Below are 55,974 nucleotides of genomic sequence, written 5' to 3'. Positions count from 1 at the left end.
TTGCCGCGCCGATGCGCTTGAGTAGGCGTTGGCTCAGCCGGACCTCGTGAGGCAGTTCCCGGAGTTCTGCGGGATCAATGTCCAGATCCTGCCGCTCAAGGATTTCGCCCAGGTACTCCCAATAGTCCGCCGCCATGTCTTCTTCAGTCTGGTCGCCAGACGGTTCATCCGGTCCAACCACAACCAATGCGGTTTCCCTGATGTCCTCTTCCGACGCCTCCGACCACGTCGCGGTCGAGGACCAACCGCGATCATCCAACAAAAGTACGTCACGCCCCGTGTCAAGAACGACAGCGAGCCGGGCCGTCACCGAAATACGTCCCTTGTTGGACGAGTGGTAGTCGAGATCGGCAATGGTGACCAGTCTGGTGGCTTTCATGGGGCCAACGCTACCTGCCACGGGGCGTCACTGGCCTCCGAAACCCACGGATCCCGGGGCTTTGTGGCCACACAAAAACACTCGTTTTGTGTGCCGCCCCAGCTTTGGGTAGTCTAGGGGAGCTGGAAACAGCAAAACGGACACGTGCCAGAGCGGCCGAATGGGCTTCACTGCTAATGAAGTGTCGGGGTTAAACTCGACCGGGAGTTCAAATCTCCCCGTGTCCGCTGAAAAACCCCTACTTCGGTGGGGGTTTTTTCGTCTTTACCCCCGCGGCCGGAAGAGGGTTGTTCGGACAAGAAGAAACCGCGTGCGGCTGGCCCCGGGAGCCAACCGTACGCGGCCAGAAGTCCAGGTGCGGCGGCAGCACCGCCGGCGGCCCCTACTTGTCTCCGTCGCCAAACGCATTGAGCAACGTGCGCACCATGTCGTCGGGCAGGCCGGTGTGGCGGACGACAATGGTCGTGGCCTCATCAAGCTCTCCCAGACGCAGGTGTTCCAGCAATTCCGTGCGTTCGGGTTCGGCAAGATCGTTGATGCTGAATTTCACGGCGCCGTCCGGGCCCTGGCCTTCAAAACTGAAGTCTGCAATGTTTGCCGTTGGCGTCTCGCCGCCACCCAATGGGGAGGCCGCGAGCATTCGCAGGATCTCTGCTTGCTCCAGGCCGGAGTGCTTGGCAATGAGCTCCGCGGCTCCCGGAAGATCCTCGTCGCGTACCAACGAAAGAAACTGGTCGTACTCGGCAGGAGGCAGGTCCTCGCTGGCAAACTCGCGGGATTCGCCGTCCACCAGATAGGCGACCTTGAACTGCGTGGAAGTCCGTTCCGATTCGCTGCCGAATTCCTTGGCCCATTCACTGGGCACCACCCAGGGGTCATCGGATTTGTCGGTGTTTTCCGGCGCGGCTATGTTTTCGTCCATCCCGCCTTCAACAGCAGGAATAGCGGGCTCCGGCGTCAGCGGGATTTCGGTGGCCGCGCCGGTCTGCGGTTCGGAGATTTCGGATTCCTCTGCCCGGCGTTCGGCTTCGACCTGCTCGGAAATCGTGGGTCCGCCGGCGGAATCTTTACGGATCTGGGGGAACCGCTCCAGACTGCGGACGGCAATGATGCTGGCCTTGTACCCGGCCGCGGTCATGGCCTTGTAGTTTTGCACTGCGGCCATGAAGTCGCCCTGGGCCAAGGACTTGTAGACGGCTCGGTGACCCTCTGCTGTCAGCTGTGCTGCGGCTGCCTGGGCCGATTCCGGGGTGATTGCGGCAGAAACCTCTGCCGAGTTCTTGATGCGCAGCTTCTTCAACCCGATCCACGCAAGTCCGAGAATGAGCAGCGGAACGACGACCCAAAGCAGAATTTCCATGACTCTAGCCTACGGCCCCGCGGGACACAGTGCGGAACTAGGCGGCTGCCGGATTGTGTCGGCCCAGGCCCCGATGCCCGGTGTTGGCGAGATTTTCCATCCCCGCATGTTGACATCCGAGGGACCGAAAATCCCCCATCCGTCCTCGGCCATGCACAGGGGTCGTGAAGCCGCCGAAAATCGGCTGCATCACGACCCGCATTGCGCCTTGCGCTCCAGCCAGCGATTGGCTCCCTAGGCCCCCTCGGCACCGAGGATCAGACCACCAACGGGACCTCGTAGATCTCATCGGCCAGATGGCCTGCCCGCTCGTGGACCCGCTGGACCGCTTCTTTCGAGGGACCTTCGGACAGGCAGAAAATCTTCCCGCTTTCCGGATCGGCCCATGCCTTCTTGAATTGCACGTTTTCCTCGTCCTGGATGGCAAGATCGGCCGCATGCGCAGCCTTCAGATCCTCCGCAGACAAGCCCTGCATGTGATTGTGCACGTCCATGAATTCAGCCATAGCAACACTTCCTTGGATTGTGGCAAACGCTTTCATGACTCAGCGTTCGCCTCATTGTAGGAGCTACATCGAGGCTTATACAGAGCTGGATGACGCGGATTCTGACGGGAACCACACACCAGCAGGAAAAGGCCGGATTGGTACCTTTCCGGAACCGATTCCGGGGCTTTGCTAGCCCGCTGCTCCCAGTACGAAGGGAAGCACCCCGGGGGCACCTGCCTCGCGCAGAATCCTGGCTGCTTCTGTCAACGACCATCGGCTGTCTGCCAGGTCATCGAGCAGCAGGACCGGTCCGGGTGCTCCGGCAAGCTTCTCGGCCATTTCGCCGGGAACCACGAATTGGTCCCAGACAGCGGCGAGCCGGAAGGCGGAGTTTCCGCCCGAACCGCCGCGTGGTCCGTGATCCCGATATTCGAGCTGTCCCAAATATGGAAGCCGCCCAATGGTCGAGATGCCCTGGGCAAACGATCCAACCAATTGCGGTCGGGTCCGCGACGGCATGGAAACCACTGCCACCGGCCGGGTGGACCATTTCCACTCGCTCAGGACCTTCACGCAGGCATCGAGCATGGCCTGTGAAATGGGTGCATCCGGTTCATCCGCATTCTCCAGCAACGCACGCAACCGGCCGCCCCAGCCCAAGTCGGTCAGGCGCGCCAGCGCGCGGCCGTCCTCGGCCTGGAACTCAGGCTTGATCTTGCCCTTGAGCTGCACACCAAGTTTTTCCATGCCGCCGGGGTACATCCGGCGGGCCTCCACCAATGCGCCTACCCTGCCCAGCGCGGTCTGTGCCGAGTCCTTGGCCGAGTCCTGGATGTCGTCCCTGAACCAGACGCCTGCGCAGTTGTCGCAACGGCCGCACGGTGCGGCGGCCGGGTCGTCAAGAGCCCGGGCGAGGAATTCCATGCGGCAGGTCTTCAGGTTCTCGTAGTCGAGCATGGCGTTTTGTTCGGCCACGCGTGCTGCTGCAACGCGGGTGTAGCGTTCGGCGTCGTAGAACCACTGGGCGCCCGAGCGGATCCACCCGCCGGAGACTCGTTCTACGGCCCCGTCCACCGCCAGCACCTTGAGCAGCAGTTCCAGGGGCGTGCGCTTGATGTTGACGCGGGCCTCGAGTGCGGGAACCGAGAGGGGACCTTGTGTGGCACCGAGTTCCTGCAGGACGGCGTGCGCCTTTTGCTCGTCCGGCATCGAGCTCGTGGCAAAGTAGCGCCAGATTTCTCGGTCCTCCGGGCCCGGCAACAGCAGGACGTCGGCGTTGATGCTGCCACGTCCCGCACGGCCCACCTGCTGGTAGTAGGCCACCGGGGAACTGGGCGCCCCGACGTGGATGACGAAGCCAAGGTCCGGCTTGTCGAAGCCCATGCCCAGCGCGCTGGTGGCGACCAGCGCCTTGACCTCGTTGTTCTTAAGCGCGGTTTCCGCGCGGTGGCGCTCCTCGGTGTCGGTTCGTCCCGAATACGCCAGCACCTTGTGTCCGGCCTCGGCCAGCAGCCGGGTGATGTCCTCGGCCGCGGAGACCGTCAGTGTGTAGATGATGCCCGAACCGTGGAAGTCGTTCAGGTGCGTGAGCAGCCAGGCGAATTGCGAGCGTGGCGATGCCAGCCGCAGCACCCCCAGGCGCAGGGATTCGCGGGCCAGCGACCCGCGCAGCGTGAAGACCTCGGCACCGCCCACGGCCAGTTGCTCCTGCACGTCGTGGACCACCCGCTCGTTGGCCGTCGCGGTGGTGGCAAGCACCGGGACGCTGCCGGGCAACGCGTGGATGAGGTCCTTGATGCGGCGGTAGTCGGGGCGGAAGTCATGGCCCCAGTCGGAGATGCAGTGGGCTTCGTCAATGACCAGCAGCCCCATCCGCGCCACCAGCGCGGGCAGCTGGGTGTCGCGGAAGACCGGGTTGTTCAGTCGCTCCGGGGACACCAGCAGCACGTCCAGTTCGTCGTTGTCGAGCTTTTGGGCAATTGACTGCCAGTCAAGGGCGTTGGCGGAGTTGATGGCCTCGGCCCGCACCCCGGCACGGGACGCCGCGGCCACCTGGTCGCGCATCAGCGCAAGCAGCGGGGAGACTATCAGCGTCGGCCCGGCGCCGCGGGCCCGCAGCAGCAGCGATGCCACGAAGTACACGGCCGATTTTCCCCAGCCCGTTCGCTGCACCACCAGGGCGCGGCGTCCCCCGGCAACCAGGGCCTCAATGGCCTCGAACTGCCCGTCGTGAAAATCGGCGTCGTCCCTGCCCACCAAGGAACGCAGGATGGCGGTGGCAGCGGAGCGCAAGTCCGAATCGATGCTGGGTGTGTAGGCGTCCATGGCCCCCAGTATTCCAGTGTCCGCCGACACTTGACCGCACCGCAGGCAACCGCGGCCTATGGAACTACTCACCTTCGATGACTCAAATCCGCGCCGCACCATGCCAACCCGATAAGCTCATGGATGTGAGTGTGGAAATCGATCTTTCTGAGTCCTTCAAGGCCTACGACGTGCGCGGTATCGTCGGGGCCACTATTACGGCCGAGGCGGTCGAGGCCATTGGCGCCGCATTTGTCGACGTGCTGGGCCTGGCCGGACAGGACGTCCTGGTGGGCGGGGACATGCGCCCTTCCTCTCCAGAGTTCGCCGCCGCCTTCGCGCGCGGGGCTGCCTACCGCGGCGCCAACCCGAAGATGCTGGGGCTGATTTCCACCGACGAGCTCTACTTCGCCGCCGGGTCGCTGAACTGCGCCGGGGTGGTGTTCACCGCGAGCCACAACCCCGCCGCCTACAACGGCATCAAGATGGCCAAGGCCGGTGCCGTGCCGGTGTCCTCGGACACCGGGCTCTTTGACATCCGCGACCTGGCCCAGAGCTACCTCGAGGAGGGCCTTCCGGTGTCCACCGAGGCCCCCGAGGGCACCGTCGGCGAGCTCGACGTGCTAGCCGGCTACGCCGACTACCTGCGCTCCTTGGTGGACCTGTCGGGCATCCGCCCGCTGAAGGTCGTGGTGGACGCCGCCAACGGCATGGGCGGGCTCACCACCCCCGCGGTGCTGGGCGACACCCTGCTGCCGGGTTTGCCGCTGGAAATCATCGAGATGTACTTCGAGCTCGACGGCACCTTCCCCAACCACCCGGCCAATCCGCTGGAACCCGAGAACCTGCGCGACCTGCAGGCCGCGGTGCTCGAACACGGCGCCGACATCGGCCTGGCCTTCGACGGCGACGCCGACCGCTGCTTCGTGATCGACGAAAAGGGCGAGCCTGTCTCCCCCTCGGCCATCACCGCGTTGGTGGCGGTGCGCGAGATCGCGCGCGCGCAAGCAGCGGGCGAGGAAACCCCGGTGGTCATCCACAACTTGATCACTTCCCGCGCCGTGCCCGAGGCAGTCACCGCGGCCGGCGGCCGCCCCGTGGTCACCCGCGTGGGCCACTCCTTCATCAAGGCCGTCATGGCCGCCGAAGGTGCGGTCTTCGGCGGGGAGCACTCCGCCCACTACTACTTCCGCGACTTCTACAACGCTGACACCGGCATGCTGGCCGCGATGCATGTGCTCGCGGCACTAGGCCACCAGGACACCGCACTGAGCGACTTCGCCGCCGAGTACGAGCCCTATGTTTCCTCCGGGGAGATCAACTCCGAGGTCGAGGACAAGGCAGGGGCCGTGGCCCGCGTGCTCGCGGAATTTGCCAACGGGTACGAACACAACGCCGATCGAAGTGGCCTGGTCTGCCCGCCCTGCCATCCGGATCTGGCGAATCGAGAGACCGTTGTGGGTACCATGGACGGGACGACCGTGACGGCAGCCGATGGCTCGTTCTGGTTCAACCTCCGTCCCTCCAACACCGAACCCTTCCTCCGCTACAACGGGGAAGCCATTGACCGAAAGACCATGGAACTCGTCCGTGACGGAGTTCTGGATATCGTCAGGAGCAACGCATGAGCACCCCCGAAAACAAGATCACTGAACTCGACGAAGCCGCCCAGGCGGAACTGAACAAGGTCCTGGGCACCGCCCTGGGTGTCGCACGTGAGCAGCTGGAAGAACAGGGCGTGTTCCTTCCCTTCGCCATCGCCGTTGAGCCCGCCACCGAAGAAAACGCCGAGCCCGAACTGCGCTTGCTGGCCGTCCAGCCCACCGAGGACCTGGACGATCCCGAAGCCGACATCGACGCCGAGGTGATGATGAAGGACCTGGTCCAGCTACTGGCCGACCAGCGCGATTCCTTCAACGCCGTCGCCTTCGTTTCGGATGTCACCTTGCTCGATGACGGCATGGACGCGGTCCATGTACTGGCCGAACACCGCGCCGGAGCTTCGATTGCCATCGTGCAGCCGTACACCGCGCCGGATCCGGAAACCGGCATCTGGGAATTCTCCGAGCCCAGCGCCGAGGGCGGCCAGATCCAGGTCTGGGCCTAGCCCCCACCATTGCTTTCCTGTCTGTGGCCCGGAACCCGCTAATCCGGGCTCTGGGCCACAGGTCTTTGTACAGGTATTCAGGGAAACCAGATGTCGCACGCCGCCGGCCCACTGTGCACCTCGGCACAGCCCGCGGCACGGAGGGCCAACACCTGCGACAATGGAACACGTGAAACTCAGCGCCTTTGCGGACGTGTGCCTGCGCACCTTGATGTTTCTCGGCTCCCGTCGCGACCAACAGGTCACCACCAAGGAAATCGCCGAGCAAATCGGGGTGCCCTACAACCACGTGGCGAAGGCCATTGTGGAACTGCGCAACCGCGGCGCCCTGGACGTGGCGCGAGGACGCTATGGCGGTTCGCAAATCACCGACCAGGGCTTGAGGCTGCGCGTGGGTACCCTGATGCGCGACCTTGACGGCCGCGAGGATGTCGTCGATTGCGTTTCCGAAGCCGGTATCCCCTGCCCGCTGCTCGCTGGATGCAAGCTCCGCGGTGCCCTTCGACGGGCCCGGGAGGCGTTCTATGCCGAGCTCGACCTTTTGTGCGTAAGGGATCTCACCTCGCCTTCCGCCAGCGTACTGCTCCCCTTCCCGGCGCTGCCCTAACAGCCTGCCGCCTCATATTTTGGGGCGAGGTGCTCCCGTCCAGGTTGTCTGGGAACCGCTCCCGGGCCCACATACCAACGGGCCGATTTGCTTCCGACTTCTACTCCGTGTAGAACTGAATTATCAATCTTGCATATCAGATACAAGATAACGATCACCCTCCGTCAGGAGCCACAAGATGCTTTCCGAGAAGTCCCGCCCGGTCATCGAAGCCACGCTACCCATCATTGGCGAACGCATTTCCCACATCACCCCCAAGTTCTACGAGCGCTTGTTCGAAGCCCACCCGGAGCTCCTGGACGGACTCTTCTCCCGTGCAAACCAGAAGAATGGTATGCAGCAACAGGCACTGGCCGGATCAATCGCCGCATTCGCCACGCATCTGGTCAACAACCCGGGCACCCTGCCGGAGGCCGTTCTGTCCCGAATCGCCCATAAGCACACCTCGCTGGGCATCGTCGAGGAACAGTACCCGATCGTGTACGAGCACCTGTTCGCAGCGATCATCGAGGACTTGGGCGACGCGGTGACCCCCGAGGTCGCAGAGGCATGGACCGAGGTCTACTGGCTCATGGCCGACGCGCTGATCAAGATCGAAAAGGGCCTCTACGCCAAGCAGGCCAACGACAAGATCTGGACCCACTGGAAGCTTGTGTCCAAGGAAGCCGCCGGCACAGGATCCATCACCTTCAGCTTCGTCCCGGCAGACGACACCCCGGTCACCGTCGCCAAGGCCGGCCAGTTCGTCTCGGTCCGCGTCCCGCTGCTGGACGGATTGCGCCAGTGCCGCCAGTACACACTCAGCGATTCCGTCACTTCCACCACCGAGCGCGTGATCACGACCAAGTTCGACGGCGGCGGCGAGGTCTCCCCATTCATGCACCAGCACCTGAGCGTCGGGGACGTCATCGAGCTCTCCAACCCCTACGGCGACCTGGTCATCGACACCACCGGCGCTCCGATCATCCTGGCCACAGCAGGCATCGGCTGCACCCCGAGCGCCTCCGCACTGGCCACCCTGGCCGCTGCAGGCTCTGACCGCCAGGTCCTGGTGCTGCACGCGGAGGCCACCGAGGATGCCTGGGCGCTGAAGGAGCAGATGCTCGAATCCGTCGAGTCCCTGCCCAACGCCGAACTGAAGCTGTGGCTCGAGGACATCAGCGCCAAGGCCGAGGACACCGAAGCCGCCGAGGGCTACATGTCCCTGGCCAACCTGGAGCTGCCGACCGATGCCCGCCTGTACCTGTGCGGCCCGCTGCCGTTCATGCGCGCGGTCCGCTCGCAGGCCATCGAGGCGGGAATCCCCGCCACGAACATCCACTACGAGGTCTTCGGCCCCGATCTGTGGCTCGCCGCCTAACGACTGGGAAGCCACGGGTCCCGCGGCGATAGGCATATCAGCGGAACCCGCTTGGGGGGGCAAAGGCCGCCACCGATAACTCGGTGGCGGCCTTTGCGATTGCGCAAGAACTGACCAATTCGGTTCGATGACGGCAAACCGCATCCCGTGGTGAGAGGGCTACGGGTGTTCCAAACGCTTACTCATTCGCACTTTTGTTGTTTGCGATTTCGCGTTCGTTCTTTTCAGTCACAATGATGAACATCGCCATCGTCGGGGCAGACCCCTGTTCGAATCTCTTCGAACCGATTATCGACAGTATCCCGAGCCTATAGGCGACCTCGCAAAAGTGAGACTCGGTGTCGAAGTGGGCCTAGTCAGATTTACAAACTCAAGGTAGTCGGACAGGAATTTTAACTAGAGATCTCGAATCCCCAGGCGAGATCTCAATAAGCACGTTCAAGCCCGTCCCGGCCATGGCGAAGGCCGCCACCGATCGTTCGGTGACGGCCTTCGATTTTCGGGCTCCCGCGGCCATCCGTGAGCAGCGCGTGATCCTACTGTCCGGGCTCCTGCAAGCGAGGGTGGGCGGTGTGCTTTTCGATCCAGGCCCGCACAGTGGCGTTGAAGAGGATGGGATCTTCGATGTTCCACTGGTGGTGCATGCCCACGGCGGTGCGGAACTCGGCCTGCGGGAGGGCGCGGGCCAGGGCCGGGAAGGACTTGGCCACCAGCTTGGGTTCCTTGCTTCCGGCAATCACCAGCACGGGTCCCTTGTAGTTCCCGAGCTTGTCCGGGACGCCGCCGGGATCCACCTCGTCCATGATGGCGCGCATGTTGTCGGCACGCAGGTGCGTGCCGTGTTCGGTGAAGAGTTCCTTCTCGTCGGCGACCATGCCGTAGGCGCCGGCCTGGAAGCGCCAGTACCATTCGCTGCCGAAGAGGCGAAGTTGCATCCGGCTCATGGTCCGCATGGAAGCCGAGACTCCTGCGGCCGGGACGCCGGAAATCAGCAATGATTCGACGAGTTCCGGGTGCCTGGCCAACACGCGCAGTGCCACGACACCGCCCAGGGACAGGCCCACGAGGTGGGCACCGCCGTTGGAGACCTCGTCGGCAATGACGGCTGCCACGTCGTCGGCGGCGCTGTCGAGCCCCGCCCAGTCCTCCTGGGCCCGGGCGCCGAAGCCGGGAAGGTGCGGGGTGAGGACCTCGTAGTCCCCAAAGGCCCGCACCTGGGGGTCCCAGGTCCAGTTCGCGACGTTGCCGCCGTGCAGGAAGACGATGGTCTGCGCGGCCTTGCCGTCCCGGCGCGGGCGTGTGGGCGCATGGAACTCCGGGTACGCGCCGGGATCACGCGGTGCCGGTGAGGACGCCTGCCTTGATTCGGTGCCCGGCGCCGCCGCAGCCTCAGGCTCGGTGCGTGTGTGCGGGACCGTCGGCCTGGATTGTCTCGGGGCCTTGGCAGGGCGCACCGGCTTGTGGGTGTCGGAGGCCTTGTCCCGGACAGCGGTCCGGGACACTTCACCGGAGGGTTTCGCGGGTTCCTGCATGGCGGCGGCTTCGGCCGGGGCCTTCGGCGCCTCGGCAGCGGCTGGCACGGCCTTCTTCGCCTCGGGCTTCACGGCGTCCTTGGCGGCAGTCTTGGACGTTGGCTGCGGATCGGGGCGCGGCTTGCGTTCCTTTGGTTCGCGTTTCGGGGATGTCGCCTTGGCCGGACGATCTTCCTTGGGGGCCTTAGCCGGCTTGCCGGCAGCGGTGGGCTCGTCCGCGAAGGAACGGTCCACGAATTCCTCGTCGGTTCCGGCATCACCGTCGGCGGGGTGCTCGTGGCGGTTCATGGTAGGTACTCAGTCACGGCGTCCAGCCATTCGAGTTCGGCCGATGCGTGGCGGATTCCGTTGTCCAGGGTTGCCGCCATCAGGAAGCTGCGGCGGTCGGCTGCTGCTCTCATGTCAATGTCCTCACGCTGGGAGAGGTAGTCGTCCAATACCTCTTGCGTCGCCTCGCGTCGGGACTGGATCATCTCCAACACCGAGTCGCGATCGAGTTCCGCGGCAAAGAACACCCGGGCCAGGAACGGCTCGCGAGGCGTGTGGGCGGTGACCTCGCCACCCAGCCATTCCACGAGCTCCCGGCGACCCTGGTCGGTGATGTGGTGTTCCTGGCGGTCCGGATAATTTCGCTGGGCAATGGTGGTCACGGTCGCGTGGCCGTCCTTCACCAGTTGGGCCAGGGTGCGGTAGATCTGTGCCTTGTCGGCGTTCCAGAAATGATTGATGGACGAGTCAAAGTGCTTCTTCAGTTCGTACCCGGTCATGGGCGCCAAACTCAAGAGCCCGAGGATCAAACGCGCAAGAATCATACTTTCATCCTGACACATCCCCTAGGGGATTGTTCCAGCAGCCACGCACTTAATACCGGATCCCATCGGCTAAAGGCGTGCCCCACCACCGGCGATGACGAGAAAGGCAGGCCTTGTCGCGGGGTAGCGGAAGGGCCCCGTCCTCATCGCTCCCGCCTTCCCGTAACCGGGGAGGCGGGCGATGAAAACGGGGCCCTGGAGAACTGCCGTCTGCGCGGGGAAGCCTAGGCCCCCATGCGCTCCTTCAGTCCATCGAGTTCGCTGCGCAGCGACGCCGGAAGCGCCTCGCCGAACTTTGCGTACCATTCCTCAATGCTGGCCAGCTCGGTGGCCCATTCACCCTTGTCCACTGCCACTGCGGCGTCGACGTCTGCTGGGGTCATGTCCAGCCCGGTCAGGTCGATCGAGTCGCCGGTCGGCACGAATCCGATGGGGGTCTCGACGGCGTCGGCCTTGCCCTCGATGCGATCGATGGCCCACTTCAGCACGCGGGAGTTGTCCCCGAACCCGGGCCACGCGAAGCCGCCCTCGGCGTTGCGACGGAACCAGTTGACGAGGAAGATCTTGGGCAGGCGTTCCGGGTTGGCCTTGGATTCGATGGAGTCCCAGTGATTCAGGTAGTCACCGGCGTTGTAGCCGATGAAGGGAAGCATGGCCATGGGGTCGCGACGAACCACGCCCACGGCGCCGGCGGCTGCAGCCGTGGTTTCCGAGGACAGGGTCGAGCCCATGAAGATGCCGTTGGTCCAGCTACGTGCCTGGGTCACCAAGGGAATGGTGGTCTTGCGACGTCCGCCGAAGAGGATCGCGTGGATCTCGACGCCGTCCGGGCTGTAGTACTCCTGGGCCAGCATGTCGACCTGCGAGATCGGGGTGCAGAAGCGGGAGTTCGGGTGTGCGGCGGGACGACCGGAGTCCGGGGTCCAGTCGTTGCCCAACCAGTCGGTCAGGTGCGCCGGGGCCTCGTCGGTCATGCCTTCCCACCACACGCCGCCTTCGTCGGTGAGCGCAACGTTGGTGAAGATGGAGTTGCCCTTGGTGATGGCGCGCATGGCGTTGGGGTTGGTGGACCAACCGGTGCCCGGAGCGACGCCGAACAGGCCGTATTCCGGGTTGACGCCGCGAAGCTCGCCTTCCTTGCCGATGCGCATCCAGTTGATGTCATCGCCAAGGGTCTCGGCCTTCCAGCCGTCAATGGTCGGATCCAGCAGGGCCAGGTTGGTCTTGCCGCAGGCGGACGGGAAGGCGGCGGCGACGTTGTAGCTCTTGCCTTCCGGGTTGGTGAGCTTGAGGATGAGCATGTGCTCGGCCAGCCAGCCCTCGTCGCGAGCCATCACCGAGGCGATGCGCAGCGCGTAGCACTTCTTGCCGAGCAGGGCGTTTCCGCCGTAGCCCGAGCCGTAGGACCAGATGGAGCGTTCTTCGGGGAAGTGCACGATCCACTTGTCTTCGTTGCACGGCCATGCCACGTCGTCTTGGCCGGGAGCCAACGGGGCGCCGACAGAGTGCAGCGCGGGGACGAAGAAGGCTTCCTCGGCTTCCATCTTTCGCAGCACGTCATTGCCAATGCGGGCCATGATGCGCATGGATGCGACAACATAGGCGGAGTCGGTGAGCTCGACGCCGTACTGCGGCTGCTCCGCGTCCAGCGGTCCCATGACGAATGGGATGACGTACATGGTTCGACCGCGCATGGCGCCATCGAACAGGCCCTTGAGCATCGACTTCATCTTGACCGGGCTTTCCCAGTTGTTGGTGAAGCCGGCGTCCTTCTCGTTTTCCGAGCAGATGAACGTACGTTCCTCAACCCGGGCCACGTCCTTGGGATCCGAGAATGCAGCGAAGGAGTTGGGGAACGAAGGATCGGTGAGCTTCTGCAGCGTGCCACCGGCAACCAGTTCAGCGGTCAGGCGATCGTTCTCCTCCTGCGTGCCATCCACCCAATAGACATGGTCAGGCTTCGTCAGTTCCGCGATTTCCTGCACCCAAGCGGCAAGCTTTGAATGCGTTGTCGGTGCTGCGTCGATGACCTTCTGGTCCGAGCTCTCGCTCATGTCCATTCCCTCCATTGGGCTGAATTTGCAATATGTCGATGCTATGGGGCCGATCTCCAGAGCCCCTGTGACCCATATCGCCAAAAAACCCGGAAAATGATTTAGTTAAGCCGAAAACCCCGGCATTTCGGGCTTTGCCCATTTGCCCCTAAACGCGAGAAGTGACGAAGGTCACGTAGACCGGTATACTTCATGAAAAGCCTCCCTGAAACCTTTCATCTCGAATGCCCCTGGATTTTGCGCGGGCGACATTCCTCTGTATAGTTATTCGAGGTCGAACCGCGAGGTTGGTACCAAATACAGAATATGCGCCCATAGCTCAGCTGGATAGAGCGTCTGTCTACGGAACAGAAGGTCAGGGGTTCGAATCCCTTTGGGCGCACCAATGAGAAAAGCCACGAGAAATCGTGGCTTTTCTGCTTTAATCACCGGCCAGGCCGCTCGAGAGTCGGGCCGTCACCGAACCTGTCGCCGATGAAGCCTGCCTCGGTACGGGCGGGGCGGGCGGGCGGCTTGATGGTGTTCTCCACGGGCGTGACCACCACTTCTCCCTTTTCTTGCGCCTTCCTTTTCGTCACCTCTTTTGCGCATGAAATGCTCTTCGGCCAGGGAGCCGTCAACACCGCTATTGCCGAATCCGGCCCGCCGCCTTGTCCCAAGGAAACGGTTTCCACTCGAAGCCGGTTTCCCCAGGTTCAGCAGTACATGCCCCGGATCGCCACGGGAAGCGTGAGTTCGCGCACGAATATCGTGTCTGAATCGACCAACACGCCAAAGGTATGTATAGTTGTTCGAGGTCAAGCCGCGAGGCAGGATCAAAACCGAATATGCGCCCATAGCTCAGCTGGATAGAGCGTCTGTCTACGGAACAGAAGGTCAGGGGTTCGAATCCCTTTGGGCGCACTCATATGAAGAGAGCCGCAATCGAAAGATTGCGGCTCTCTTCATTTCCGGCTCGACTGCCTATACGCCGGCCCTCAAGTATCCAGTGCCAGGAAAGCCACGGCTTCATCGACGGCAGCCAGCAGGACCGGTTCGCTCAGCGAGCGGAAATGCCCTGCAACTTGAAGCCTCACGTTCCTCGCACCGACAAGGGCACTGCCAACGGGAATGTGCGGATCAAATTCCGGATAAATGGAAACGATCCGGTCATTGACCTCTTCCTGCGCCTGGAGTGAGACAAGGACTGCGTTCGTTGGCGAAAAGTGGCGCAGCGTGCGCGAGAACAGGTATTTGGCATAGATAGAGCCGGCAAATGGCGTTCCAATGGCCACCAGACCCAGGATCTGGATCTCCGAGCCAGGTGCCGACTTCATATCGGTCTTCTGAGATAACAGCACGTCGAGCATTGCGTGCTTGCCCGTCAAGCCACCCTTGCTGTGGGCCAGCAAAAGGCACTCGTTGATCCCATGTTCCCGGTGAAGATCTGCGAGGCGCCGCCGCACGATCTGCGCGGACTCGGGCACCGGACGCTTGTTGATTCCCAATTCAGGGACAGTGAACACTCGGTACCCTGCCTTGTTGAGCCGCGAGGCTGCCGGCTCAAGAAAAAGCCAGGTTTCGTACACTCCGGGGAGCAACACAATGGCAGGAAGCGACGCGTCGCCGTTTCGGTACGAGGCGGGGCTTTCGCGGCGGACCAACGACATGAATTGCCGCCAACCGGCATATGCGTAATCCAATAGCCACCACCGTGCGCGCGACCAGCGGTTCATGGCTTCCCTTCACTGTCTTAGTTCCCCGGCTTGCGGTGAGGTCGGCGATCGGCGGGATGCCGCGGCATCCCTGGTTCCGCCACACACAATACCCAAGCCCGGCCATCGACATGCACGGATCCAGCGGGGAGTCGGCTCGGTCTCCGCTCGCCTAGTTCGGTATTTGCGCGACGATGCAGGTGGGGCTATCCAGTGCCAGCGAGTTCAGGTGCTTGAGTGGCAAGCCGTCTTCTGGACCCAATCCGAGGACCTCTATGGTGTTCGAGAGTTGGTTGGCCACCAATAGCGAGTTCCCTACCTGCAGATGATGTCTCGGCCACTCGCCCGCACACGGCACGGCTCCCAGGACGACGGGCCGTCCGCCTTTGAGCTCCAGCACGGAAATGGCCCGGGCTCCACGCACCCCTACGTATAGCTTGTTGGTGTGCCGGTCCAGGGATATCTCCGCGGGAAAGTGCTCGCCGGCGAGGATGCCGTCGCCCAGGGATTCGCGCGACACTTCCTGCCATTCACCCGCGGCGTTGATGGCCAGCGCAATGACCTGGGCGCTGTGTTCAGTGACCACGTAGATGAGCCCCGATGGATGCTCCACCAGGTGGCGCGGGCCGTCCCCCTTGCGCAAGGCGACTTGCCGGTGCAGCCGCAACTCCCCTCCCACCAGGTCCCACATCCGCAGTGAATCGTGGCCCAGGTCGGTGGTGACGATCTTGCCGGAGCGCAGCACCGTGCCTTGGTGAGCACGGGAGGCCCTCGGGTGGTGACCAGGGCTGGCAAAGGGGTCGGCCGATGCCGGCGCAATGGTGGGCTTGGCCAGCGAGCCGTCCGTTTTGATCGGGTAAGCCAGCACCCGCCCGTCACCGTAGCAGCTGGCAATCAACACGGTTCCGGCGCCGGCGACGGCCAAATGGCACACCATCGGACCGGCAGCCACGGGCTTGCCCAGGGGCTCAAGCTTGTCCTTGTCCAGGATTCGGTACGCGGCGATCTCGCCGCGGTGTTCCAGTGCCGCATACAGCACTGGAAGCTTCGGGTGGGTTGCCAGCCACGAAGGTGAATCAGCGGCGTGGGCCAGGCCGAGATCTGTGAGCAATCCGCGGCTGATCTCGATGGCCCGGATGCCCAGGCTCGTCCCGCCGCCGTCCGGGGAATAGCCGCCAACCCAAAATCTCTTGCCCATATCCCCATCTTCTCCCGCGTCCCTGTCCCTGCGGAGCCCGGTGGCCAAAAGATGCTTGATTGTGTCATTGGCCCACCCGTGGGAACGAGATTCGTGGCGAACCAGACACCCACGCTATTTGAACTGACCGGTCAGTTCAGTTTATGCTCTAATCGTGCTTATCGCCGATAGCCTGGCCATTGCCGGCCGCCACCTGCCCCTCCTGCATCCAACGAGCCTCGCCGTTGCGCGCGGCGAACTCCTGCTGGTCCAGGCGGTGCCCCAGCCGACCCGCACCGCACTTGCACTGGGCCTCAGTGCCCGCATGCGCCCCACCGAGGGAACGGTGAGCTGGTCGGGCAATTCCACCCTGGGCGCGGTACGGCGCATCAGCGCACTGGTTGATTCCCCGGAAATCAACGAACCCGAGGCACACCTCCGGGTGCGCGACCTCGTGGCCGAGGACCTTGCGCTGCAGCCCGGACCGATCTGGCGGCGAAGCGGGATCGATGCCTGGATCAGGAAACACCACATGGACGAGCTGGCCAATGAATGGCTCGACGCCATCGACCCGCTCGCACGCCTCGGATTACTGACCCATTTGGCGCTCGAGGACCGCGGCGTCGAGATGCTGGTCTTCGATTCCCCCGACCGCCATGGCATCCCCGAGGACGACTGGTTCCACTATCTGCAATCGGTGGCCACCGGGCGCCGTGCCCCGGCCGTGGTGGCGGTCGTCCAGCGCATCCCGGCGAATTGGGGCGGGTCGACGGCTAGGGCCGGCCGGGTGCAAGACAAGCTGGCGGTTGCTCCGGAACCCGCGGCGAACCTCGATACGGAAGACCAGGCGACCGCCGCACCCGGGGAGAGCCCCGGGGAGCCGGTCGCCGAGGCATCCCCAGTGACTGCCCGGGGCCTCGCCGATGACGCCGATGCCGCGGCACCCACCTCGCATTTGACCGCACCGAAGGAAGAATCATGACCACGTTGCGCCTGGCCCTTTCCGAACTCAAGCGCATGACCTCCGGGCGCCTGCCGCGGATTGCCATCATCGCCATGTGCCTGGTCCCGTTGCTCTATGGCGCCCTGTACCTCTACGCGAACTGGGACCCGTACGCACACCTGCACAACGTCAAGGCGGCCATCGTCAACCTCGACACCGGTTCCGCGCAGGACGGCAAGGAGCTGAAGGTCGGCGACGACGTCACCGCCGAACTGCTTGAGGACGGGAGCTTTGGCTGGAGCGTGGTCGATTCCGAGGCCGAGGCGGATGCGGGGGTCGCGGCCGGCGACTACGCCTTCGCCATGACGATCCCCCAGGACTTCTCCGCCAACCTCGCCTCCCCCGGCGATTTCGAGAAGGCCAAGCAGGGCATCCTGAAGATCACCACCAATGACGCCAACAACTACATGGTCGGCACCTTCGCCGACAAGCTCGCCGGGCAGGTCCACAACACCGTGGCCAAGGAGGTCGGCACCCAGACCGCCGATGCCCTGCTGACCGGCTTCTCGGACATCCACACCTCCATGGCCAAGGCCGCCGACGGCGCCGGCGAACTGCACACCGGCACCGTGAAACTCTCCGCTGGGGTCACTTCCCTGGCCGATGGCACGAAAACACTAGGCAACGGGGCGACCAAGCTCGACTCCGGTGCAGGAGATCTGGCGGACGGGGCCGATACCCTGCACGATGGCACCGGTTCGCTGGTGGCAGGGCAAAGGAAGCTGGACAACGGCGCGGACAAGCTTGCCGACGGTGCCGGAACCCTGGCCGCGGGCACCAAGGACCTCGACGACGGGCTTGGGGAACTGAAGGCCAAGACCTCCTCGCTTCCTGCCAAGACGGCGCAGCTCGATGACGGGGCGCAAAAGGCCGCCGACGCCTCCAAGAAGCTTTCCTCCGGCGCCGCCCAGGTCGCTGCCGGCAACAAAGCCCTGGATGACAAGGTCGCCCAGGCGGCCGAGACGCTCACGGCCTTGGAGAAGGATGCCGAGAGCCGCATTGATTCGGCCACCGAAACGCTGTTTACCCGGCTGGACACCCTGGTCGAGGCCGGGGTCTTGACCCCCGAACAGGCAGAGACCGTGCGCAAGGACGTCACGGACGCGGCGGCCTCCAGCGGCGTGGCCGGCCAGGTCGCCGACACCAAGAAGCAGCTGACCACCGCCCGGTCGCAGATCTCCGCGCTCGCCGACGGGTCCGCCCATGTCGCCGCCGGCGCGAAGGAACTCTCCGGAGGACTGTCCACGCTCGCTGACGGAACCCATCAGCTGGCCGGGGCCATGCCTGCCTTGAAGACGGGCATTTCCGATGCCGCGGCCGGCGCGTCCAAGCTCAACGGCGGTGCCCAGCTCCTCGCCGACGGGGCCGGCACCCTGGCCGAGGGACAACACGATGCACTGGCCGGGGCGAAGAAGCTCGACTCCGGGGCCGGTGCGCTGGCCGAGGGTGCCGACACCCTGCACGAGGGAACCGGCGTGCTGGCCTCGGGCGCGAAGAAACTGGGCACCGGCGTGGGCGAGCTGGGCGACGGCGCCACCGAACTGCGCGACGGCTCCGGGGAACTGTCCACCAAGCTGGCCGACGGAACCTCCGAGGTGCCCAACCCGGACGCCTCCTCACGGGAACAGGTCTCCTCGGTCATCGGGGACCCGGTGGACATCAAGCGCACCGACCAGGCCAAGGCCGGGGTCTACGGCGAGGGGCTCGCCCCGTTCTTCATGACCTTGGCCATCTGGATCGGCGCGTTCATCCTGGTGCAGATCATGCGCCCGATCACCAAGCGCGCGCTGGCCTCCAACGCCGCGAACTGGAAGATCGCGATCGGTGGCTGGCTGCCGTTCCTGGGCATCTCGATGCTCCAGGGCACCATCCTCTACGCCGTGGTGCTCTACGGGTTGGGGCTGGACACCGCCCACCCGTGGATGACCTGGGGGTTGTTCCTGCTGGCTTCCATGGCCTTCACCGCCATCATCCAGGGCATCTGCGCGTTAGCCGGCACCCCGGGCAAGATGGTGGTGCTGGTGCTCATGGTGCTGCAACTGGTCTCCTCCGGGGGCACCTTCCCCTGGGAAACCACCCCCGAGGCACTGCACGTGGCACACCGCTGGCTGCCCATGGGCCACGTGGTCACGGGCCTGCGCCACCTGATGTACGGGGCCGACCTCTCGGTGCTCGGACCCATCGTCGCGGGGCTGGTCGGCTACACCGTGCTGGGCCTGGTGGCCAGCACCGTGGCGGTACGATTGCACAAGACCTGGTCCCTGAAAACACTGCATCCGGAGCTAAGCGCATGAGCCAGAACACCACGCCCCGGCCCCGGGTGCGCGCGACCGACTCCAAGCACCGGCTGTTCACCGCCTCCATGGAATTGATCGGCGCCCGCGGGCACCAGCAGGTGAGCGTGGATGAGATCGCCAAGGCCGCGGGAGTCTCCAAGGGCACCGTCTACTACAACTTCGGGTCCAAGAACGAGCTTATTGGCGAGCTGCTGAACTACGGCATTGCCATCCTGTTCGAACGCCTCGAGCCCGGCACCACTCACGCGGACCCGGACGCCGGGTTGCGGCTGATGGTTGCCGAGGCCCTGGAATTCATTGCCGAATACCCTGCCTTCTCGCAGCTTTGGATTTCCGAGCAATGGCAGTCCGACAGCCAATGGGCAGGGGCGCTGGCACAGATGCGCAACGACGTCATCGGGATGGTCCGCACGGCCCTGTCCCGCCTGGCCGACGCGGCCCCGGCCGGGCATCCGGTGCCCGACCTTGACGCGCTGGCCACCGCGTTGTTCGGGGCCACGCTCATCCTGGGCCGGGACCGCCAGGTCTTCCACCCGGAGCGGAGCATCGAGGAATGCGTCGGGGCAGCGATGGCCTTCACCGCTCCCCTGCGCTGATTCCCCGGCCGGTCCTCGATCAGTCCGCCGGGCCGTCCAGGTCCCACGGGCGGTATCCCGCGCACCACTCGGAGTCGGAGCACACGATCACCACGCCACGGTACCCGTCGAGCATTTGTTCGAGCTGCCCGCGGGCGGCTGAGTCCAGGTGGCCGTCGATCTCGTTGAGCAACAGCAACGGCGGGGAGCCGAGCATGGCCCGGGCGACCATGAGTCCCGCGCGCTGCGTGGCATCAAGCGGCGCCCCGCCGCGGCGCAGGTGCGTGTCCTGGCCGTGCTCCAGCGATGCCGCGTCCAGTCCCAGACGCGCAGCCAGCGCCAGCGCCTTGGCCGGATCGGCGTCGGGTCGGCGGTAGCGCAGGGCACGCAGCAAGGTGCCGCGCTCGGGCACCATCGAGGCGAAGGCCGCACCAATGAGCCGGCGCCGCTTCTTTTCATTCACCGACCCGGGAATCACGCCGGCCACCACGTAGCACTGCCCGCGATGGGCAACATCGTCACCGAGGTCACCGAGGATCGGACCGGCCTGCGTGCGCGCGGTGGCCAGCACGCTGAACAGCTCTCCGCGCAACTTCGCGTCGGCTCCGGTCATCCGGATCCGTTCGCCGGGCTCGGCCCGCAGCTCCGGGACCGGCTTTCCGCCGATGTCCACGCCGTGCAGCCACAACCCCTCGACCCGCGAGGCCTGGATCTGCGCCGCGGCCCGCTGGGCCTTTTGGCGCAGCACCGGGCCCGCCGCCAGCGCGCTTTCCTCCCGCAACAGCGGGGCAATGATCCGGGACGCCGCCCGATAGTTCTGCCGGTATTCCACGATGCGTCCCCACTCGCCCACCGGGGCTGCACACAGCCCCAGCAGCGTCAGTGCGGTGGAGATGTGTCCGGCGTCCAGGGCCGCGTTGCGCGAAACCAGCACCACCACGGCGGTGGCCAGCAGGGGCATGCCCAGCGAACAGGCGCGCAGCACCGCCGCCAGCCGGGCCCGCGACACCGCGGCGTCCACGACCTTCTGGCCGCTGGATTCCACCCGGGACAGCTCGCGTGCCACTCCGCCGGCCGCGACCACGGCGGAGGAGGCTGCAACGGTGTCGGCAATGCGCGCGGCCAGGTTCCCGCGGTGCCGCCTCAGGGTCCGCGCCCGCTCGTAGGCGGGCTTCGCCAGCAACAGCAGGGCGCCGGCCAGCACCAGCACCGGCAGCCCGAGTGCCAGTGCCAGCACCGGATGAAGCATCCAGAGCCCGGCCATCGAAATGAGCACCAGCGGGATGCCGGCCAGCAGCGGGGCGATGCCCTGGGCCACCCAGTTCCGCACCGAGGAGAGGTCGTTGCTGGCCCGGGCCACGGTGATGCCCACCGAGGGGACCTTGGCGGCCAGCAGCGAGTGGGAGATCAGCGAGAGCCTCAGCTGGGCCACGTAGTGCTGCCCGAGCTTTTCGGCCAGCACCCGTTCCAGGTAGCGGCCGTAGCCCAGCACCAGGATCAGTGCCCCGATGCCCAGGGACATCGGCAGCACCGCGCCCCCGCCCACCAGTGCGCCAACCAGCAGGGCGATGGCGACCCCGAGCGCGCCGCAGCCGATGGCCAGGGCCAGCAGCGCGGCAAAGAGTCCGCGGCGTTTCCCGGTGACCAGCTTCGGCAGGCGCGCGGCCGGTTCGCGTTCGCTGGCGGCGGGCACGATGTCCAGCGGTTGCGTGGTTGGTCCGCGCTGCCCCTGCCTCAGGGCCTCGAGGCCGCTCACAGCGAGGCGGCGCGCACCGGGATCAGGGCGGTGGCGACCTCGGGGCGGCACAGGGCGTAGGTGTCGATGACCGGGACGTCGAGCCGGGAGGCGGCCTCGGCGGTCGCCAGCGGGGAGGCGGTGAGCAGGCCGGAGACCGCGGCAACCGGCACCGCCGCGTCCTGCAGCACGTCCAGCCCGGCCCGGGCACCCAGGGCGTCCTGGGCGGAGAACACCACGGTGTCCACGTAGGCGGCGAAGAGCGGGTCGCGCAGCAACCGGGAGGTCTCGCCCTGGTACAGGCCGTCGGCGATCTCGATGACGACCACATCGGCGCCGGAGGCGGCCTGTTCGTCGATCATCGCGGCCAGCAGGTCGCGGACCTGCTCGTAGGCGAGCTTGAAGGTGGTGGGGTAGCCGAAGTCGGTGAAGTCGCAGACCGGGAACGCGCCGGCGTCGATGAACAGGTTCGGGTCGTTGCCCGCCCCGGTGCCGGTGGCCTTGCCCGCGGCCACGTTGAGCCCGGCGTTGGACAGTCCGTTGACCAGGCAGCCCAAGGTGGTGGACTTGCCGGAGTTCATCGAGGTGCCCAGCACCGCGATGACCGGCGGGCGCACGGTGCCTACGGCGCGCAGCGCTGCCAGCGACGGGGTGCCGACCTGCAGCGGCGCGAAGTCGCGCAGGTTGACCACGCCGTTCTTGGTGGCCAGCAGGCCGATGGGCTCGATGGCCGTGGCGGCGTCGATCGAGGCGTGCATTTCGGTGACGTACCCGGCCAGGCCGCCGCCGGCCACCAGGTGGCAGGGCTCCAGGGAGTCCGGCACGTGCGCCAGGAACTGGTCCGGGGCGTAGCGGTTGCCGTAGGCGACCATGATTTCCTGGCCGACGAACATCAGCTGGCGGCGGGAGACCGGGGACTCGAGGCGGGTGTGCTTGCCGATCTCGGCGACGCGGGCGATGACCACGTCCCCGGGCTGCGGGGTGACATCCGCCCCGGCGACGAGGTGGAAGTCCTCGGCGTTCTTGGAGAACTCGGTGGCCACGAAGCGGGTGGTGTAGGCGGCGCGGATCTTCAGCGCGCGCTGTGCATCGAGTTTCAGGTGGCGCAGTCGGCCTTCGGCCGCCGCAAGGGCTGCGTTGGCTTCGAAGGTTTCGGTTTCAAGGCTGGGGCTGATGCTCATCTGCTGGGTTCCTTTTCAAGGGGCTCGGTGGCTTGCGTTGCTCCTAGTCAAAGCGGCTCAAATGAGCAAAGGGTGAACGGTCGATGAGGGCGTTCTCATAATCGCCTCACGCGTTCTCATGTTCACCGGTTCGGGGCCCGTGAACCCGGGGTTCCGGGCCCCGGAAAACTCTCATCCGTTTCCTCACGTGTGTTCGGCCACGGCGTCGTTTTCCGGCCTCTCCCGCGGCGCGGGCGCCGCTTCTGGCCTCGCCTTTCCAAACCGCAACGTCCCGACGGCAACCCCCAGCACCAGCACCGCGGCCCCGGCGATTTCCAGCGCATTGGGATACTCGTGGAGCACCAGGGCGGCGCTGCCCATCCCGATGGCGGGAATCAACAAGGTGTAGGGCACCACCTTGGCCGTGGGGTACTTGCCCAGCAGCGTATTCCAGATGCTGTACCCAACCAGCGAGGCCACCAATGCGGTGAAGGCAATACCCCACCACGTCTCCGGGCCCAGGGTGGCAAGCGCATCGCCCACGGCGGCGGGCCCGTCGAGCAGCAGCGAAAGGCCAAGCATCGGCAACGGGACCCAGAGCGCCGAGTGCACCACCAGCCCCAACCCGGAGGCGCCGGAGGCCGAACGCGAGATGACGTTTCCGACGCCCCAGGCGAAACCGGCGGCAATGCAGATCAGCAACGGCACCAGGACGCCGGCCAATGCTGCGCCCTCGGGCAGCGAGGCAACCCGGCCAAGGCCCACCACCACCAGCCCGGCAATGCCCAGGATGGAGCCGAGGACCTGCTTTCGCGTGGGGAATTCCCGCAGGAAAAGGGCGCCGAGCCCGATGGTGAAGAACATCTGTGCCTGCAGCGCCACCGGCGCCAGCCCGGCCGGCAGCCCCAGGTGCATGGCGGTAAAGAGCAGCCCGAACTGCCCGGCGCTCATGGCCAGCCCGATGCCGGCGACGACCTTCCAGCCGACCTTGGGCCGGGGAACGAAGAACACCAGCGGGAAGGCGACGGCGGCAAAGCGCAGGGCAACGAACACCAGCGGAAGCGTGTCGCGAAGCCCCAGGTCGATGAACAGGAAGTTCAGTCCCCAGAGCAGGGCGACCAACAGGGCCAGGAGGGTATCGCGGGGTCTCACGGGTCAGCGCGGGACCACGAAGTTGGTCACCCTCATGTCGCGGCCGTCGATCTCCGCCCAGGGCTTCTCGGTCTGCAGCACCGTCAGCCCCAGTGTCGGGTAGTCCATGGCCAGTTCGTAGACCGCTTCCTCGTCCGAGTCCACCGAAGCCAGGCGCATGGCCAGCTCCTGTAGCACCGGCTGGTGGCCAATGACCATGAGCGTGGTCACGGTTTCGGGGGTCTCGTTGATGATGGCGCACAGCCTGGTGCTCGAGGCGCCGTAGATCCGCGAGTCCAGGTAGGGCGTGGGCGCCTTCTCTCCCAGTTCGCTGATCACCCACGCGCAGGTGGCGCGGGTCCGCTGGGCGTCGGAGAGCATGATGAAGTCGGGGACCACGTCGTTCTCGCGCAGCCAGGCCCCGGTTGCCGGCGCCTCGCGGTTTCCGCGGGCACCCAGAGGACGGTCGTGGTCACTGACCCCCAGCGGGTAGTCGCTCTTGGCGTGGCGCAGCAAGACGAGACGCTTCAGATGGTGTTCGCTCATGCATCCAAGCTTAGGGCGCACGGGGGCCGCAGGCCTCCACTGGACTTAAGCAACTGTGGGGGCGCCGGCATCCGTGGATACCCGCGCCCCCCGCAGGGAACAAGAAATGAACTTAGATGGTGTATTCCGGGGCCGCCCAGACGACGACCTCCGGGTGCTCGTAGAAGCGGTAGCCCTGGCCGCGCACGGTGCGCACTGTGTTGGCCAGGCGGCCCAGCTTGGAGCGCAGGCGACGGATGTGCACGTCGATGGTGCGCTCGTTGGGCACCTCTTCGGCGTTGCGCCACAGGTTGGTGAGCAGCTCGTCGCGGCCCACTGTACGGGTGCCGTTTTCCACCAGGTAGTTCAGCAGCTCGAATTCCTTGAACGTCAGGTTCAGGGTCTCGCCGTCCAGGTGCACCTCGCGGCGCGACAGGTCGATCAGCACGCCGGAGGGGCGCGGCGCTGCCGGGCGGGAATCCACGCGCGGGCGGCGGTTGACCGTGGGATCCCCCAGGGCCTGGCGCACCACGTCGATGTTCTCGCCCTGTGCGCTGGTCGGGGCCAGTGCGACGGCCGCGTGGGTCTGTGCTTCGGGAGAGAGCGTGGCCAGGAAGGCGCGGACCTGCGTGGCAAGCTTGCCCAGCGAGGTTCCCTGCGCCTGTGCCACCGATTCGTCCAAGCCGACGTAGAGCACAAACCCGCGGGCAGTGGTATCCGTGGATACCGGCTGTGGTCCCGGGGTGCCGCTGGGGGCTACAACCGGAGTCGGGGCTGTCATCGGGCGAGGCTCTTGCGCCGCGGGCACGGCATGGAGTTGGCGATAGCCGGCCGGGGCATAGCCGCCGGGAGCAGTGCTGCGCTGCGCTGCGGCGGCGCGGGACTGGGCGTTGCGGATTGAGACATGGACGTATCCGGACGTTACCGACATGCTTTACCTCTAACTCGTGTGAATGCCACGGAATGGCGCGAATGCTTAGGTGCTCCGCTTACCTCGCCGGTGCGAAGCAATGGGAGCGATGCGAGTGTCACTGAGCGCCGAAGGGTTCCGGTCGCTCAGCTGGGCATTCGACAACAACACTGGCGACAAGTCATCGCCATGCCTCCGAAGAGGCCCTGAGGTGTTGTTGCTGCGCTATTCACAATTTCTAGTTTCCTCGTAATATTCGGAACCCGCAAGTAACAAACTGGGATTGCGTCCACGATGTGAGACATCGAGCGCTTAACGTGTCGATCATCACATTGTGCAGATTTGCGCAATGCAGACTCTCCGATCGACGTTATGCGCCATCTTTTCCGCACCACCGGTCAATGTGATCAATCGGCAGTCCCGCGGCGTTTGGAATCCCTGACCTACACCCGGACCGGGTCTCAGGCAATGAACCTGCGGGTGCCGTTGGCCCCCGCGCCAGGATGCCGCCAACTGCAGGCCTTAGGCTGGAACCACCAGGCCTCACAGCGCGCACACAGCCGGGCCACAGGGCCGGCCTAAACCTCGGATGGAGAGTTAAAGACATGCCAGATTCCCGCTTTTCACCCACGCAACTGCCCCGCCTGACCCACCCGGACGGTACCGCCATCCGGGTACTTGTTGTCGACGACGAGCCCTCGCTGGCCGAGCTGGTCTCCATGGGCACCCGGATGCTGGGTTGGGAAGCCACCGTGGCCCACGACGGGCCCTCCGCGGTGGAGGCAGCCCGCAAATCGGTCCCGGATGTCCTGGTGCTGGACTGGATGCTGCCCGGATTCGAGGGCCCGGAGGTGCTGCGCAAGGTCCGTACCTTCCTGCCCGAGGTCCCTGTCCTCTTCCTGACCGCCAAGGACGCGGTCGAGGACAGGATCGAGGGCCTGGGCATTGGTGCCGACGACTATGTGGCCAAGCCCTTCAGCCTCGAAGAGGTGTTGCTGCGCCTGCACAAGCTTGTCGAGCGTTCGGGCGCCACCGCGGCTGACGGCGCGGAACTGGTCGTGGGAGACCTGGTGCTGAACTCCGACTCCCACGACGTCACGCGTGCCGGGGTCCCCATCAGCCTCACCGCGACCGAGTTCGACCTGCTCTCCTACCTGATGGTCAACGCCCGCAGGGTCGTCTCGAAGTCCCAGATCCTCGACAATGTCTGGCACTACGACTTCGGTGGCCAAGCCAACATTGTCGAACTCTACGTTTCCTACCTGCGCAAAAAGATCGAAGCCGATGGTCCGGCCATGATTCACACGGTGCGTGGAGCCGGATACATGCTCAAGCCGGCATCATGACCCAACCTGCACGGCCCTCCCCACCCTCCGGCGCACCGGAACCCCGGCCCACCGAGGCGCTCTCGATGCAGGCCGCGAACAACGATGGCAAGGAAGCCACCTTTCCCGGCGGGAACCCTCCCGAAAAGGACCCTCTGCATCTCGGGCTGCGACACCGCCTTGGCCACCTCCCCCTGCAGCGCAAGTTGCTGCTCGCCCTGATTGGCTCCCTGGCATTGATCTGCACCGTCATTGGCCTGTTGCTCAATGCCGGAATGCGCCAGTCCCTTACGGCCCAACTGCACGAACAATTGGAGTTCGCCGCCGACCGCGCCGCCAGCTATTCAGCGCAAAATGGTCGCAAGCCATCCACCGAATCGCCCTTTGCCCCGGGGCAGGCATCCGGAACCCTCAATGCCAAGATCGTTTCCGGTTACTTGTTTTCCGGTGCCGTGCTCGATTCGAAGACCGGCGAGCGCAAGGACATCACCGACACCGATGTGCAGCCCCTGACCTCGGTTGAGATCGATGCACCCCCGGTCGTCCACCACCTGAGCATCGGCGACTACATGCTCTCGGCCCAGCACGATCCCGGTTCCGGCGGAGTCCTGATCACCGGCCTGCCCATGGCGCCCACCGAGCGGACCCTGGCTTCCCTGGGCATCCTGACCGTGACGATCTCCTTGGCCGGGCTGATTGCCATCGGGCTTATCGGCTCGATGATCATTCGCCGTTCCCTGGCTCCGCTGCAGCGAGTCTCGGCCGTGGCGTCATCCGTGGCCAACGCCGAACTCGAATCGGGCACCGCCGCCCTGGAGGCACGGGTGGCCCCGGAGGACTCCATTCCGGGCACCGAATCCGGGGAGGTTGGCAGGGCTCTCAATGCCTTGCTCGACAATGTGGGCGCCGCCTTCGCTGTGCGTGAGGCCTCGGAGGCACAGATGCGCCAGTTCGTGGCCGATGCCTCCCACGAGCTGCGCACCCCGCTGTCGGCCATCCGCGGGTACACCGAGTTGATCAGCGCCACCGAGCATTTCTCCGACGACGGGCAACGCTCGCTGAAGCGGGTGCTGGAACAGAGCACCCGGATGAGTTCCCTGGTGGAAAACCTGCTGTTGCTGGCCCGGCTCGATGAGAAGCACCAGGTCAAGAAGGCGCCGGTCGATCTGGGCAAGCTGGCCGCCGAAATCACCGAGGATTTCGCCATTACGGCTCCCGCCCATCATTGGACCCCCCGGATCCCCGCAACACCGCTGGTGGTTTCGGGCGATGCTTCGGCTCTGCGCCGGGTCATCACCAACCTGCTGGGCAACGCCCGAAAGCACACCTTGGAAGGCAACAACGTCACCGTCGAGGTCCGCCGCGACGCCGCCACGCACGAGGCGGTGCTGCGGGTCAGCGACACCGGAGAAGGCATTGCCCCGGACTTCCTGCCGCTGGTGTTCAAGCGCTTCACCCGCGCGGATGCCGCACGCTCCGGCGCGGACGGAACCACCGGGTTGGGACTGCCCATCGCCAAGGCCATCGTCGAATCCCACGACGGGACCATCACGGTCTCCTCCGTTCCCGGAAACACCGTCTTCGAGGTGCGCCTGCCGCTGCCGCCCGCGGTGCCGCCCAAGCCCTCCACCCCGCCGAAGGCGACCAAGGCCTGAGTCCGGGCACCGTCCCCAAGGCATGAAAAAGGCGTCCGGCCGGCACGGGAATTTGTTTCCCCTGCCGGCCGGACGCCGCTGATGCGGTTGCTAGTGTGCCACGCCGTAGAGGCGGTCGCCCGCATCGCCCAGGCCGGGAACGATGTAGGCGTTCTCATCGAGCTTCTCGTCCAGGGCGCCCAGCACCAGATGGACCTTCTCGTTGTCGCCGTAGGCCTCCTCGAGACGAGCCAGGCCCTCGGGGGCGGCGATCAGGCAGATGCAGGTGACATCCGCGGCTCCGCGGTCAAAGAGGAACTTGATCGATTCGATCAGCGTGCCGCCGGTGGCCAGCATCGGATCGAGCACGAACACCTGGCGTCCGGTCAAATCGGAGGGAAGTCGCTCGGCGTAGGTGATGATGTCGAGGGTTTCCTCGTTGCGGGCCATGCCCAGGAAGCCGACCTCGGCGGTGGGAACCAAGCGGGTCATGCCCTCGAGCATGCCCAGGCCGGCGCGCAGGATCGGCACCACCAACGGGGTCGGCTTGGCGAAGGCGATGCCGGTGGTCGTGGCCACCGGGGTCTGAACCTGGACCTCGACGGTCTTGACCTCGCGCGTTGCCTCGTAGGCCAGCAGGGTCACCAGCTCGTCGGTCAGCTGCCGGAAGACCGGCGACGGGGTGTTCTTGTCCCGAAGGACCGATACCTTGTGGGCCACCAATGGGTGGTCGATTACCTGTACGCGCATGCACCAAAATCTACCAGCCAAACGGGCACGTTCCCCGGCTTTCGCTTTCCGGCTTCGGGTGATTCCCGCCATTGACCGGCCTTTGGGCCGCGAGGAGAATGGGCCACAGACCGGGCCGGTCTCGACCTGGACACAACACGAAGCTGGCACCATGGACATCACCCACCCGCTTCCGGCATCCGCACTGCGGTCGCTGTCGGCGTCACTGCACGGGCTGCTCTTCACCGCCGCCGACCCCGAATACGGCGAGGTCCGCACCGTCTGGAACGCCATGATCGACAGGCACCCCATGCTGGTGGTCGGCGCCGCCGACGTCGCGGACGTGTCTCTCGCGCTGGCCTTCTCCCGTGAGCACGGGTTGCCGTTGGCGATTCGTTCCGGCGGGCACAACGTGGCGGGGTTCGGCACCGTCGAGCACGGCCTGGTGCTCGATATGCGTGCCCTGAACACCGTGCACGTGGATGCCGCGGAGCAACGGGTGAGGGTCGGCGGAGGGGCACTGCTGGGTGAACTCGACCGCGCTACCAGCGCCCACGGGCTGGCGGTTCCCGTCGGGGTCGTCTCCAAGACCGGGGTGGCCGGGCTGTGTCTGGGCGGCGGCTTTGGCTGGCTCACCCGGCCCTTCGGACTGACCGCTGACAACCTCACGGCGGCGGACCTTGTCACCCCCGAGGGCGAGTTGGTCCACACCGACGCCACCACCAACCCCGACCTGCTCTGGGGTCTCACCGGAGGCGGCGGAAACTTCGGGGTCGTCACCGAGTTCACGTTCAAGGCCCACCCGCTGCCGGAAACCCTCTACGCCGGGAACCTGATCTACCGTCCAAAACAGTGGAAGCATGCCCTGCGCGCCGTGCGCGACTGGGCCGCCGGGCTCCCGGACCAGATGACGGTCATCGTCACGGCCATGGTGCCGCCGCCCGAGTGGGAGCTGGGCAACAGCAGCGTGCTCATCGTCGGATTCCTCTGGGCGGATCCGGATCATGCGGCCGGAGCCGCCTGCGTCGAGAAATTCCTCGCGGCTGCGCCCACCGAGGAGCAGGACATCTCCCCCGTTTCATGGCCCGACTGGCAGTCCGTGGTGGACGAGATGTTCCCCAAGGGCGTGCGCGCCTACTGGAAGAACTCGGCACTGGATGACCTTTCGGACGAGGCCATCAACGTATTCACCGCCCGGGCGCGGCAACTCGACTGGCCGGGCATGGGCTTCGACATCCACGTCATGGGTGGCGCCATGGGACGGATTCGCCCTGAAGCAACGGCATTCGGGGACCGGAGCTCCCCCTTCTGGCTCAACATCTACGGGTTCTGGAACGGGAAGGAACGCGACGACCATCATGTGGCTTTCATCCGCGGCTTCCACCATGAGATGCAACCCTTCGCGCACGGCGGGGAGTACGTGAATTTCTCCAGCAGCGATGAGCACGTGCCAGGTGGCTTCGATCTACTCGGCCTCTACGGTGCCGAAAAGCTCGCCAGACTCACGGCGCTCAAACACCGCTACGACCCGCACAACAGGCTTCGCCTCAACCACAACATCGTCCTGCCGAACGCCGGCTAGCCATGAGTTCGGGCAGCTGGTCGGCCGACCTCCGGCGCAGGCAGGCAGCGGAGGCGCCTGCACCGGAACTAGACTTGGCCGGGTGAATCCTGAACAGCCCAGCCACCGCGACCTCATGGGCCTGGCCCTGGACGAGGCCCGTGCCGCCCTGGCCACCGGCGACGTTCCCATCGGCGCGGTGGTCATTGGCCCCGATTCAAAGGTGCTGGCCACCGGTCGCAACGAGCGCGAGGCGCATGGGGATCCCACGGCCCACGCAGAGCTCGTGGCCATCCGTGCCGCGGCCCAGGCGTTGCGCGACACCGGGGCCGGGGATGGGTGGCGGCTGGAGGACTGCACCCTGGTGGTCACCCTCGAGCCCTGCGCCATGTGTGCCGGGGCCATAGTGCTCGCGCGCATCCCGAAGGTCGTCTTTGGCGCCTGGGACGAGAAGGCAGGCGCCGTCGGATCGGTGTTCGACATCCTGCGCGAGCCGCGACTGAACCACTGGGTCGAGGTCTACCCCGGGGTCCGCGAGGAAGAATGCGGACGCCTGCTTACCGACTTTTTCCGGGCCAAGCGCTAGCCCCACGCTCATTTCAGGATTGCTGGTCCCTGACTCCGGCAACTTCCACAGCGAGATACCTGAACTGCCCTATTCCTTCGACCGGTGGGGCATAATCGTTCCACCGTAGTTCGTAGCTTCCTTGCAGGGTAAGCGCGTTATTGTGCTCCCGCTGGCCCGCCCACGAGAGAGCTTTCTGGAGCGTTGTCCCTTCATGCAACCGGAAATCTCGGTCTTGGCGTTCATGGCTGGCCCTCGTCGGTTCGTTCCACAGCGCGGGAACGTTCGAAACCAGCAACGCCAGACCGTTGCTCCACCGTGGGTCCTTGCAAAAGCTCTCGAGCCGGAAAATGTCATTGACGAATCCATGACGCAACACATCATCTGCACCTTGCTGGCGATGGACGAACTCGTCGCCCCAACGATCTTTCCCTCGGCCGGACCCGGGATGGAATTTAAACTCAATCGCGGTTCTGCCAGACGACGTTGAGCACGACATGTCAAGAACCCGCCTGACGGGTGCGATGCCCTGTTGTCGTATTTCGGCGCGCACCTGGACCTGTGGATCAATCTCCCAGATAGCTCGCCCAAAGGCATGCTGTAAGTCGCCTTCCGAATGCAGGACTGCCCGATCTTCTGCCAAACGGTTCATGACCGACCTCAACGGAATTTTCCCGGCAATCAACATACTCAAGCTCCTGTCGCGAATCGGGGATTCAATACCCTGATGATCATGCTCCTCGCAGTTGATCGAGCCTGGCAATGTTCTTCGCCCGCGACTTCGGCGAATCCAAGCTGAAGGATCTGAAGTCCCCGAGGTCCTCGGTGATCCATGCCTCGACCTGCGAAATGCGCGAGCGCACGCCGGCGCTTGCGGGCTCGAACGTCCACCACGCAATCCGAGTCTCTTCCGGAGCGTACTGCCACAATCCGATGATCCGGCCGCGGTCCACGATCGGGTGGTCCGAGAGATCGGCGGCCAACGCCGACCCACTCATCCCCTGCACCGATTCGGTGCCCACCTCGTCGAACAGGTCGGCCGCGTTCCGGCGCAGCAACACGAGCGAATCGGAGCCCGACAGCAGCTGGATGTCTTCGGCCTGCGGTACCTCGAATCCGGCGAGCCCGTGCACGTCTTCCGGCAGCATCCACAGCATCTCGCCGGCCGCGGTGGAGACCTCCACGGCCCCGGTGGCCGCAAGCGCCTTCTTGGCCTGGGCCACGGTGAAAGCGGTGAACCAGCGGATCTGTCCCAGCGTGGCCCCGCCCGTCCAACCCAGGAACCGCTCGAGCATCCGCGCCCTGGCTGCTTCGTCGGATTCCCCGCTGGCAGGCAGTTCCCAAGCCACATAGGAGTAGCGCTGCTGGTCCAGCCGCCCGTTCACCGGCACGCGGCGGATCCGCCCGTCGGCCTGCAGGAGCCCGAGAGCTGCGGGCAGGGTGGTGCTGGCGCCCTTCTTCTTGCCTTCCTCGCCCATGCTTCGGACCTTGTCACCCAGGATCTCCTTCAGCCCGCGGGGATCCAGTACTTCCTCGGCGGTGCCCCGAGCCCGGAGCAGGACCCGCAGCACATCTTCGGCCAGTTGCTCGATTTCTTCCCGCTCCACGCCCAGGCGCACCAACACCTTCACCGCGGCCTCCGCCGATGCATGCCCCATTTGCAGCCCCCAGGCATAGTCCTTGGCGGGCAGGACGTAGGTGCAGCCCCGTGCGGTGGGCAGTTCGTGGATGTCCTGCGCGGCGAGCGCCGCGTCGGCCTCGGGGCGGCGGATTCCTGCACGCGCGAAGAGCGTCAGGTAGGTATTGGCGCCGCCGATCGACCGGGCCCAGCCCACGCGGTCCAGGACTGTTGCCGAATCGCATCCCGCCAGCGCACCGTCCAGTCCCTGGCGGTGCCACGACCAGGCGCGCAGCACTTGCGGGGTCAGCTTCTCCTGGGGAATTTGCGGGGTTTCGCTCTTCGTCGTCATGGCTACATTCTGCCCCGAAAGATGGCTCGTTTTTGTTGTGGGCCATTTACCCGGTAGAGTGTTCTGGTCTGGTGACGTGTCCGAGCGGCCGAAGGTGCAACACTCGAAATGTTGTGTACGGTAACCCCGTACCGTGGGTTCAAATCCCACCGTCACCGCCAGAAAAAGGCCCCGATTCCCCTCTAAACAAGGGATTCGGGGCCTTTTGCTTTGCCCGGAAATTGACCTCACAGCAACGCAACGGCAACAAAATTCTCGCAAGATTCCTTGTTTGGCGACGCCGGGGGGGCAACGCTCAATGGGGGCAACGCTCACAGTTCTTGTCGGCGGCGCCGACCCTTAAGGGCGAGGCCGCATGAGAGGCGGGTTGAGCACCGCCCGGACTGGTTCTCCCGCCGCGGAACGGGCCGCCGGCGCGAGCCGGAAAAGCGCCGCAGGGCGACCGGCGTCGCCCGCGGTCATTCGCCCGGTGTCCTCGAGGAAACCGGGGTTTCCCGTGGCCTTGCGGTGGAAGTTCCGGGGATCCAGGCGGGTGCCCCACACCGCCTCATACACGGCGCGGAGCTGCGCGATGGTGAATTCATCCCCGCAGAAAGCCGCCCCCAGCGGCGAGTACTCGAGCTTTGACCTTGCACGCTCCACGGCATCGGCCAGGATGCGCCCGTGGTCGAAGGCAAGTTCGGTTTCCCCCTCCAGAACGTGGCTGACCGGATACCAAGCGGCGTGCTCGGCGTCGCTTCCGGCGGACAATACGGGAAAGTTGGGCGCCAGCATCAGGTGGGCCACGGTGAGCACATCCCCGCGCGGGTCACGCCCCTTCGGCCCATAGCTCTGCAGCTGCTCCAGGTGCCCCGGGACCTGCTCGACCCCGGCCTCCTCCGCCAGCTCGCGGATCGCAGCCTCCCCCAGGCCCTCTCCGGCAAGCACGAACCCTCCCGGCAGCGCGAGCTTGCCGCGGAACGGCTCGATGAGGCGGGTGATCAGCAGGACGTTCAGGGCATCGTCGCGGACGGTGAGGGCGACGATGTCCACCGTCACCGGGAAGCGCGTGGGCTCCGGATGGGATTGAGGCATGCACCCATCATAAATACTTATCGTCATGTTGACAATAATTCAGAAAGCACTCTATGCTCGTCTTATCGTCAAAGTGACGACAAGCAGTGAAGTTTGAGGAGAACTCCCGCCATGGCCACCATCAAGCGCTACCCCTGGATCAGCCACTTCCTGGGCAGCCCCACCGGTTACGTTGTCCACCTGCAAAAGGGCGCCGTCAGGCACCAGGGTGTGGGCCAGGCGTTTTGGTTCCGGCCGGCGTCATCCGTACTCAGCGAGGTTCCCGTCGACGACCAGGAACTACCCACGCTCTTCCACGCCATCACCCGCGACCACCAGGACGTCAGCGTCCAGGCCAACGTCACCTACCGCTTCGTGGAACCGGTGTCCGTGGCCAGCAGGCTCGACTTCGGCCTCCAGCCGGCGGGCCCGGCAACCTCCGGCGGCAAGGAGCAGGTGGCCACCATCATCGGCCAGCTCTGCCAGAGCCACGCGATCGACCACATCGCCACCACCACGCTCGCCCAGTCGCTGGAACACGGCGTCAGCGAGCTTCGCAACCTCCTCACCGAGGCCCTGAGCGCCGACACCCGGCTGGTGTCCACCGGTATCGAGATCCTCGGCGTACAGGTCCTCGCCGTCCGGCCGGAGTCCGAGGTCGAACGGGCGCTTCAGACACCGGTCCGCGAACAACTGCAGGCCGAGGCCGACCGTGCCGTGTACGAACGCCGGGCAGTTGCGGTCGAACGCGAACGGACCATCTCGGAGAACGAGATGGCCAGCCAGATCGAACTGGCCGCCCGGCGCGAACACCTCGTGGCCCAAGAGGGTGCCAACGCCAGGCGCGAAGCCGAGGAACAGGCCGCCGCCGGCCTGGTCCAGGCCAATGCGGAAGCCGAACGCCGGGGCATCGGCGCCACCGCCGAGGCCAACCGGATCCGTTTGGTGGGCGAGGCGGAAGCAGCACGGGAAGCCGCCGCCATGGAGGTCTACCGGGGCATGGACCAGGCCACCCTGCTGGCTCTGGCGGTCCGCGAGGCCGCCGGCTCGCTGCCGAACATCGGCAACCTGACCGTCACCCCGGACCTGCTCAGCGGGGCACTGGCCGGGTTGATCCGGGAGCCGGGCGCCGCGGCCGCCGGCGGAAAGTAGGCCCGGCCATGGCAACACCTCGCCTCGTCATCGTCCATCGGCGCACCGAGTTGGCAGAATTGTTGGACCGGCACGCCACGCTCGGCCAGGCAGAGTTCTTTCTCCGCACCCGGGGCCGAACCCTTGCCGCCGTCCAGGCGCGCCACGAGCTGCTCGGCGCGGCGCTGGCAACCATCCGCGCCGCGGCGCCGTCCGACTGGCGCCGCGCCGAGGTGGAACGCGCAGACCTGGGCAGGTTTCTGTTCACCGCCGAGGACGTCATCGCCGTCGTGGGCCAAGACGGACTCGTGGCCAATGTGGCCAAGTACCTCACCGGACAGCCCGTCATCGGGATCGACCCGGAACCGGGAATGAATCCGGGCGTTCTGGTCCGGCACACCACCGCGGATGCCGCACGGCTGCTGCAGAACGCCGCCCCGGACGGGGACAGGATAGCGCTGCGCTGCCGGGAACTTGCCATGGTGACGGCGCGGCTCGACGACGGTCAGGAACTGTCGGGGCTCAACGAGATTTTCATCGGGCACCCTTCCCACCAGTCTGCCCGTTACCAGCTCACGACTCCGGACGGACGGACCGAAAGGCACTCTTCGTCCGGGCTCATCGTTTCCACCGGAACGGGCGCCACCGGATGGTGCGCCTCCATAGCCCTCGAACGCGGAGGTCGGCCACTGCCGGACCCGACGGACCCCCGACTGGCCTGGTTTGTCCGCGAAGCGTGGCCCTCCCCCATCACGGGGACGTCCCTGACGGAAGGCGTGCTTGAAGCAAACGAACCGCTGCGCCTCACCGTGGCGTCGGACCAACTAGTGGTGTTTGGCGACGGCATGGAGCATGACCGCCTCACCGCCTCGTGGGGACAGGAAGTCAGCATCCAGCTCGGCGTTCGGCCACTCCGGCTCGCATAGGTGCGGAGTGATTGGAAGGGGCAACCTAGGCTCTGCGGCCGTTGGCCAGCCACTGCTCAAAGGTCGTTGGATCAGTACGGACGGCGTTGGCGGGGAGCAGCCCGCCGTTCAACGCCTTCATTCCCGGCACCGGGACGCCAATGACGCGGGGATGCGGCCCACGGTGGTTCGCGGCGGCGTTGCTCCTGGCAACAAGGCGCGCCAGCCGGGCCATGTTGCGGGGTTCGGGACCTGCAAGTTCAACTCCAGCCGGAGCGTCCGACCCCGCCTCGGCCATGGAAACAACCAATTGCGCCACCGCATCGGCCGCGACCGGCTGGCAATGCATATGCGGCACCACCGCCACAGGCCCGAATTTCATCTGGTCCAGCAAGGTCTCGGCCAGCTCGAACCACTGGGTGGAACGAACAATGGTGGTGGGGATCTTGGCGTTTTGGTAGCGGGCCTCCTGCGCAGCCTTACCCCGGTAGTAGCCCATGCGCCGGTTGACCTCCGGATTGTGGGCATTGATGATCGAGATGCACACCAGGTGCTTGACGCCTTCCTGCTCCGCGGAGCGAATGATGTTCTTGGCGGTGGTTTCATGGAAATCGATGCAGGCTCGCGCGTTGACCGATGTCATGTTGAGGCAGTCCACCACGGTATCGGCACCGCGCAGCGCCACCGCCAAGCCAAATCCCGTGTAGGCGTCAACGCCCGATGAACGGCTCGCAACCACCACTTCGTGGCCGGCCTCCTGCAACAGGCCGACGACCCGCTTGCCCATGTTTCCGCTGCCGCCGAGAACACTCACCCTCATGCATGTCAGCCTACGCCCGTTGGCGGCGTTGGTTCGAGGGAAGACCGTGCCGCAAAAACCATCGGGTGCCGCAGGGGCAAGTCACTGGAACCTAGAGCTGCAGCCACCTGACCGTGCGCCGGTTCCTGAGCAGCACGAAGTGATGCAGGAGGATGACGACAGCAGCCCATGCGCCGCCGATGAGCAATCCACCCAGGACATCGGTAAGCCAGTGGTGCCCCAAGTAGATCCGGCTCCATCCCACGCCAAGCACAAAGCACGCCAAGGTGCACAGGACCAGGACTCGCGCCCAGAGGGTGCGCAAAATGAGGATCGACAGGTATCCGACAACCCCCAGGATCGCCATGGAATTCAGTGCGTGGCCGCTGGGGAAGGCAAAGGACGCGGGGAGCGGGGCAAGAACGCTGTCCAGTGAAGGCCGCGCCCGGCCCAGGGTGGCCTTGAGCACGACCGTCAATGCCACGGAACCCGCGGCCGTCATGGCGATGAGCACTCCCGGCCACACGCCACGGGTGCGCCATGAGAACAGGACTGCGATGCACAACGCCAGAATGGTCATGGCAGGGGTGTCCCCCAGGATGGTGAAGAACCAGGCCGCGTCCGTCGTGGCCGCATTCCGGTTCGACACCATCCATTCCAGGACCGGGATGTCCCAGACACTGGGAACCCCGCCGGCGCGCGCCGAAACCCAGATGCGGCGTGCCACGGCAAAAAGCCCCAGCAAAATGGCGAGGGAAAAAACCAGGATCGACCCGGCATGGCTGCGGTTCTTCCCGGTCCGGCGCGGTGAATTCATGAAATCCAGCCTAACGTCCGTGCCTTGGCACGGCCCGAGGCGGCAGCCCTCCTCCCCGCGTGCCGGAGGCTTGGGCCGGCATGCGGGAAGATGGAACCATGACAATTCGCGTGCTGGCCATCGGCAAGAAACATGAATCCTGGGTGACCGAGGGCATCGAACGCTACGAAAAACGCATGAAAAAGCCCTTCGACCTCAAGTGGCAGCTGCTCCCCCACTCGGCACGCGAGGGGGATTCGGCCCGCGCCGAGGAATCCGAGCGAATCCTGGCGAAGGTCGATTCCCGGGATTTCCTGGTACTGCTGGATGAGCGGGGCAAGAACATCGATTCCCCGACCCTGGCCAAGACCCTGCAGCGACCCTTCGACACTTCGCGGAACATCACCGTGGTGATCGGCGGCGCCTACGGGGTCGACGAATCGGTCCATTCCCGCGCCGACTTCGTCTGGAGCCTGTCAAAACTGGTCTTCCCGCACCAGCTGGTGCGGCTGATCCTCACCGAGCAGCTCTACCGAGCCCAGGAAATCTCCGGTGGCGGCAAGTACCACCACGTCTAGCCGGGGCCCCTGCGGTAATCCGTCCCCTAATTGACCCTGCGAGCGCTTAGGCTGGGGTCGATGGCTAAGAATGTTGAAGCGGCGCACGTCCTTGAGCGGTTCACCCCCGCGACGCGGGCCTGGTTCGAGGGAGCCTTCGCCGCGCCGACGCCCGCCCAGATCGGAGCGTGGGACGCCATCTCCACGGGCCGACATGCCTTGGTCGTTGCCCCCACGGGATCGGGCAAGACCCTGTCAGCGTTCCTGTGGGCCCTGGATTCCTTCGCCCGCACCGCCACGGAGATCACGGCCCCCGCACTTCCGGGACTGGAATCGGGGGCAACCAAGAGCAAGAAGGCCGAGACCACATCCGGCGGCACCAAGGTGCTCTACATTTCGCCGTTGAAGGCACTTGGCGTGGACGTGGAGCGCAACCTGCGCGCTCCGCTGGTGGGCATCAAGGCCACCGCCGCGCACCTGGGACTCGCGGTGCCCCAGGTGTCGGTCGGCGTGCGCTCAGGCGACACCCCGGCCAACGAACGCCGCAAGCTGGTGACCAACCCGCCCGACATCCTCATCACCACCCCCGAGTCGCTCTATCTGATGCTCACCTCCAGGGCCCGCGAATCCCTCACCGGCGTGCACACCGTGATCATCGATGAGGTCCATGCGGTGGCCGGCACCAAGCGCGGGGCCCACCTTGCGTTGTCCCTGGAGCGCCTCGATGCCCTGCTCCCTGCCCCCGCCCAACGCATCGGGCTCTCCGCCACCGTCGAACCGCGCGACGAGGTGGCCCGCTTCCTGGGCGGCACCGCCCCGGTGAGCATCATCGCGCCGCCGATCACCAAGACCTGGAAATTGAGCGTGCGGGTACCTGTCGAGGACATGACCGACCTGCCCGCCGCCGCGGCCGCCCACGACCTGGGACCCGGTTCCGGGCTGGCCCCGCAGGCCAGCATCTGGCCGCACGTCGAGGAACAGATCGTCGATTTGATCGAGGCGAACCGCTCCACCATCGTCTTTGCCAATTCGCGCAGGCTTGCCGAGCGGCTGACCGGACGGCTGAACGAGATCCACGAATCCCGGGCGGCGGGGACGGACGCCGTCCCCGAAGCGACCTTCGTCTCCAACGGCATCGGTTCCACCGGAGCCGAGACGGGTGCAGGCACGCCCGCGGCGCGGGTCCAGCCGGGCACCGGAATGCCGGCTGCCATAATGGCCCAGGCCGGAACGACCGCCACCAGTGTCCCGGAGGGCGGGGCGGTGGCACCGTTGGCCCGCGCGCACCATGGCTCAGTGTCCAAGGAAACCCGTGCGAACATCGAGGACGATCTAAAGACCGGGGTGCTGCGGGCCGTGGTGGCCACCAGTTCCCTGGAACTGGGCATCGACATGGGCCTGGTCGACCTGGTGATCCAGGTCGAGTCCCCGCCTTCGGTGGCCTCGGGCCTGCAGCGCGTGGGCCGCGCCGGGCACCAGGTTGGCGAGACTTCCACCGGCACCTTCTTCCCGAAGCACCGGTCGGATTTGCTGAGCACCGCACTGACCGTCTCGCGCATGCGCGAGGGCAAGATCGAAAAGCTGCACATTCCCGCCAACCCGCTGGACGTGCTGGCGCAACAGACGCTGGCGGCGTGCGCGCTGGAGGACGTGGGTGTGGAGGCCTGGTTCGAGACGGTCCGCCGTTCGGCACCCTATGCTTCGCTGCCGCGCGCCGCGTTCACCGCGACACTGGAAATGCTGGCGGGCAAGTATCCCTCGGACGAGTTCGCGCAACTGCGACCGCGCATCGTCTGGGACCGCGACGCCGGGGTGCTCACGGGCCGGCCGGGCGCGCAGCGACTGGCCGTCGTCAGCGGCGGCACGATCCCGGACCGCGGACTTTTCGGCGTGTATCTTGTCGGTTCAGAGGATTCCTCCAGCAAGGACGGTGCCAAGGGCGGGCGCCGGGTGGGCGAGCTCGACGAGGAAATGGTCTACGAGTCCCGCGTCACCGACGTGTTCGCGCTGGGGGCCACCAGCTGGCGGATCGAGGACATCACCCACGACCGGGTGCTGGTCTCCCCGGCCTTCGGACAGCCGGGAAAGCTGCCGTTCTGGAAGGGCGACACCCAGGGCCGGCCGGTGGAACTCGGCGAGGCGCTGGGCAAGTTCACCTCCGAACTGGTCAACCTGCCCGCCGAAGCCTCGCGGGAGAAGCTGGCCGGCATCGGGCTCGATGCCTTTGCCGCCGGGAATCTCTTGAACTACCTGGGAGCCCAGGCGGAAGCCACCACGGTGGTCCCCAGCGACAAGACGCTGGTGGTCGAGCGGTTCGTGGACGAGCTCGGTGACTGGCGGGTCATCCTGCATTCGCCCTTCGGGCTGCCCGTGCATTCTCCCTGGGCGCTGGCCGTCGGGGCGCGGCTGCACGAACGCTACGGCCTGGACGGCTCCGCGATGGCAGCCGACGACGGGATCGTGCTGCGCGTCCCGGCGATGGATGACGAGCCTCCGGGGGCCGAACTCTTCTTCTTTGAGTCCGACGAAATCGAGGACGTGGTCACCGCGCAGGTGGGCAACTCGGCGCTTTTCGCCTCCCGCTTCCGCGAATGCGCCTCCCGCGCCTTGCTGTTGCCGCGTACCAGCCCCGGCAAGCGCACCCCGCTGTGGCAGCAGCGCCAACGCAGCGCCCAGCTGCTGGACGTGGCGCGGAAGTACCCGGATTTCCCGATCATCCTGGAAACGGTTCGCGAATGCCTCAATGACGTCTACGATCTGCCCGCACTGAAGAACCTGCTTGCCGCGGTGGGTTCGCGCGGCATCGCGGTGCGCGAGGTGCAGACCCGCACACCCTCTCCCTTCGCCCAGTCGCTGCTCTTCGGCTACGTCGCCCAGTTCCTCTACGAGGGCGATTCGCCGCTGGCCGAGCGCCGCGCCGCGGCCCTGTCCCTTGACCCGGCGCTGCTGGGCGAGTTGCTGGGCCGCACCGAGTTGCGCGAGCTGCTCGACGCCAACGTCATCGCCCGCACCCAGGACGAGCTCCAGCGCACGGCAGAAAACCGCAAGCTGGCCGGGCTCGAGGGAGCGGCGGACCTGTTGCGGTTGCTCGGCCCGCTGGACGCCCAGGCCGTGGCGGACCGGCTGCGGCACGAGGACGAAGCCGCTTCCGCTGCCGCGGTGGAAGCCGCCGCCGGATACCTGGAGCAATTGGTCCGCTCCAACCGCGCCCTTGCGGTGCGCCTGGGCGGCAGGGAAGTGTTCGCCGCGATCGAGGATGCCCCGCGGCTGCGCGACGGGCTTGGGGTGCCGCTGCCGCACGGCGTGCCGCTGGCGTTCATCGACCCGGTGGCCGACCCTGTGGGCGACCTGGTCTCCCGCTTTGCCCGCACCCACGGGCCCTTCACCGCCGGGGACGTCGCCGCCGCACTGGGCCTGGGCGTCGCAGTGGTCGCTTCCGTGTTGGAGCGGCTGGTGGCGGATTCCCGGGTCATGGTAGGGGCCTTCCGGCCCGCCGAAATGCTCCTTGACACCCCGGTGACCGGCGGCAGCACCACCGAGTACTGCGATGCCGGTGTGCTGCGGATGATCCGCACCCGCTCGCTGGCCGCCCTGCGCGCGGAGGTCGAACCCGTGGACCAGGAGACCTTCGCGAGGTTCCTGCCGGGCTGGCAGGGCATCGGCGCGGGACTGCGCGGCATCGACGGTGTGCTGGCGGTCATCGAGCAGCTGGCCGGGGTGCCGGTTCCGGCCTCCGCCCTGGAATCACACGTGCTGCCCGCCCGCGTCCGTGACTACCGACCCGCAATGCTCGACGAACTCATGAGCGCCGGCGAGGTGCTGGTTTCCGGCGCCGGCGCGCTGGCCGGAACCGACGGCTGGATCGCCCTGCACACCGCCGAGAACGCGCCGCTGAGCCTGCCGTTGCCCGACACCTCGGCTCTGGGCCCGCTAGCCACCGAGCTGTTCTCGGTGCTGGGTTCCTCCGGCGCCTACTTCGTGCCGCAGCTGGCCCGGTTGCTGGCCGTCGCACCCCCGGACGGTTCCGGCACGGCGTCGGGAAGCGAACCGTCCTCCGCGGAAGTGCTCGAGGCCCTGTGGGAACTTTTCTGGGCCTCGGCCGTCGCTCCCGACACCCTGGCGCCGATCCGCCAGCTGGTCTCCGGTGGCAAGGCCGCGCACCGCGTGCCGGCACTGGCCCCTCGGGCGCGAACAGCCCGGCTGGGGCGCATGGCGATGCTGCGATCTTCCCGCACTGATGGAGCTGTCGATGTGACCGGCCGCCGCCAGCTCCCCGATTCGGCTTCCGGCCGCTGGGGCGCCCTGCCCGCCCCGGAAAAAGACACCACCATCCGCGCCCACGCAGCCGCCGAGTTCTTGCTCGAACGCTACGGGGTGGTGACCCGCGGCTCGGTCGCCGCCGAATCGGTGCCCGGCGGATTCGGTCAGCTCTACCGGGTGCTGGGCCGGCTCGAGGAGGCCGGGCACACTCGCCGCGGCTACTTCGTGGAGCGGCTTGGCGCCGCCCAGTTCTCCACCTCCGCGACCATCGACCGACTCCGTGCGCTGGTCCGCGAACCCGGACACGGGGCGCCTCCGGTGGCGCTGGCCCTGGCGGCCACCGACCCGGCCAACCCGTACGGGGCGGCATTGGGCTGGCCGGAGGCCGCCGGCGGGCACCGCCCCGGGCGCAAGGCCGGCGCGCTGGTGGTGCTGCTGGACGGCGCGCTGGCCCTGTACGTGGAGCGCGGAGGCAAGACGGTGCTGGGCTTCGGCGCCCTGTCCGGGGACCAGGATTCCGCCGCCGCGGATCCCGCGGTGCTTGATGCCATAGCGACCGAGTTGGTGGCTGTGCTGCGACGTGCAGCCATCGCCAAGCTGGGAATCGAGAAAATCAACGGGAAACCTGTTCTCGAAACGCCCGTCGGGACGGCCCTGCTGCGCGCCGGGTTCTATTCGAGTCCTAGTGGACTGCGTTTTAGGACCTAGGTAATTTCGCGGTTTCCACCCGTGATTCACCGACACCGGCTAGGCTGGGTGGTCTAGGTCACTTGATACTTGAGGGCAAGTGCATCCTTTACTAGCAGGATTGGTGGTTTTAGCGATGCCCGAAGGGGATACAGTTTTTCGCACGGCCCGTCGATTGGAGGCCGCTCTGGGGGGCAGGGCCTTGAGCGTGAGCGATTTTCGCGTACCCGCCCATGCAACCTTGTCGTTGGTGGATTGGATGGTGGAGTCGGTCGTTTCACGCGGCAAGCATCTGCTCATCCGCACCCGCCCGCCCGTGAAGGTATCCGCCCCTCCGCTGAGCATCCACTCGCACCTGCTCATGGAGGGTCACTGGGACGTCTATGCCACCGGGGAACGCTGGCGGTCCCCGGCGTTCAAGGCACGCGCGGTGCTGGGCAACAAGGCCTTCACCGCGGTGGGCTTCGAGCTCGGGTTCCTGCACGTGTTGCGGACCACCGACGAGGTTGAAGTCATTGGCCACCTGGGCCCGGACCCGCTGGGGCATTCCTGGGATCCGGACGAAGCACTGCGCAGACTGCTCATCGACCCGGAGCGACCCATTGGATTGGCGTTGCTCGACCAGCGTCTGATTTCCGGACTGGGCAATGTGTATCGTTCCGAGCTGCTCTTTATCACCCGGGTGCACCCACGCACCCCGGCGGGCGAGGTGGAGGACCTGGGCCATATGGTCGACATCGCCCACCGCCTGCTGCATGCCAACAAGGACCGCGCCCGGCGCGTGACCACGGGCTCCGACGGGATGAACCCGTACTGGGTCTATGGCCGTGCCGGCCAGGCATGCCTTCGCTGTGGTGGCACCTTGCAAAAGGAATCGCTGGCCGAATCCACGCGCAGCGCCGAACGAGATGTGTTCTTCTGTGCCTCCTGCCAGGGCTCCTACGTGCCCAGCGGCGGCCGTACGCGCTGACGGAGCGCCCCTGTCGCACCGGGGCAGGCCGTGCACACGTGGAAGACTGGTGTGCATGGCCATGACTTCTCCCCTTCCCGTGCGCAACGGTGTCAATGCAACCCGTCTGCGCGTGCCTTCCGGAGGCCAGTGGGCAACGGTGTGCGAATACATGCTGCATCGCTTCGGGCACGTCGACGCCCAAGGCATCGCACGTCGCTTCCAACAGGGCGAGGTCGTGGGCCTTGACGGGGAGTCCCTGGATGAGCACACGCCGTTGGGCGCGCACGAATTTATCTGGTACTACCGAAACCTGCCGGCCGAGGAACCCATACCCTTCACCGAGACGATCCTGCACCACGACGAAAACCTGCTGGTCATCGACAAGCCGCACTTCCTGCCCACCACCCCCGGCGGTCGCTTCATCCAGCAGTCAGCCCTCGTGCGGCTGCGCAACCGCGTGGGCAACCCGGAGCTGATCCCCATGCACCGGCTGGATCGGGCGACAGCAGGAATCCTGCTCTTCTCCACCAACCCGGAGACCCGCGGCGCCTACCAGACGCTCTTCGAACGCCGCGAGATCTCCAAGACCTACGAGGCGGTTTCGGCGCTTGAGCCGGTCGCGGGGCGCCCGGCCGGCGAGGTCCTGGGCACAGGCGGCCTCGGTGGAAGCGCCGAGGAACGCAGCGGCAACGCGGTCGACGGAACGGCCGGACCGGGAAACGACCTGCTCACGGCCGCCGCACTGCGCGACCGCCTCGACGCGCTGGCGCACGAACCGCTGGTGTATCGCAACCGCATGAGCAAGATCAAGGGGCAGTTGCGCTCATTGGTAGAGCAAGGGGAACCGAACGCAGTGTCCCTCATTGAGCTGATGGGCACCGGGACCTCGAACGGGCACTTTGCCGGGCTCCGGGTCGCCAAATTCAGGCTGAGCCCGCACTCGGGCAAGACCCACCAGCTGCGCGTGCACCTGGCGGCCCTGGGACTCGGAATCCTCAACGACCCGTTCTACCCGACGCTGCTGGACCTGGCCGCGGATGACTACAAGCGCCCGCTGCAGCTGCTGGCCCGCAGCATTTCGTTCATTGACCCTCTCTCCGGGACACAGGTGCGTTACACCTCGGAACTGGAACTCTCCGAATCTCCCACCTGAGCAGGAGCGGAAGGTATGGTCGCCGAGGCTCTGCCAACGGCCATGGCGTAGCTCACCTTTGCCGGTCGAGCGGCCGGGCGTGGGAAGTGGACATCACCTGCGGGTTGTTGGGTACGCTGGAAGCCATCCGATGAGCAGATGCGCCAAATGCATCGCGGCGATGAAGGAGCTGAACATGAACAATTCCGATACCAAGACCTCCGCCGCGTCAAGCAAATCGCAGAACCCGGGCTCGACTTCCGACAAGGGACATCCGGCCAAGACCGGACCGACGGAGTCCGAACAAGCCAAGACCCCCGAAGCCGGCGAAGCAGATCCGGCCAAGACCGAGCCGACGAAGCCCACGAAGCCGCCCAAGGCTGCAGGTCCGTCAAACTCGGGCCAAACGCCGAAGCCAGGTGCCAAAAGCAACATCGCGCCCACGCCGCCTGGCCCCACCGATCTGGTCCGTGAGGCCGGGGAGACCGCCCCGGTTAAACCCGCAGAAGCCAAGGAACAACTCTCGAAACGCATTTCCAAGCCCGTGCCGCATCGCTCCGTCCCCGAACCCGACACCGTGGATGAAGTCCTCAAGAAGCCCACGGACCAGGTACTCGGCGAGTCTCCGTTGCGCCACCTGACAGACGGGCAATCGTCGAAGGACAAGGACGCAACCGCTGTTCCCGCCAAGACGATCGCTGGCGGCTTCAGCGGACTGAACAATTGGCTGGATTCCGTGCCCGCGCCAAATCTTGAACGCCTGGGCGACAAGATCTACGCAGCCCCTGCCACTTTCAAGAGGCGGTGGCACCGGTTGCGCGTCGAACGGGCCAAGGCCGCAGAGATCAAGGAACAAGAACGGTTGGTGGAGGTCGCCCGGGCCGAGGCGAAGACGGAAGCCGCCAAGCGTGACGCCGCGCGCCTTGCCCACCAGGCCAAGCTCGATGCCGCCGCCCGGCAGGCCGACGAGGCACGGCTGGCCGCCCAGGCACAGTCCGAGGACCGCGCCAGGGGCGCCGAAGCGGCGAGGTTCCATGCCTCGGACCCCCTCCAGCCCGATGATGCGCAAGCCGTCGAGTCCCCGGTGCACGACGAGCCGGAATTGCATGCCGGAAACCTGATTCCAGGTCCTGCCACAGACTGGTATCCAGCGGAGCACGCCGCTCCCGGTGAAGACATTGTGGTTTCCGACTCCGAGACCTCGGTGGCCGCCACTCCGGCCCCGCCCATGGATCCGGAGCATCTTGCGGCCCTGGTTGCCAGCGCCAAGGCCGCAATAGACCAGCAACAGGCCACGGCCGAACCGGTCTACGAGGCACCTTACGTCCTGCCGGAGACCGGCCCCAACCCCGTCGAGGAACCATCGGACATGCGCCGTCGAATCCTTGGCAGCGCTGCCACCGTGGCGGCGGCAGCTGTGTCCCTGGCCAGCCTGGAGACGTTGTCCTCCGGCACCGTCGAATCCCTGGGTTCCAATTACTCCTTGTTGTCGCTGGCTCCCAGTGCGCACCTGATCTGGCCAGTCGTCCTTCTCTGGGCGGTGGCGGGTGCAGCCTACTCGTGGGCGCCCTCGCAGCGCTCCGCGATGCGCCAACGCGCCGTCGGCAATTGGTTTGCGCTTGCCTGCGTGGGCAATGTGCTGTGGATGCTCAGCGCCGTGAACGACTGGCTTTTCCCCGCCTTCGGTTTTGCCGCGGCAAGCTGTTGGTTCCTGTACACCTCAGTGCGCGAGCTGAACCTGAACACCGCCCGTACCACGCGCGAACGGATGTTCACCGATGCACCCGTCAGCCTGATGACCGGTTTCAGCATGGTCGTGTTGGCGTCCGCCTTCATGAACATGCTGCAGTCCTGGGGTGCCGGCGGAGCGGGCATCTGGATCGCAACCCTGTTGGTGCCTGCCCTGGGCTACGGTGCCACAAGCCTGTCCATGACCGAGCGCGGTCGCATCATCATGGCCATCGGATTTGGCTGGGGCATGTTCTGGCTGCTCGTGCCACGGGTATTGGGAACCAACAACTCCATCTGGATCGCCATCCTCGCGGGAATGGCCGGTTTCGTGGTGCTGTTGGCAACCGAGAACCGGCGCTACCAGATCCACCATGCCGAGCACCGCGCCGCCCGCGGCAAGCCGACTGACTTTTCCTAGGACGCGAGATCCTGCCGCACGCCTAGCGCCGCAGCGTCATCCAGCGTCCACGGGTGCGGCGCAGCACCACGAGCTTTTCGCTCACCGCCACCCTTTCCACCGCCGCGCGCATGGCAGCGGCCGATGCAACGGCGCGCATATCAGGGTTCCCGTCTTCCTCCACGGTATAGCGCACGGTGATCCGCGGCACCCCGGCGACCACGTCGAGCTGGTTCGCATCCACATGGTGGCCCTCGGCCAGCGATGCCACGGCGGTGTCCATGACGGCTTCGGGCGCGTGCCCGGGACGAAGCCCCGTGATGTTCAGCTGGGCGCGATAGGAAGGCATGGAAACAAGCCTAATGCTTGTGGATTCGGCATGGCCACATCGCGATCCCCCCTGAGGCGACGGAGCGACCGGGCGCTGAAGTGGCACACTGGGTTCCATGAGTGCACCCACGAATTTCACACTGTGGCGCCGCATGCGCGACGAAGGCCTGGCGGTCCCGTTCGGGTGGCTTTCACTGAGCAGCTACCAGTGGCTGTCCGAGGATCCCTGCCCATTGGACCTGGTTCCGGGAAGCTGGAGCGCCGATGCCACCGGGGCGACCGCGGGCGGGCTTCGAGGTGTCGGACTCCGTGACCACCCCGGATAGCGACCCGGTCGTCGGCACCTTGGCCAAGTCCCTGCACGAGGGCGAGTCCATGCATTTCATCCGCCACGGTGACACCCTGGTGGAACTGGGCGTGCGCGGGGGCAGGTACATGATCCGCACCCGCGAGCGCACCCATCCCCGGCTGAAGGCCTTCACCGGCGTCCCGGTCTTCGACCACGACCCGACCTTCATCGTCCCCGGGCGCTACACCGCATTCCACGCCCCGAAGGTGGTGCCGATCGACAGTTTCCGTTCCGACACCAGGCTGAGGGCAGAACTGGTCGGCGAGGTCCAATTCGAGCTGGCCGGGCACCGCGCGTCCCTGGCTGCTTCCCGGAACGCCGATGGTTCGCTGACCCTGTCATTCCGGGACCAGACGGACGGGGTGCAGACGGCTTCCTGGCGCTTTGTCACGGTCAAGGACCCCGGCACGAACGGGGAAGTCGCCATTGATTTCAACCGCACCTTGAACTACCCCATGGCATTCTCACCCCATGCGGTGTGCCCGGCACCGGTGCCGGGGAACCGGCTCGAGGTTCCGGTGCGCGCCGGGGAGCTCATGCCCCGCTGAGGGTTTTGCTCCGCGGTCCGGCTACTTCGGTCCCATGCGGATGGCCCCGTCCAGGCGGATGGTTTCACCGTTGAGCATCTGGTTGGCCACGATGTGCTCCACCAGGGCCGCGTATTCGGCGGGCTTGCCCAGACGTGCCGGGTGCGGCACCTGGGCACCGAGCGATGCCTGCGCTTCGTCGGAGAGCGAGGACATCATCGGGGTCTCGAAGATGCCCGGGGCAATGGTCATGACCCGGATGTAGTGACGGGCCAGTTCGCGGGCCAGCGGCAGCGTCATCGCGGCGACGGCGCCCTTGGAGGCGGAGTAGGCGGGCTGGCCGATCTGCCCGTCGAAGGCGGCGACAGAGGCGGTGTTGACGATGACCCCGCGCTCGGGGGTTCCGGTGGCCGGGTCGATGACCGGGTCGGTTGCAGCCATGGCCTCTGCCGCCAGCCGGACCACGTTGAAGGTGCCGGTGAGGTTGATGGCGATGACCTTTTCGAAGGTGGACAGCGGCAGCACGCCCTCGCGCCCCAGCACCTTGCCGGGGGTGGCAACCCCGGCGCAGTTGACCACGATGCGCAGGTTTCCCATGTCCGCGGCTGCGTCAATGGCGGCTTTGACCTGCGCTTCGTCGGTGACGTCGGCGGCCACAAACCTCGCCCGCGGCCCCAGTGCCGCCGCTGCCTCCTCGCCCTTCGCGGAGGGCAGGTCAACCAGCACCACCTGGGCGCCGGCGTCGTAGAGCACCCGTGCGGTGGCGGCCCCGAGTCCGGAGGCTCCCCCGGTGACCAAGGCGACTGAGTCGGTGATGAGCATGGTGCGGTTCCCTTCGTCTGCGCTGCTGTGGACCCTTCCCCTGCTGCCGGCCGGCGCTTGGCGCCGACCTAGCTGGGTTAGTGGCCATTAACTCACTTCAGACTAGACCGGGAAGCGCCGGGATAGAAGAGTGCCCCCGGTTCGTCGAGTCGAATGCGGCACGTAGACTGCAGCCATGGGCCGCTTTATCTTGATTTCGACGAGGGAACACGACCTTGCCGCATCCGACGAGGTGCGCGGCGTCTTGGATGCCAGCGGGCTCGATGCCGGTGCGCTGCGCGTCATCCGCTTGGAGCGCGAACCACTGGGTTCCCTTGACGGGCTGGGATTGGAGGACTGTCCGGGCATCATCCTGGGCGGCAGCCCCTTCAATGCCTCGGACCATCCGTCAACGAAATCAGCGACGCAGCTGCGCTGCGAGGCGGACCTTTCCCGGCTGCTCGATGTGCTGGTGGCCGAGGACTTCCCGTTCCTGGGCGCCTGCTACGGCGTTGGCACCCTCGGCACCCACCAGGGAGGGAGAGTCGATACGCACTTTGGCGAACCGGTGGGCACCTCGCGCATCAGGCTCACCGGCCAGGGACGCCGCGATCCGCTGCTGGCCGGGCTGCCGGAGGAATTCGATGCCTTCGTGGGGCACAAGGAGGCCGTCTCCGAGCTGCCGGAATCGGCGGTGTTGCTGGCCGATTCGGCTGCCTGTCCCGTGCAGATGTTCAGGGTCAAGAGCAATCTCTATGCCACCCAGTTCCATCCCGAGCTTGACCCCGCCGGACTGGCCCAGCGCATCATGATCTACCGCGATGCGGGCTATTTCCCCCCGCAGGATGCCCAGCGGCTGCAAGACGAGGCGATGGCCGCACTCGTGGAGTGGCCGGCACTGATCCTGCGCAACTTCGTGCGGCGCTATGGGGCCGAAGGCTAGAAGATCCCTTGCCCGGCATCGAGCCGGGCCACGTAGTCGGCGATCTTCCTCCGGCGGGTCTCATCCCCCTTGACGGTGTGCAACCGGTAGTAGATGGCGAATCGCTCGCTGGCGCCGAGGGCTGCCAGCGTTTCCTGCGCCCGCGGAAATCCGGAAACCGCCTCGAGGAAATCGGCGGGAAGCTGCGCCGATGCCTGCCCCGCATAGGCTTCGTCCCACCTCCCGTCGGCTTTGGCCGCCTGGACCGCGGCGGCCCCCGCCGGCTGAACCAGGCCGACGGCCTCCAGCCGCTGGACGTGTTCCACGTTCCTGGCGGACCACTTGCTGCGCGCGGTGCGCGGGGTGAATCTGTTGGTGAAGCTGTGCTCGTCGCGCGCGTTGCGCTGGCCGTCGATCCAGCCGAAGCACAGGGCCTCGTCCAGCGCCTGCGCGTAGGTCAGGCTTGTGGTGGTTCCGCCTTTCTTGTGCAGCACCAGGTTCACGCCCGGATGGCTGGCGTGGTGCTCCTGCAGCCAGGCGCGCCACGCGGCGGCATCGGGCACCAACAGTTCTTCCAGGGGGATCGCCATGGACCCATCATTCCACCGGCCACCGGGGGCGACCAGCGGTGGCCTTGTGGCAACGGCGGCTATATTGCTAGCATCCGTTGCATGGCAGCGAACAGGGACGAACACAGCGACAAGATCCAATTCAATGTCTACCTCCCGGCGCCGCTGGTGCGCCGCGTGAAGCACGCCGCCGTCGATGACGGCAGCAGCCTTTCCGCCTTCGTGGAAAAGGCCCTCGCCGAGTACCTGGAGCGGCGCTGATGTTGCGCGTGCGGCCCGTGGTGAACACCGGGAACGCCGCTGCCTGGGCCGAAATGTTGCTGGCCATTGGGCTTGCCGATTTGCCGCACGGAACTTCCGGGGAACGGTGCTTTGCCGCGGGTTCCGGACGCGTTCTCCTCCGTACCGCGCCCTCCTTCGCCATCGAGCTGGGTTTCGAGGTGCGAGACCTGGACAAGTTTGCGCAATGGACCCGCAGCGACGGCACCGAGGTGCTTCTGCGCACCACGGACGCCGGACCCATCGGGCACATCACCGCCGATGACCGGCTGGAATTCACGGCCACCCCGGTGAACGCCGGTGTCACCGCCGGATCGGGACTCCAGTCCACGCCGGGTTCGCTCGGCGTGCTGGCTGTATGGAACACTCCCGACGTGCAGGGCTCCGCGCAGACGCTGCGAAACATCGGCGCGATCCAGTCCCCCGGTGGGCAAGGAGCATTGGAAGCGCACTTCAGGGCCAAACATGGCGGGTACGTGGACCTGCGTCCCGCCGCAGCCACCCGGGTCGACCTGGAACTCGGCATCGACGGCGACGCCGGGCACCTGGCCGCGCAGTTGGAGGCCGCCGGGCTGCGGCCGCGCTTCGCCACGGGGACCCACGGCCGGACACTGCTGGTGGCGCACCCGGATGGCGGGGACCTGCGGGTCGCCGAACGCCACCACCATGCCCAAAGCCCGGCACCGCGGGAATAGCCCGGACGGCGCACCTGTTGCCACCGGGCATGAGCAAACTCTTTACTCCGGTCGACCTTGCCGCGCCCGAGGGCCCGGGCCTGACGCTTCGGAACCGCACCGTGCTGGCACCCATGTGCCAATACTCGGTCGACAACCGCGACGGCGTGCCGCACGCCTGGCACCTTGCCCATCTGGGCGCCCGCGCCGCCGGGGGCTTCGGCCTGGTGTTCACCGAGGCCGCCGCGGTCACCGCCCAGGGACGCATCAGCGACAGGGATGCCGGCATCTGGAACGATGACCAGTCCCGGGCGTGGGCCCCCATTGTCGACTTCATCCATTCCCAGGGCGCGGCAGCCGGCATCCAACTGGCCCACGCCGGTGCCAAGGCCTCGACGCATGCCTGGCTGCCCCAGCCCGCTGCCGCCGGACAGGTCGGCAGCCTCGGCGAGGAGGACGGCGGGTGGGAAACCGCCGCTCCTTCGGAAACCGATGTCTTCGGGCTCGACTCCCCGCTCGCCATGAGCGGCGAGCAGATTGCCGCATCGATCCGGGACTGGGCCGAGGCAGCGCGCCGGGCCGACGAAGCGGGGTTCGATGTCGTCCAGATCCATGCGGCGCACGGCTACCTGATCCACCAGTTCCTTTCGCCGCTGACCAACACCCGCACGGATGAATACGGCGGAAGCTTCGGGAACCGCACCCGGTACGCGCGCGAGGTGATCACCGCGGTGCGTGCCGCCTGGCCGGCGCACAAGCCGCTGGCCATCCGCTTCTCCGGGGATGACTGGGTCGATGGAGGGTGGCGGATCCAGGACACCGCGCGTTTCGCCGCCGAGGCCTTTGAGCTGGGCGTCACGGCCTTCGACCTGTCCAGCGCGGGGATCGGCAAGTACCACGGGCCCAGCGGCCCGGGCTTCCAGGTGCCGCTGGCCAACGCCGTGAAGCAGGCGGTCCCGGCGGCCTTCGTGACGGCCGTGGGCATGATCAACGACCCCTCGCAGGCCGAACAGGTGCTGGTCACCGGTGCCGCCGACGGGGTGTCGATCGGCCGTGCTGCCCTGAAGAACCCGAACTGGCCGGCGGTGGCCGCCGCCGAGCTGGGTGCACCGCGCGAACAGGTGCCCTTCGCCGCCCAGTACTGGCGCGCCCACTGGTAGTCACACCGGGGCGGGGCATTCGGCCGGCCGCGCGGGCACGCGCGTCACCGGCAGGACCGCCAATGGCCGCCCACGCAGACGGTGCAGGCCATCCGGGAGGGGGATTCCCGGGTGGCCCGCACCTAGATGAGGGGGGTCCTTCAGCGTCGCGGCGCGGTTGCTAGCCGCGCAGGTCCTTGCCCACGGACTCGGGCATCTTGTAGATGGTGAGCGCGCTGATGAGCAGCAGGACGATGGAGTAGATCGCGAAGACCGTTCCGCCGGTGGGGATACCGAACCAGGCGTTGAACCCGGCTTGCAGGAAGGCAGCGGTGCCGCCGAAGGCCGCCACGGCGATGGCGTAGGGGATGGCCACGCCGATGGTGCGGATCGCGGTGGGGAACAGCTCGGCGTAGACGGCCGGAACGATCGAGGCGGAGGCGGCGATGAAGATGAGCATCACCGACATGGCGATGAACAGCTGCCATGCCTCACCGCGCACCAGGGAGGACATCGGGAACTGCAGCACCGCGGCACCCAGTGCCGAGATGAGCAGAACCGGACGGCGGCCGATGCGGTCCGAAAGCTTGCCCCAGAACGGCAGGGCCGTCATGAACACCAGGTTGGCGGCGACGCCGGTCCACAGCGCGGTTGCCGGATCCATCTTCAGGTTGGCGATCGCGTAGGCAGGGGTCGAAACGGACCAGATGTAGTAGACGACGGTCAACCCAACGGTCAGGCCAATGACCCGCACCGCCTGGCGCCAGTTGGCCATGATCTGCGAGAAGACCGAGGGTCCCTTGGTGGCGGCCGCGGCCTTGGCCGACTTCTGCTCCTCGAACTGCTCGGTCTCCTTCAGGCGCGAGCGCATGACCAGGGTGTACAGACCCATCAGCGCACCGACGGCGAAGGGGATGCGCCAGCCGAAGGCGCCCATCTGTTCCTTGGTCAGCACGACGGTGAGGATGGCCCCGAGCAGCGTTCCGGCAACGATGCCGGCGGTCCCGGAGAAGTACATGAGCGTGGAGTAGAACCCGCGCTTCGGGGCAGGGGCCACCTCGGCGAGGTAGGTCTGCGCGCTGGGCATCTCGCCGCCGTGCGCCAGGCCCTGCAGCAGCCGGGCCACCAGCAGGATCAGCGAGGCGCCGGCCCCGATGCTCGCGTAGGTCGGGGTGATCGCGATGATCAGCGAACCGAGCGAGGCCAGGCCCACGGCCATGGTCATGGCGGACTTGCGGCCGACCTTGTCGCCGATCAGGCCGAAGAATGCGCCGCCGAAGGGGCGGGCGACGAAGCCGACGGCGAAGATCGCCATGGTGGCCAGGAACGCGGAGGTCGGGTCGGCCTTGGAGAAGAGCTGGCCGGAGATGAAGGAGGCGAACGTGGCGTAGATGGCCCAGTCGAACCATTCCACGGCGTTGCCGGCGCCAATGCCCAGCAGAGTCTTGAAGGTGGACTGCCCGGGTGCCCCGTGCGCGGCGGGCTCGGTGCGTTGGATGGTGCCGGCCGGGGCCAGCTGTTCCTTGATGCTCATGGCGGGTTGGATCCTGCTTCTGTGCGGGGAGAGGGAAATGGGAATTGGCGTTAGGCCAGGGAAGCGAGCTTGGCGTTGCCGGCTGCGTGTTGTGGTCGCCTTCGCGAGCCCGGTGACCCACCGGGTGGTGAGCCGTGTCACTATCGATCGTGGGGCCAGGGCAGGACAATGAACTAGAATTCACGAATAATTGCACAGGGGGCCATCCAAGCCGCGAATTCGTGCAGCGATGACGAGGAGGGATCTCATGGAACTGCCGGTGGAAGACCTGCAACTGGTGAATGCGCTGCAAATCGCGCCGCGGGCCAGCTGGGCCGAATTGGCGGTCGTGCTGGGACGCCACCCGGCAACGCTTTCCGCCCGTTGGAACCGATTGCGCGAGGATCGCATGGCCTGGGTCCTCGGACATCTGGGCGGACACCCCGAGCAGCACTGCACCGCCTTCATCGATGTCGTGGCCGATCCGGAGCTCATCGACGAGGCGCGCGTCGACCTCTGCGCGATCTCCGAGGTGCTCACCGTCGACGACGCGACCAGCAGTGCCGACTTCCGCCTCACCTGCCTGGCCGCCGACTGGCTCACCATGGCCCGGGAGATCCTGCCGCGCATCCGCGGCGCCCGTGGCGTCCAACGCACCAAGGTCTCGCTGTGCACCAAGCTCTACGCCACCGGCAACGTGTGGCGACTGGACGTGCTCTCCCCCGCACAGCAGGCCCAGCTCCAACGCCTCAACCAGCCACCCCTGGCGCAGCCGACGATCATCCCCGACACGTTCTGGTCGATGCTCAGGGTGCTGATGCGCGATGGCCGTTCCACGGCCGCGGAAATCGCCCAGGCCACCGGTCAGCATCCCTCAACCACCGGCCGGGCGCTGCGCACGGCGCTGGAGACCGGCATGGTGACCCTGCGCTGCGATCTGGCGAGCCATTACACGGGGTACCCGCTGACGGTGCAATGGTTCGCGAAGGTTCCCGCAGGCACTGCGGACACCGTCGCAGCCTTCCTGATGGAGCATCGGACGCTGCGCCTTTGCGCCTCAACCACGGGTGCGGCGAACATGACGTTCATGATGCAGTTGCGCACCCCGGCCGACATCGCCGACATTGAGGCCAGGCTCGCCGCCAGGGTCCCCGGTGTCGACATCATCGAGGCCTGCGTGGGCGTGCATTCATTCAAGCGCATGGGCTGGATGCTGGATCCGGAGGGGCGTCCCACCGGTGAGGTCGTCACCTGATCCGGGCCGGGAAGGGTCGCCTTAAGCGACGATTCCCCGGCCACTGTCCGAAACGGACAATGGCCGGGGAATCGCTTCACGTCAACGAGGTGCCAGGTCCTAGTCTGAAGTTACGACAGACAGAACGCCAGGATCCCCGGATTGTCGGGGATCCTGGCGTTTTTGGTTCCGGTTCTCTGGCTACTTTCTGTGGTTTTTGATGTGGTGGTCGATGAGGTCCAT

General features: G+C 66.2%; 50 protein-coding genes and 4 tRNA genes (1 of these 54 only partly in view). 29 read left to right on the top strand and 25 right to left on the bottom strand.

All coding sequences use genetic code 11. The features are described from left to right. A protein-coding gene (locus OIU93_RS16700) for a hypothetical protein (protein WP_264271191.1) crosses the window boundary here: on the bottom strand, window positions 1-379 show its 5' portion. It extends 62 nt beyond the left edge of the window; 379 of the gene's 441 nt are visible here — the first part of the coding sequence; its start codon is at window positions 377-379; its stop codon lies beyond the left edge, outside the window. A gap of 138 nt (window positions 380-517) precedes the next feature. Here OIU93_RS16700 and OIU93_RS16695 point away from each other — a divergent pair. Then, a tRNA-Ser gene (locus OIU93_RS16695) sits at window positions 518-606 on the top strand. A 155-nt stretch (window positions 607-761) separates the two neighbouring features. On the opposite strand, the gene OIU93_RS16690 is transcribed toward OIU93_RS16695, so the two are convergent. The 3 genes from OIU93_RS16690 to OIU93_RS16680 form a co-directional block, all read right to left on the bottom strand. After that, a complete protein-coding gene (locus OIU93_RS16690) occupies window positions 762-1,739 on the bottom strand; it encodes a hypothetical protein (RefSeq protein WP_264271190.1) in 978 nt (325 codons plus the stop codon). 257 nt (window positions 1,740-1,996) lie between these two features. Further along, window positions 1,997-2,245 carry an SCO4226 family nickel-binding protein gene (locus OIU93_RS16685; RefSeq protein WP_264271189.1) on the bottom strand — a complete coding sequence of 83 codons (249 nt, stop codon included), beginning with the start codon at window positions 2,243-2,245 and terminating at the stop codon, window positions 1,997-1,999. Window positions 2,246-2,416: 171 nt separating this feature from the next. Further along, window positions 2,417-4,552: an ATP-dependent DNA helicase RecQ gene (locus tag OIU93_RS16680; RefSeq protein WP_264271188.1), complete on the bottom strand. Its 2,136-nt coding sequence runs from the start codon at window positions 4,550-4,552 to the stop codon at window positions 2,417-2,419. 119 nt (window positions 4,553-4,671) lie between these two features. Between OIU93_RS16680 and OIU93_RS16675 the strand changes: the two genes are divergently transcribed. The 4 genes from OIU93_RS16675 to OIU93_RS16660 all read left to right on the top strand — a co-directional run bounded on the left by OIU93_RS16675 (window position 4,672) and on the right by OIU93_RS16660 (window position 8,605). Further along, entirely contained in the window at window positions 4,672-6,159 is a 1,488-nt protein-coding gene (locus OIU93_RS16675) for a phosphomannomutase/phosphoglucomutase (protein ID WP_264271187.1), read from the top strand. Next, window positions 6,156-6,638, top strand: a complete 483-nt coding sequence (locus tag OIU93_RS16670) for a hypothetical protein (RefSeq protein WP_264271186.1) — start codon at window positions 6,156-6,158, stop codon at window positions 6,636-6,638. The genes OIU93_RS16675 and OIU93_RS16670 overlap by 4 nt, the downstream gene beginning before the upstream one ends. A gap of 169 nt (window positions 6,639-6,807) precedes the next feature. Beyond that, the gene (locus tag OIU93_RS16665) at window positions 6,808-7,245 is read left to right on the top strand and encodes an Rrf2 family transcriptional regulator (protein ID WP_264271185.1); all 438 of its coding nucleotides are present in this window, start codon (window positions 6,808-6,810) and stop codon (window positions 7,243-7,245) included. A 178-nt stretch (window positions 7,246-7,423) separates the two neighbouring features. Then, window positions 7,424-8,605 (top strand): globin domain-containing protein, encoded by a 1,182-nt coding sequence (locus tag OIU93_RS16660; protein WP_264271184.1) that lies wholly within the window; start codon window positions 7,424-7,426, stop codon window positions 8,603-8,605. Window positions 8,606-9,141: 536 nt separating this feature from the next. Here the strand turns inward: OIU93_RS16660 and OIU93_RS16655 are convergent. The 3 genes from OIU93_RS16655 to OIU93_RS16645 all read right to left on the bottom strand — a co-directional run bounded on the left by OIU93_RS16655 (window position 9,142) and on the right by OIU93_RS16645 (window position 13,003). After that, window positions 9,142-10,425 carry an alpha/beta fold hydrolase gene (locus tag OIU93_RS16655; RefSeq protein WP_264271183.1) on the bottom strand — a complete coding sequence of 428 codons (1,284 nt, stop codon included), beginning with the start codon at window positions 10,423-10,425 and terminating at the stop codon, window positions 9,142-9,144. Continuing rightward, window positions 10,422-10,949: a PadR family transcriptional regulator gene (locus OIU93_RS16650; RefSeq protein ID WP_264271182.1), complete on the bottom strand. Its 528-nt coding sequence runs from the start codon at window positions 10,947-10,949 to the stop codon at window positions 10,422-10,424. Before OIU93_RS16650 ends, OIU93_RS16655 begins: the two co-directional genes overlap by 4 nt. Window positions 10,950-11,173: 224 nt before the next feature. Continuing rightward, complete coding sequence (locus tag OIU93_RS16645) at window positions 11,174-13,003, bottom strand: phosphoenolpyruvate carboxykinase (GTP) (protein WP_264271181.1); 1,830 nt, start codon at window positions 13,001-13,003, stop codon at window positions 11,174-11,176. Window positions 13,004-13,311: 308 nt separating this feature from the next. Between OIU93_RS16645 and OIU93_RS16640 the strand changes: the two genes are divergently transcribed. Beyond that, a tRNA-Arg gene (locus OIU93_RS16640) sits at window positions 13,312-13,388 on the top strand. A 40-nt stretch (window positions 13,389-13,428) separates the two neighbouring features. Here OIU93_RS16640 and OIU93_RS16635 read toward each other — a convergent pair. Beyond that, window positions 13,429-13,677 (bottom strand): hypothetical protein, encoded by a 249-nt coding sequence (locus OIU93_RS16635; RefSeq protein WP_264271180.1) that lies wholly within the window; start codon window positions 13,675-13,677, stop codon window positions 13,429-13,431. 155 nt (window positions 13,678-13,832) lie between these two features. On the opposite strand from OIU93_RS16635, the gene OIU93_RS16630 reads away from it, so the two are divergent. Continuing rightward, a tRNA-Arg gene (locus OIU93_RS16630) sits at window positions 13,833-13,906 on the top strand. A 74-nt stretch (window positions 13,907-13,980) separates the two neighbouring features. Here OIU93_RS16630 and OIU93_RS16625 read toward each other — a convergent pair. Both OIU93_RS16625 and OIU93_RS16620 read right to left on the bottom strand, forming a co-directional pair. Further along, complete coding sequence (locus OIU93_RS16625) at window positions 13,981-14,718, bottom strand: triacylglycerol lipase (RefSeq protein ID WP_264271179.1); 738 nt, start codon at window positions 14,716-14,718, stop codon at window positions 13,981-13,983. 151 nt (window positions 14,719-14,869) lie between these two features. Continuing rightward, window positions 14,870-15,895 carry a lactonase family protein gene (locus tag OIU93_RS16620; protein ID WP_264271178.1) on the bottom strand — a complete coding sequence of 342 codons (1,026 nt, stop codon included), beginning with the start codon at window positions 15,893-15,895 and terminating at the stop codon, window positions 14,870-14,872. A gap of 154 nt (window positions 15,896-16,049) precedes the next feature. Here OIU93_RS16620 and OIU93_RS16615 point away from each other — a divergent pair, with 154 nt between their 5' ends. Genes OIU93_RS16615 through OIU93_RS16605 form a run of 3 tightly spaced genes read left to right on the top strand, consistent with a single transcriptional unit; the run spans window position 16,050 to window position 19,770 of the window. Then, on the top strand, window positions 16,050-16,856 hold the full coding sequence (locus tag OIU93_RS16615; protein ID WP_264271177.1) for an ABC transporter ATP-binding protein: 807 nt from the start codon (window positions 16,050-16,052) through the stop codon (window positions 16,854-16,856). Continuing rightward, entirely contained in the window at window positions 16,853-19,171 is a 2,319-nt protein-coding gene (locus OIU93_RS16610) for a YhgE/Pip domain-containing protein (RefSeq protein WP_264271176.1), read from the top strand. Before OIU93_RS16615 ends, OIU93_RS16610 begins: the two co-directional genes overlap by 4 nt. Next, window positions 19,168-19,770 carry a TetR/AcrR family transcriptional regulator gene (locus OIU93_RS16605; protein WP_264271175.1) on the top strand — a complete coding sequence of 201 codons (603 nt, stop codon included), beginning with the start codon at window positions 19,168-19,170 and terminating at the stop codon, window positions 19,768-19,770. Before OIU93_RS16610 ends, OIU93_RS16605 begins: the two co-directional genes overlap by 4 nt. A gap of 19 nt (window positions 19,771-19,789) precedes the next feature. Here the strand turns inward: OIU93_RS16605 and OIU93_RS16600 are convergent, their stop codons facing one another. From OIU93_RS16600 to OIU93_RS16580, 5 genes are all read right to left on the bottom strand, one after another. Next, window positions 19,790-21,505: an ABC transporter ATP-binding protein gene (locus OIU93_RS16600; protein ID WP_264271174.1), complete on the bottom strand. Its 1,716-nt coding sequence runs from the start codon at window positions 21,503-21,505 to the stop codon at window positions 19,790-19,792. Further along, window positions 21,502-22,665, bottom strand: coding sequence for a DUF1611 domain-containing protein (locus OIU93_RS16595; protein ID WP_264271173.1), 1,164 nt, complete (start codon window positions 22,663-22,665; stop codon window positions 21,502-21,504). Before OIU93_RS16595 ends, OIU93_RS16600 begins: the two co-directional genes overlap by 4 nt. 183 nt (window positions 22,666-22,848) lie before the next feature. Beyond that, window positions 22,849-23,796 carry an EamA family transporter gene (locus OIU93_RS16590; protein ID WP_264271172.1) on the bottom strand — a complete coding sequence of 316 codons (948 nt, stop codon included), beginning with the start codon at window positions 23,794-23,796 and terminating at the stop codon, window positions 22,849-22,851. Window positions 23,797-23,799: 3 nt separating this feature from the next. After that, complete coding sequence (locus OIU93_RS16585; RefSeq protein WP_264271171.1) at window positions 23,800-24,321, bottom strand: histidine phosphatase family protein; 522 nt, start codon at window positions 24,319-24,321, stop codon at window positions 23,800-23,802. Between the two features lie 112 nt (window positions 24,322-24,433). Then, window positions 24,434-25,231, bottom strand: a complete 798-nt coding sequence (locus OIU93_RS16580; RefSeq protein ID WP_264271170.1) for a winged helix-turn-helix domain-containing protein — start codon at window positions 25,229-25,231, stop codon at window positions 24,434-24,436. A gap of 584 nt (window positions 25,232-25,815) precedes the next feature. On the opposite strand from OIU93_RS16580, the gene OIU93_RS16575 reads away from it, so the two are divergent. Both OIU93_RS16575 and OIU93_RS16570 read left to right on the top strand, forming a co-directional pair. Further along, entirely contained in the window at window positions 25,816-26,556 is a 741-nt protein-coding gene (locus OIU93_RS16575; protein ID WP_264271169.1) for a response regulator transcription factor, read from the top strand. Continuing rightward, a complete protein-coding gene (locus tag OIU93_RS16570) occupies window positions 26,553-28,190 on the top strand; it encodes a cell wall metabolism sensor histidine kinase WalK (protein ID WP_264271168.1) in 1,638 nt (545 codons plus the stop codon). The genes OIU93_RS16575 and OIU93_RS16570 overlap by 4 nt, the downstream gene beginning before the upstream one ends. Window positions 28,191-28,280: 90 nt before the next feature. Here OIU93_RS16570 and upp read toward each other — a convergent pair whose 3' ends face one another. Next, window positions 28,281-28,919, bottom strand: coding sequence for a uracil phosphoribosyltransferase (upp, locus tag OIU93_RS16565; RefSeq protein WP_264271167.1), 639 nt, complete (start codon window positions 28,917-28,919; stop codon window positions 28,281-28,283). A 151-nt stretch (window positions 28,920-29,070) separates the two neighbouring features. Between upp and OIU93_RS16560 the strand changes: the two genes are divergently transcribed. Together OIU93_RS16560 and OIU93_RS16555 are read left to right on the top strand one after the other, a co-directional pair. Then, window positions 29,071-30,480 carry an FAD-binding oxidoreductase gene (locus OIU93_RS16560; protein ID WP_264271166.1) on the top strand — a complete coding sequence of 470 codons (1,410 nt, stop codon included), beginning with the start codon at window positions 29,071-29,073 and terminating at the stop codon, window positions 30,478-30,480. Between the two features lie 82 nt (window positions 30,481-30,562). Then, the gene (locus OIU93_RS16555; RefSeq protein WP_264271165.1) at window positions 30,563-31,045 is read left to right on the top strand and encodes a nucleoside deaminase; all 483 of its coding nucleotides are present in this window, start codon (window positions 30,563-30,565) and stop codon (window positions 31,043-31,045) included. Between the two features lie 13 nt (window positions 31,046-31,058). Here OIU93_RS16555 and OIU93_RS16550 read toward each other — a convergent pair whose 3' ends face one another. After that, the gene (locus OIU93_RS16550; RefSeq protein WP_264271164.1) at window positions 31,059-31,712 is read right to left on the bottom strand and encodes a hypothetical protein; all 654 of its coding nucleotides are present in this window, start codon (window positions 31,710-31,712) and stop codon (window positions 31,059-31,061) included. Between the two features lie 43 nt (window positions 31,713-31,755). After that, window positions 31,756-32,994, bottom strand: coding sequence for a winged helix DNA-binding domain-containing protein (locus OIU93_RS16545; protein WP_264271163.1), 1,239 nt, complete (start codon window positions 32,992-32,994; stop codon window positions 31,756-31,758). 70 nt (window positions 32,995-33,064) lie between these two features. Here OIU93_RS16545 and OIU93_RS16540 point away from each other — a divergent pair. After that, window positions 33,065-33,155, top strand: a tRNA-Ser gene (locus OIU93_RS16540). A gap of 178 nt (window positions 33,156-33,333) precedes the next feature. Here the strand turns inward: OIU93_RS16540 and OIU93_RS16535 are convergent. Continuing rightward, on the bottom strand, window positions 33,334-34,068 hold the full coding sequence (locus OIU93_RS16535; protein WP_264271162.1) for an NUDIX hydrolase: 735 nt from the start codon (window positions 34,066-34,068) through the stop codon (window positions 33,334-33,336). A gap of 111 nt (window positions 34,069-34,179) precedes the next feature. Between OIU93_RS16535 and OIU93_RS16530 the strand changes: the two genes are divergently transcribed. Both OIU93_RS16530 and OIU93_RS16525 read left to right on the top strand, forming a co-directional pair. Further along, window positions 34,180-35,199 carry an SPFH domain-containing protein gene (locus OIU93_RS16530; RefSeq protein WP_264271161.1) on the top strand — a complete coding sequence of 340 codons (1,020 nt, stop codon included), beginning with the start codon at window positions 34,180-34,182 and terminating at the stop codon, window positions 35,197-35,199. Window positions 35,200-35,207: 8 nt separating this feature from the next. Beyond that, entirely contained in the window at window positions 35,208-36,104 is an 897-nt protein-coding gene (locus OIU93_RS16525; RefSeq protein ID WP_264271160.1) for a hypothetical protein, read from the top strand. Window positions 36,105-36,129: 25 nt separating this feature from the next. Here OIU93_RS16525 and OIU93_RS16520 read toward each other — a convergent pair whose 3' ends face one another. Beyond that, window positions 36,130-36,903: an SDR family oxidoreductase gene (locus OIU93_RS16520; RefSeq protein WP_264271159.1), complete on the bottom strand. Its 774-nt coding sequence runs from the start codon at window positions 36,901-36,903 to the stop codon at window positions 36,130-36,132. 91 nt (window positions 36,904-36,994) lie between these two features. Then, window positions 36,995-37,699: a phosphatase PAP2 family protein gene (locus OIU93_RS16515; RefSeq protein WP_264271158.1), complete on the bottom strand. Its 705-nt coding sequence runs from the start codon at window positions 37,697-37,699 to the stop codon at window positions 36,995-36,997. Between the two features lie 98 nt (window positions 37,700-37,797). Here OIU93_RS16515 and OIU93_RS16510 point away from each other — a divergent pair, with 98 nt between their 5' ends. From OIU93_RS16510 to OIU93_RS16490, 5 genes are all read left to right on the top strand, one after another. Next, the gene (locus OIU93_RS16510) at window positions 37,798-38,256 is read left to right on the top strand and encodes a 23S rRNA (pseudouridine(1915)-N(3))-methyltransferase RlmH (RefSeq protein ID WP_264271157.1); all 459 of its coding nucleotides are present in this window, start codon (window positions 37,798-37,800) and stop codon (window positions 38,254-38,256) included. A gap of 60 nt (window positions 38,257-38,316) precedes the next feature. After that, a complete protein-coding gene (locus tag OIU93_RS16505) occupies window positions 38,317-43,203 on the top strand; it encodes an ATP-dependent helicase (RefSeq protein WP_264271156.1) in 4,887 nt (1,628 codons plus the stop codon). A 115-nt stretch (window positions 43,204-43,318) separates the two neighbouring features. After that, a complete protein-coding gene (locus OIU93_RS16500; RefSeq protein WP_264271155.1) occupies window positions 43,319-44,152 on the top strand; it encodes a DNA-formamidopyrimidine glycosylase family protein in 834 nt (277 codons plus the stop codon). Window positions 44,153-44,213: 61 nt separating this feature from the next. Then, entirely contained in the window at window positions 44,214-45,287 is a 1,074-nt protein-coding gene (locus OIU93_RS16495; RefSeq protein WP_264271220.1) for a pseudouridine synthase, read from the top strand. A 175-nt stretch (window positions 45,288-45,462) separates the two neighbouring features. Beyond that, window positions 45,463-47,415 (top strand): hypothetical protein, encoded by a 1,953-nt coding sequence (locus tag OIU93_RS16490; protein WP_264271154.1) that lies wholly within the window; start codon window positions 45,463-45,465, stop codon window positions 47,413-47,415. A gap of 22 nt (window positions 47,416-47,437) precedes the next feature. Here OIU93_RS16490 and OIU93_RS16485 read toward each other — a convergent pair whose 3' ends face one another. Further along, window positions 47,438-47,743, bottom strand: coding sequence for a hypothetical protein (locus OIU93_RS16485; RefSeq protein WP_264271153.1), 306 nt, complete (start codon window positions 47,741-47,743; stop codon window positions 47,438-47,440). Between the two features lie 97 nt (window positions 47,744-47,840). Here OIU93_RS16485 and OIU93_RS16480 point away from each other — a divergent pair, with 97 nt between their 5' ends. Beyond that, entirely contained in the window at window positions 47,841-48,050 is a 210-nt protein-coding gene (locus OIU93_RS16480) for a hypothetical protein (RefSeq protein WP_264271152.1), read from the top strand. Continuing rightward, entirely contained in the window at window positions 48,034-48,621 is a 588-nt protein-coding gene (locus tag OIU93_RS16475; protein ID WP_264271151.1) for a DUF1684 domain-containing protein, read from the top strand. Before OIU93_RS16480 ends, OIU93_RS16475 begins: the two co-directional genes overlap by 17 nt. 21 nt (window positions 48,622-48,642) lie before the next feature. Here the strand turns inward: OIU93_RS16475 and OIU93_RS16470 are convergent, their stop codons facing one another. Then, window positions 48,643-49,422, bottom strand: coding sequence for an SDR family NAD(P)-dependent oxidoreductase (locus OIU93_RS16470; RefSeq protein ID WP_264271150.1), 780 nt, complete (start codon window positions 49,420-49,422; stop codon window positions 48,643-48,645). A 175-nt stretch (window positions 49,423-49,597) separates the two neighbouring features. Between OIU93_RS16470 and OIU93_RS16465 the strand changes: the two genes are divergently transcribed. Further along, window positions 49,598-50,344 (top strand): glutamine amidotransferase, encoded by a 747-nt coding sequence (locus OIU93_RS16465; protein ID WP_264271149.1) that lies wholly within the window; start codon window positions 49,598-49,600, stop codon window positions 50,342-50,344. Here the strand turns inward: OIU93_RS16465 and OIU93_RS16460 are convergent. Continuing rightward, entirely contained in the window at window positions 50,341-50,913 is a 573-nt protein-coding gene (locus OIU93_RS16460) for a YdeI family protein (protein WP_264271148.1), read from the bottom strand. The genes OIU93_RS16465 and OIU93_RS16460 overlap by 4 nt on opposite strands. 81 nt (window positions 50,914-50,994) lie before the next feature. On the opposite strand from OIU93_RS16460, the gene OIU93_RS16455 reads away from it, so the two are divergent. The 3 genes from OIU93_RS16455 to OIU93_RS16445 are packed head-to-tail and all read left to right on the top strand — an operon-like array spanning window position 50,995 to window position 53,005. Further along, window positions 50,995-51,153, top strand: coding sequence for a CopG family transcriptional regulator (locus OIU93_RS16455; protein ID WP_264271147.1), 159 nt, complete (start codon window positions 50,995-50,997; stop codon window positions 51,151-51,153). Next, the gene (locus tag OIU93_RS16450) at window positions 51,153-51,866 is read left to right on the top strand and encodes a hypothetical protein (protein WP_264271146.1); all 714 of its coding nucleotides are present in this window, start codon (window positions 51,153-51,155) and stop codon (window positions 51,864-51,866) included. The genes OIU93_RS16455 and OIU93_RS16450 overlap by 1 nt, the downstream gene beginning before the upstream one ends. 29 nt (window positions 51,867-51,895) lie before the next feature. Further along, on the top strand, window positions 51,896-53,005 hold the full coding sequence (locus tag OIU93_RS16445) for a tRNA-dihydrouridine synthase (protein WP_264271145.1): 1,110 nt from the start codon (window positions 51,896-51,898) through the stop codon (window positions 53,003-53,005). Between the two features lie 160 nt (window positions 53,006-53,165). Here the strand turns inward: OIU93_RS16445 and OIU93_RS16440 are convergent, their stop codons facing one another. After that, complete coding sequence (locus OIU93_RS16440) at window positions 53,166-54,518, bottom strand: MFS transporter (protein ID WP_264271144.1); 1,353 nt, start codon at window positions 54,516-54,518, stop codon at window positions 53,166-53,168. Between the two features lie 247 nt (window positions 54,519-54,765). Between OIU93_RS16440 and OIU93_RS16435 the strand changes: the two genes are divergently transcribed. Next, window positions 54,766-55,752: an Lrp/AsnC family transcriptional regulator gene (locus OIU93_RS16435; protein ID WP_264271143.1), complete on the top strand. Its 987-nt coding sequence runs from the start codon at window positions 54,766-54,768 to the stop codon at window positions 55,750-55,752. The last annotated feature ends 222 nt before the right edge of the window (window positions 55,753-55,974 follow it).

Source organism: Paeniglutamicibacter sp. ZC-3 (assembly GCF_025847175.2).
GTDB lineage: Bacteria > Actinomycetota > Actinomycetes > Actinomycetales > Micrococcaceae > Paeniglutamicibacter > Paeniglutamicibacter sulfureus.
Note: the sequence above shows the minus strand (reverse complement) of the source record. Positions and strands in the feature narration are given on the sequence as shown.

Excerpts from the sequence above, each read along its gene's own strand:
- OIU93_RS16690 (WP_264271190.1), bottom strand. The coding sequence starts at position 1,739 with ATGGAAATTCTGCTTTGGGTCGTCGTTCCGCTGCTCATTCTCGGACTT.
- OIU93_RS16685 (WP_264271189.1), bottom strand. The coding sequence starts at position 2,245 with ATGGCTGAATTCATGGACGTGCACAATCACATGCAGGGCTTGTCTGCG.
- OIU93_RS16680 (WP_264271188.1), bottom strand. The coding sequence starts at position 4,552 with ATGGACGCCTACACACCCAGCATCGATTCGGACTTGCGCTCCGCTGCC.
- OIU93_RS16675 (WP_264271187.1), top strand. The coding sequence starts at position 4,672 with ATGGATGTGAGTGTGGAAATCGATCTTTCTGAGTCCTTCAAGGCCTAC.
- OIU93_RS16670 (WP_264271186.1), top strand. The coding sequence starts at position 6,156 with ATGAGCACCCCCGAAAACAAGATCACTGAACTCGACGAAGCCGCCCAG.
- OIU93_RS16660 (WP_264271184.1), top strand. The coding sequence starts at position 7,424 with ATGCTTTCCGAGAAGTCCCGCCCGGTCATCGAAGCCACGCTACCCATC.
- OIU93_RS16655 (WP_264271183.1), bottom strand. The coding sequence starts at position 10,425 with ATGAACCGCCACGAGCACCCCGCCGACGGTGATGCCGGAACCGACGAG.
- OIU93_RS16650 (WP_264271182.1), bottom strand. The coding sequence starts at position 10,949 with ATGATTCTTGCGCGTTTGATCCTCGGGCTCTTGAGTTTGGCGCCCATG.
- OIU93_RS16645 (WP_264271181.1), bottom strand. The coding sequence starts at position 13,003 with ATGAGCGAGAGCTCGGACCAGAAGGTCATCGACGCAGCACCGACAACG.
- OIU93_RS16625 (WP_264271179.1), bottom strand. The coding sequence starts at position 14,718 with ATGAACCGCTGGTCGCGCGCACGGTGGTGGCTATTGGATTACGCATAT.
- OIU93_RS16620 (WP_264271178.1), bottom strand. The coding sequence starts at position 15,895 with ATGGGCAAGAGATTTTGGGTTGGCGGCTATTCCCCGGACGGCGGCGGG.
- OIU93_RS16610 (WP_264271176.1), top strand. The coding sequence starts at position 16,853 with ATGACCACGTTGCGCCTGGCCCTTTCCGAACTCAAGCGCATGACCTCC.
- OIU93_RS16605 (WP_264271175.1), top strand. The coding sequence starts at position 19,168 with ATGAGCCAGAACACCACGCCCCGGCCCCGGGTGCGCGCGACCGACTCC.
- OIU93_RS16595 (WP_264271173.1), bottom strand. The coding sequence starts at position 22,665 with ATGAGCATCAGCCCCAGCCTTGAAACCGAAACCTTCGAAGCCAACGCA.
- OIU93_RS16585 (WP_264271171.1), bottom strand. The coding sequence starts at position 24,321 with ATGAGCGAACACCATCTGAAGCGTCTCGTCTTGCTGCGCCACGCCAAG.
- OIU93_RS16580 (WP_264271170.1), bottom strand. The coding sequence starts at position 25,231 with ATGTCGGTAACGTCCGGATACGTCCATGTCTCAATCCGCAACGCCCAG.
- OIU93_RS16575 (WP_264271169.1), top strand. The coding sequence starts at position 25,816 with ATGCCAGATTCCCGCTTTTCACCCACGCAACTGCCCCGCCTGACCCAC.
- OIU93_RS16570 (WP_264271168.1), top strand. The coding sequence starts at position 26,553 with ATGACCCAACCTGCACGGCCCTCCCCACCCTCCGGCGCACCGGAACCC.
- upp (WP_264271167.1), bottom strand. The coding sequence starts at position 28,919 with ATGCGCGTACAGGTAATCGACCACCCATTGGTGGCCCACAAGGTATCG.
- OIU93_RS16560 (WP_264271166.1), top strand. The coding sequence starts at position 29,071 with ATGGACATCACCCACCCGCTTCCGGCATCCGCACTGCGGTCGCTGTCG.
- OIU93_RS16550 (WP_264271164.1), bottom strand. The coding sequence starts at position 31,712 with ATGTTGATTGCCGGGAAAATTCCGTTGAGGTCGGTCATGAACCGTTTG.
- OIU93_RS16545 (WP_264271163.1), bottom strand. The coding sequence starts at position 32,994 with ATGACGACGAAGAGCGAAACCCCGCAAATTCCCCAGGAGAAGCTGACC.
- OIU93_RS16535 (WP_264271162.1), bottom strand. The coding sequence starts at position 34,068 with ATGCCTCAATCCCATCCGGAGCCCACGCGCTTCCCGGTGACGGTGGAC.
- OIU93_RS16530 (WP_264271161.1), top strand. The coding sequence starts at position 34,180 with ATGGCCACCATCAAGCGCTACCCCTGGATCAGCCACTTCCTGGGCAGC.
- OIU93_RS16525 (WP_264271160.1), top strand. The coding sequence starts at position 35,208 with ATGGCAACACCTCGCCTCGTCATCGTCCATCGGCGCACCGAGTTGGCA.
- OIU93_RS16520 (WP_264271159.1), bottom strand. The coding sequence starts at position 36,903 with ATGAGGGTGAGTGTTCTCGGCGGCAGCGGAAACATGGGCAAGCGGGTC.
- OIU93_RS16515 (WP_264271158.1), bottom strand. The coding sequence starts at position 37,699 with ATGAATTCACCGCGCCGGACCGGGAAGAACCGCAGCCATGCCGGGTCG.
- OIU93_RS16510 (WP_264271157.1), top strand. The coding sequence starts at position 37,798 with ATGACAATTCGCGTGCTGGCCATCGGCAAGAAACATGAATCCTGGGTG.
- OIU93_RS16505 (WP_264271156.1), top strand. The coding sequence starts at position 38,317 with ATGGCTAAGAATGTTGAAGCGGCGCACGTCCTTGAGCGGTTCACCCCC.
- OIU93_RS16500 (WP_264271155.1), top strand. The coding sequence starts at position 43,319 with ATGCCCGAAGGGGATACAGTTTTTCGCACGGCCCGTCGATTGGAGGCC.
- OIU93_RS16495 (WP_264271220.1), top strand. The coding sequence starts at position 44,214 with ATGACTTCTCCCCTTCCCGTGCGCAACGGTGTCAATGCAACCCGTCTG.
- OIU93_RS16490 (WP_264271154.1), top strand. The coding sequence starts at position 45,463 with ATGAACAATTCCGATACCAAGACCTCCGCCGCGTCAAGCAAATCGCAG.
- OIU93_RS16485 (WP_264271153.1), bottom strand. The coding sequence starts at position 47,743 with ATGCCTTCCTATCGCGCCCAGCTGAACATCACGGGGCTTCGTCCCGGG.
- OIU93_RS16480 (WP_264271152.1), top strand. The coding sequence starts at position 47,841 with ATGAGTGCACCCACGAATTTCACACTGTGGCGCCGCATGCGCGACGAA.
- OIU93_RS16470 (WP_264271150.1), bottom strand. The coding sequence starts at position 49,422 with ATGCTCATCACCGACTCAGTCGCCTTGGTCACCGGGGGAGCCTCCGGA.
- OIU93_RS16465 (WP_264271149.1), top strand. The coding sequence starts at position 49,598 with ATGGGCCGCTTTATCTTGATTTCGACGAGGGAACACGACCTTGCCGCA.
- OIU93_RS16460 (WP_264271148.1), bottom strand. The coding sequence starts at position 50,913 with ATGGCGATCCCCCTGGAAGAACTGTTGGTGCCCGATGCCGCCGCGTGG.
- OIU93_RS16455 (WP_264271147.1), top strand. The coding sequence starts at position 50,995 with ATGGCAGCGAACAGGGACGAACACAGCGACAAGATCCAATTCAATGTC.
- OIU93_RS16450 (WP_264271146.1), top strand. The coding sequence starts at position 51,153 with ATGTTGCGCGTGCGGCCCGTGGTGAACACCGGGAACGCCGCTGCCTGG.
- OIU93_RS16445 (WP_264271145.1), top strand. The coding sequence starts at position 51,896 with ATGAGCAAACTCTTTACTCCGGTCGACCTTGCCGCGCCCGAGGGCCCG.
- OIU93_RS16440 (WP_264271144.1), bottom strand. The coding sequence starts at position 54,518 with ATGAGCATCAAGGAACAGCTGGCCCCGGCCGGCACCATCCAACGCACC.
- OIU93_RS16435 (WP_264271143.1), top strand. The coding sequence starts at position 54,766 with ATGGAACTGCCGGTGGAAGACCTGCAACTGGTGAATGCGCTGCAAATC.